The sequence below is a fragment of the endosymbiont of Ridgeia piscesae genome (assembly GCF_001443665.1).
Lineage (GTDB): Bacteria > Pseudomonadota > Gammaproteobacteria > Chromatiales > Chromatiaceae > Endoriftia > Endoriftia persephonae.
Genome location: NZ_KQ557116.1, coordinates 1 through 56,835, shown reverse-complemented (window position 1 = coordinate 56,835; position 56,835 = coordinate 1). Strand labels below are relative to the sequence as shown.

The 56,835-nt window shown below is 58.5% G+C and carries 53 protein-coding genes and 1 pseudogene (1 of these 54 only partly in view); 29 read left to right on the top strand and 25 right to left on the bottom strand.

What is annotated here, in order from left to right; translation table 11 throughout:
• Together Ga0074115_RS01430 and Ga0074115_RS01425 are read right to left on the bottom strand one after the other, a co-directional pair.
• A protein-coding gene (locus Ga0074115_RS01430) for a glycogen/starch/alpha-glucan phosphorylase (protein ID WP_060528134.1) crosses the window boundary here: on the bottom strand, window positions 1-1,246 show its 5' end (the start). The gene continues 1,283 nt to the left of window position 1, outside the view; 1,246 of the gene's 2,529 nt are visible here — the first part of the coding sequence; it begins with the start codon at window positions 1,244-1,246; its stop codon lies off the left edge, out of view.
• A gap of 105 nt (window positions 1,247-1,351) precedes the next feature.
• Window positions 1,352-2,461 carry a PilT/PilU family type 4a pilus ATPase gene (locus Ga0074115_RS01425; protein ID WP_057955690.1) on the bottom strand — a complete coding sequence of 370 codons (1,110 nt, stop codon included), beginning with the start codon at window positions 2,459-2,461 and terminating at the stop codon, window positions 1,352-1,354.
• Between the two features lie 114 nt (window positions 2,462-2,575).
• Here Ga0074115_RS01425 and Ga0074115_RS01420 point away from each other — a divergent pair, with 114 nt between their 5' ends.
• Together Ga0074115_RS01420 and Ga0074115_RS01415 are read left to right on the top strand one after the other, a co-directional pair.
• Window positions 2,576-3,394, top strand: a complete 819-nt coding sequence (locus Ga0074115_RS01420) for an MOSC domain-containing protein (protein WP_057955691.1) — start codon at window positions 2,576-2,578, stop codon at window positions 3,392-3,394.
• A complete protein-coding gene (locus Ga0074115_RS01415; protein ID WP_198295024.1) occupies window positions 3,387-3,947 on the top strand; it encodes a DUF1415 domain-containing protein in 561 nt (186 codons plus the stop codon). Before Ga0074115_RS01420 ends, Ga0074115_RS01415 begins: the two co-directional genes overlap by 8 nt.
• Here Ga0074115_RS01415 and Ga0074115_RS01410 read toward each other — a convergent pair.
• From Ga0074115_RS01410 to Ga0074115_RS01390, 5 genes are all read right to left on the bottom strand, one after another.
• A complete protein-coding gene (locus Ga0074115_RS01410; RefSeq protein ID WP_057955693.1) occupies window positions 3,944-4,414 on the bottom strand; it encodes a DUF2939 domain-containing protein in 471 nt (156 codons plus the stop codon). The genes Ga0074115_RS01415 and Ga0074115_RS01410 overlap by 4 nt on opposite strands.
• Window positions 4,415-4,492: 78 nt before the next feature.
• Window positions 4,493-4,771: an RNA recognition motif domain-containing protein gene (locus Ga0074115_RS01405; protein WP_057955694.1), complete on the bottom strand. Its 279-nt coding sequence runs from the start codon at window positions 4,769-4,771 to the stop codon at window positions 4,493-4,495.
• A 135-nt stretch (window positions 4,772-4,906) separates the two neighbouring features.
• Window positions 4,907-6,817 carry an ATP-binding cassette domain-containing protein gene (locus Ga0074115_RS01400; protein ID WP_057955695.1) on the bottom strand — a complete coding sequence of 637 codons (1,911 nt, stop codon included), beginning with the start codon at window positions 6,815-6,817 and terminating at the stop codon, window positions 4,907-4,909.
• 26 nt (window positions 6,818-6,843) lie between these two features.
• Complete coding sequence (locus tag Ga0074115_RS01395; protein ID WP_057955696.1) at window positions 6,844-8,367, bottom strand: YifB family Mg chelatase-like AAA ATPase; 1,524 nt, start codon at window positions 8,365-8,367, stop codon at window positions 6,844-6,846.
• Window positions 8,368-8,461: 94 nt separating this feature from the next.
• On the bottom strand, window positions 8,462-8,716 hold the full coding sequence (locus Ga0074115_RS01390) for an accessory factor UbiK family protein (protein ID WP_057955697.1): 255 nt from the start codon (window positions 8,714-8,716) through the stop codon (window positions 8,462-8,464).
• A 302-nt stretch (window positions 8,717-9,018) separates the two neighbouring features.
• Between Ga0074115_RS01390 and Ga0074115_RS01385 the strand changes: the two genes are divergently transcribed.
• From Ga0074115_RS01385 to Ga0074115_RS01375, 3 genes are all read left to right on the top strand, one after another.
• Window positions 9,019-9,675: a TorF family putative porin gene (locus Ga0074115_RS01385; protein ID WP_057955698.1), complete on the top strand. Its 657-nt coding sequence runs from the start codon at window positions 9,019-9,021 to the stop codon at window positions 9,673-9,675.
• 66 nt (window positions 9,676-9,741) lie between these two features.
• Complete coding sequence (locus tag Ga0074115_RS01380; RefSeq protein WP_057955699.1) at window positions 9,742-10,080, top strand: P-II family nitrogen regulator; 339 nt, start codon at window positions 9,742-9,744, stop codon at window positions 10,078-10,080.
• A gap of 26 nt (window positions 10,081-10,106) precedes the next feature.
• Window positions 10,107-11,369: an ammonium transporter gene (locus tag Ga0074115_RS01375; RefSeq protein WP_057955700.1), complete on the top strand. Its 1,263-nt coding sequence runs from the start codon at window positions 10,107-10,109 to the stop codon at window positions 11,367-11,369.
• Between the two features lie 99 nt (window positions 11,370-11,468).
• Here the strand turns inward: Ga0074115_RS01375 and Ga0074115_RS01370 are convergent, their stop codons facing one another.
• From Ga0074115_RS01370 to Ga0074115_RS01360, 3 genes are all read right to left on the bottom strand, one after another.
• Window positions 11,469-12,554: a GGDEF domain-containing protein gene (locus Ga0074115_RS01370; protein ID WP_232432844.1), complete on the bottom strand. Its 1,086-nt coding sequence runs from the start codon at window positions 12,552-12,554 to the stop codon at window positions 11,469-11,471.
• Between the two features lie 280 nt (window positions 12,555-12,834).
• Complete coding sequence (speE, locus tag Ga0074115_RS01365; protein ID WP_057955702.1) at window positions 12,835-13,695, bottom strand: polyamine aminopropyltransferase; 861 nt, start codon at window positions 13,693-13,695, stop codon at window positions 12,835-12,837.
• Between the two features lie 140 nt (window positions 13,696-13,835).
• Window positions 13,836-14,003: a TfoX/Sxy family protein gene (locus tag Ga0074115_RS01360; protein WP_057955703.1), complete on the bottom strand. Its 168-nt coding sequence runs from the start codon at window positions 14,001-14,003 to the stop codon at window positions 13,836-13,838.
• Between the two features lie 269 nt (window positions 14,004-14,272).
• Between Ga0074115_RS01360 and truC the strand changes: the two genes are divergently transcribed.
• The 3 genes from truC to polA all read left to right on the top strand — a co-directional run bounded on the left by truC (window position 14,273) and on the right by polA (window position 19,728).
• Entirely contained in the window at window positions 14,273-15,034 is a 762-nt protein-coding gene (gene truC, locus Ga0074115_RS01355) for a tRNA pseudouridine(65) synthase TruC (protein ID WP_057955704.1), read from the top strand.
• A 38-nt stretch (window positions 15,035-15,072) separates the two neighbouring features.
• Complete coding sequence (speA, locus tag Ga0074115_RS01350; RefSeq protein ID WP_087959708.1) at window positions 15,073-16,941, top strand: biosynthetic arginine decarboxylase; 1,869 nt, start codon at window positions 15,073-15,075, stop codon at window positions 16,939-16,941.
• Between the two features lie 75 nt (window positions 16,942-17,016).
• Entirely contained in the window at window positions 17,017-19,728 is a 2,712-nt protein-coding gene (polA, locus tag Ga0074115_RS01345; RefSeq protein ID WP_060528132.1) for a DNA polymerase I, read from the top strand.
• A gap of 355 nt (window positions 19,729-20,083) precedes the next feature.
• Here the strand turns inward: polA and yihA are convergent, their stop codons facing one another.
• The 8 genes from yihA to Ga0074115_RS01305 form a co-directional block, all read right to left on the bottom strand.
• Window positions 20,084-20,689, bottom strand: coding sequence for a ribosome biogenesis GTP-binding protein YihA/YsxC (gene yihA, locus Ga0074115_RS01340; protein ID WP_057957167.1), 606 nt, complete (start codon window positions 20,687-20,689; stop codon window positions 20,084-20,086).
• Window positions 20,690-20,738: 49 nt separating this feature from the next.
• Window positions 20,739-21,191, bottom strand: a complete 453-nt coding sequence (locus Ga0074115_RS01335) for a bacteriohemerythrin (RefSeq protein ID WP_005966420.1) — start codon at window positions 21,189-21,191, stop codon at window positions 20,739-20,741.
• A 98-nt stretch (window positions 21,192-21,289) separates the two neighbouring features.
• The gene (gene moaC, locus Ga0074115_RS01330) at window positions 21,290-21,769 is read right to left on the bottom strand and encodes a cyclic pyranopterin monophosphate synthase MoaC (protein ID WP_057957168.1); all 480 of its coding nucleotides are present in this window, start codon (window positions 21,767-21,769) and stop codon (window positions 21,290-21,292) included.
• Between the two features lie 14 nt (window positions 21,770-21,783).
• Window positions 21,784-22,314 (bottom strand): metallophosphoesterase family protein, encoded by a 531-nt coding sequence (locus Ga0074115_RS01325; RefSeq protein ID WP_057957169.1) that lies wholly within the window; start codon window positions 22,312-22,314, stop codon window positions 21,784-21,786.
• Window positions 22,315-22,349: 35 nt separating this feature from the next.
• Window positions 22,350-22,898, bottom strand: a complete 549-nt coding sequence (ppa, locus tag Ga0074115_RS01320; protein ID WP_057957170.1) for an inorganic diphosphatase — start codon at window positions 22,896-22,898, stop codon at window positions 22,350-22,352.
• A 171-nt stretch (window positions 22,899-23,069) separates the two neighbouring features.
• Window positions 23,070-25,103, bottom strand: a complete 2,034-nt coding sequence (locus Ga0074115_RS01315) for a sodium-translocating pyrophosphatase (protein ID WP_060528131.1) — start codon at window positions 25,101-25,103, stop codon at window positions 23,070-23,072.
• Window positions 25,104-25,291: 188 nt separating this feature from the next.
• On the bottom strand, window positions 25,292-26,548 hold the full coding sequence (locus Ga0074115_RS01310) for a 6-phosphofructokinase (protein WP_057957172.1): 1,257 nt from the start codon (window positions 26,546-26,548) through the stop codon (window positions 25,292-25,294).
• Window positions 26,549-26,590: 42 nt separating this feature from the next.
• On the bottom strand, window positions 26,591-26,938 hold the full coding sequence (locus Ga0074115_RS01305) for a hypothetical protein (protein WP_006475816.1): 348 nt from the start codon (window positions 26,936-26,938) through the stop codon (window positions 26,591-26,593).
• A 474-nt stretch (window positions 26,939-27,412) separates the two neighbouring features.
• Between Ga0074115_RS01305 and Ga0074115_RS01300 the strand changes: the two genes are divergently transcribed.
• Window positions 27,413-28,651, top strand: coding sequence for a glycosyltransferase (locus tag Ga0074115_RS01300; protein WP_006475815.1), 1,239 nt, complete (start codon window positions 27,413-27,415; stop codon window positions 28,649-28,651).
• Between the two features lie 46 nt (window positions 28,652-28,697).
• On the opposite strand, the gene Ga0074115_RS01295 is transcribed toward Ga0074115_RS01300, so the two are convergent.
• Window positions 28,698-29,219, bottom strand: coding sequence for a zinc ribbon-containing protein (locus Ga0074115_RS01295; protein ID WP_057957174.1), 522 nt, complete (start codon window positions 29,217-29,219; stop codon window positions 28,698-28,700).
• 161 nt (window positions 29,220-29,380) lie between these two features.
• Here Ga0074115_RS01295 and leuS point away from each other — a divergent pair, with 161 nt between their 5' ends.
• The 18 genes from leuS (at window position 29,381) to Ga0074115_RS01205 (ending at window position 48,965) form a co-directional block, all read left to right on the top strand.
• Window positions 29,381-31,975 (top strand): leucine--tRNA ligase, encoded by a 2,595-nt coding sequence (gene leuS / locus Ga0074115_RS01290; RefSeq protein WP_060528130.1) that lies wholly within the window; start codon window positions 29,381-29,383, stop codon window positions 31,973-31,975.
• Between the two features lie 113 nt (window positions 31,976-32,088).
• Window positions 32,089-32,583, top strand: coding sequence for an LPS-assembly lipoprotein LptE (locus Ga0074115_RS01285; RefSeq protein WP_057957329.1), 495 nt, complete (start codon window positions 32,089-32,091; stop codon window positions 32,581-32,583).
• A 6-nt stretch (window positions 32,584-32,589) separates the two neighbouring features.
• Entirely contained in the window at window positions 32,590-33,630 is a 1,041-nt protein-coding gene (gene holA, locus Ga0074115_RS01280; RefSeq protein ID WP_060528129.1) for a DNA polymerase III subunit delta, read from the top strand.
• A gap of 415 nt (window positions 33,631-34,045) precedes the next feature.
• On the top strand, window positions 34,046-34,492 hold the full coding sequence (locus Ga0074115_RS01275; RefSeq protein ID WP_057957077.1) for a c-type cytochrome: 447 nt from the start codon (window positions 34,046-34,048) through the stop codon (window positions 34,490-34,492).
• A 15-nt stretch (window positions 34,493-34,507) separates the two neighbouring features.
• On the top strand, window positions 34,508-35,896 hold the full coding sequence (locus tag Ga0074115_RS01270) for a cbb3-type cytochrome c oxidase subunit I (RefSeq protein ID WP_057957078.1): 1,389 nt from the start codon (window positions 34,508-34,510) through the stop codon (window positions 35,894-35,896).
• Window positions 35,897-36,060: 164 nt separating this feature from the next.
• Window positions 36,061-36,744, top strand: coding sequence for a bacteriohemerythrin (locus Ga0074115_RS01265; RefSeq protein ID WP_057957079.1), 684 nt, complete (start codon window positions 36,061-36,063; stop codon window positions 36,742-36,744).
• Window positions 36,745-37,366: 622 nt separating this feature from the next.
• Complete coding sequence (locus tag Ga0074115_RS01260; protein WP_057957080.1) at window positions 37,367-38,995, top strand: cytochrome D1 domain-containing protein; 1,629 nt, start codon at window positions 37,367-37,369, stop codon at window positions 38,993-38,995.
• A gap of 99 nt (window positions 38,996-39,094) precedes the next feature.
• Window positions 39,095-41,920 (top strand): NapC/NirT family cytochrome c, encoded by a 2,826-nt coding sequence (locus Ga0074115_RS01255; RefSeq protein WP_060528128.1) that lies wholly within the window; start codon window positions 39,095-39,097, stop codon window positions 41,918-41,920.
• A 22-nt stretch (window positions 41,921-41,942) separates the two neighbouring features.
• Window positions 41,943-42,281, top strand: a complete 339-nt coding sequence (locus Ga0074115_RS01250; RefSeq protein WP_060528127.1) for a cupredoxin domain-containing protein — start codon at window positions 41,943-41,945, stop codon at window positions 42,279-42,281.
• Between the two features lie 92 nt (window positions 42,282-42,373).
• The gene (locus tag Ga0074115_RS01245) at window positions 42,374-42,703 is read left to right on the top strand and encodes a c-type cytochrome (RefSeq protein ID WP_005964492.1); all 330 of its coding nucleotides are present in this window, start codon (window positions 42,374-42,376) and stop codon (window positions 42,701-42,703) included.
• A 14-nt stretch (window positions 42,704-42,717) separates the two neighbouring features.
• Window positions 42,718-43,893 (top strand): cytochrome D1 domain-containing protein, encoded by a 1,176-nt coding sequence (locus Ga0074115_RS01240; RefSeq protein ID WP_408642702.1) that lies wholly within the window; start codon window positions 42,718-42,720, stop codon window positions 43,891-43,893.
• Window positions 43,894-43,960: 67 nt separating this feature from the next.
• On the top strand, window positions 43,961-44,407 hold the full coding sequence (locus Ga0074115_RS01235; RefSeq protein WP_057957155.1) for an Lrp/AsnC family transcriptional regulator: 447 nt from the start codon (window positions 43,961-43,963) through the stop codon (window positions 44,405-44,407).
• The gene (ahbB, locus tag Ga0074115_RS01230) at window positions 44,398-44,874 is read left to right on the top strand and encodes a siroheme decarboxylase subunit beta (RefSeq protein WP_057957145.1); all 477 of its coding nucleotides are present in this window, start codon (window positions 44,398-44,400) and stop codon (window positions 44,872-44,874) included. Before Ga0074115_RS01235 ends, ahbB (Ga0074115_RS01230) begins: the two co-directional genes overlap by 10 nt.
• Window positions 44,874-45,317, top strand: coding sequence for an Lrp/AsnC family transcriptional regulator (locus Ga0074115_RS01225; protein ID WP_057957146.1), 444 nt, complete (start codon window positions 44,874-44,876; stop codon window positions 45,315-45,317). Before ahbB (Ga0074115_RS01230) ends, Ga0074115_RS01225 begins: the two co-directional genes overlap by 1 nt.
• Window positions 45,318-45,405: 88 nt before the next feature.
• Entirely contained in the window at window positions 45,406-45,642 is a 237-nt protein-coding gene (locus Ga0074115_RS01220) for a hypothetical protein (protein WP_057957147.1), read from the top strand.
• Window positions 45,632-46,135, top strand: a complete 504-nt coding sequence (gene ahbB / locus Ga0074115_RS01215) for a siroheme decarboxylase subunit beta (RefSeq protein ID WP_057957148.1) — start codon at window positions 45,632-45,634, stop codon at window positions 46,133-46,135. Before Ga0074115_RS01220 ends, ahbB (Ga0074115_RS01215) begins: the two co-directional genes overlap by 11 nt.
• A 54-nt stretch (window positions 46,136-46,189) precedes the next feature.
• Entirely contained in the window at window positions 46,190-47,377 is a 1,188-nt protein-coding gene (gene nirJ / locus Ga0074115_RS01210; protein WP_198295023.1) for a heme d1 biosynthesis radical SAM protein NirJ, read from the top strand.
• A 7-nt stretch (window positions 47,378-47,384) separates the two neighbouring features.
• The gene (locus Ga0074115_RS01205) at window positions 47,385-48,965 is read left to right on the top strand and encodes a nitrite reductase (RefSeq protein ID WP_057957150.1); all 1,581 of its coding nucleotides are present in this window, start codon (window positions 47,385-47,387) and stop codon (window positions 48,963-48,965) included.
• Window positions 48,966-49,000: 35 nt separating this feature from the next.
• Here the strand turns inward: Ga0074115_RS01205 and Ga0074115_RS16090 are convergent, their stop codons facing one another.
• Window positions 49,001-49,432: a hypothetical protein gene (locus Ga0074115_RS16090; protein WP_157292598.1), complete on the bottom strand. Its 432-nt coding sequence runs from the start codon at window positions 49,430-49,432 to the stop codon at window positions 49,001-49,003.
• 461 nt (window positions 49,433-49,893) lie between these two features.
• Here Ga0074115_RS16090 and Ga0074115_RS01190 point away from each other — a divergent pair, with 461 nt between their 5' ends.
• Entirely contained in the window at window positions 49,894-50,436 is a 543-nt protein-coding gene (locus Ga0074115_RS01190; RefSeq protein ID WP_057957152.1) for a thermonuclease family protein, read from the top strand.
• A gap of 22 nt (window positions 50,437-50,458) precedes the next feature.
• Here the strand turns inward: Ga0074115_RS01190 and Ga0074115_RS01185 are convergent, their stop codons facing one another.
• The 5 genes from Ga0074115_RS01185 to Ga0074115_RS01165 form a co-directional block, all read right to left on the bottom strand.
• Window positions 50,459-51,013: a hypothetical protein gene (locus tag Ga0074115_RS01185; protein WP_060528123.1), complete on the bottom strand. Its 555-nt coding sequence runs from the start codon at window positions 51,011-51,013 to the stop codon at window positions 50,459-50,461.
• Window positions 51,010-51,990: a protein nirG gene (locus tag Ga0074115_RS01180; protein WP_060528122.1), complete on the bottom strand. Its 981-nt coding sequence runs from the start codon at window positions 51,988-51,990 to the stop codon at window positions 51,010-51,012. The genes Ga0074115_RS01185 and Ga0074115_RS01180 overlap by 4 nt, the downstream gene beginning before the upstream one ends.
• 322 nt (window positions 51,991-52,312) lie before the next feature.
• Window positions 52,313-52,975: a cytochrome b/b6 domain-containing protein gene (locus Ga0074115_RS01175; RefSeq protein ID WP_057957154.1), complete on the bottom strand. Its 663-nt coding sequence runs from the start codon at window positions 52,973-52,975 to the stop codon at window positions 52,313-52,315.
• Window positions 52,975-54,681 (bottom strand): tetrathionate reductase family octaheme c-type cytochrome, encoded by a 1,707-nt coding sequence (locus Ga0074115_RS01170; RefSeq protein ID WP_060528121.1) that lies wholly within the window; start codon window positions 54,679-54,681, stop codon window positions 52,975-52,977. Before Ga0074115_RS01170 ends, Ga0074115_RS01175 begins: the two co-directional genes overlap by 1 nt.
• Before the next feature lie 178 nt (window positions 54,682-54,859).
• Entirely contained in the window at window positions 54,860-55,669 is an 810-nt protein-coding gene (locus Ga0074115_RS01165) for a hypothetical protein (protein WP_232432843.1), read from the bottom strand.
• Window positions 55,670-56,714: 1,045 nt separating this feature from the next.
• Between Ga0074115_RS01165 and Ga0074115_RS16520 the strand changes: the two are divergent.
• Window positions 56,715-56,835: pseudogene (locus Ga0074115_RS16520) on the top strand (cytochrome c); the annotation flags it as partial.

The following is a 56,835-nucleotide window of genomic DNA, read 5'->3' as shown; positions in this document are numbered from 1 at the left end:
CCTGGGCGAGAAAGCGGGCGTTGATCTCGTAGATGATCTCCAGCAGGCGCGGTAGTAGCTGCTGGAACAGGCGCACCGGCCAGCGTTCCAGTGCCTCGGGTAGCAGGGTGTGGTTGGTGTAGGCCATGGTGTGAGAAGTGATCTGCCAGGCGGTGTTCCAGCTCAGATGGTGCTCATCCATCAGTTGGCGCATCAGTTCAGCCACCGAGATGCTGGGATGGGTGTCGTTGAGCTGGAAGCAGTTTTTCTCGGCAAACTTGCTGAAATCCTGGTGGCTCTCGTGCCATTCGCGGATTACGTCCTTGATACTAGCGGAGGCGAGGAAGTACTGCTGGCGCAGCCGCAGCTCTTTGCCGTTCTCGCTGGCGTCGTTGGGGTAGAGCACCATGGTGATGTTTTCGGCGTCGTTCTTTTTCTTCACCGCCTCGGTGTAGCCGCCGGCGTGGAACTCCTCCAGGTCAAACTCGTCGGTGGCGGCGGCCTTCCACAGCCGCAGGGTGTTGACGGTATTGTTGCGGTAGCCGGGGATCGGGATGTCGTAGGGCACCGCCAGCACGTCGTGGGTGTCGACCCAGCGGATGTGCAGCCGGCCGCTGGCGTCGCGGCCCTGCTCGACGCGCCCGCCAAACTTGATGCGTTGCACATACTCGGGCCGCTCCAGCTCCCAGGGGTTGCCGTCGCGTAGCCAGTGGTCTGGATCCTCGATCTGCTGGCCGTTGGCGATGTGCTGGCGGAACATGCCGTATTCGTAGCGCAACCCGTAGCCGCGCACCGGCAGCTGCAGGCTGGCGCAGCTGTCGAGGAAGCAGGCGGCGAGCCGCCCCAGGCCACCGTTGCCGAGGCCGGCGTCGGGCTCGCTCTCACGGATCTCCTCCAGCGATACGCCTAGATCGTAGAGGGCTTTGTACGACTGCTGAGTGAGATCCAGGTTGAGCATGGTGTTGCTCAGAGCGCGCCCCATCAGGAATTCGAGTGAGAGGTAGAAGGTGCGTTTGCAATCGCTCTCTTCGTAGGCGCGACGGGTGGTCTTCCAGCGCTCGATGAGACGGTCGCGCAGTGCCAGCGCCAGTGCTTTGTAGGGGTAGTGGCTCGATTTGCAGTGGTCGTCGCGACCGAGGGTGTGAGCGAAATAGCGGCGAAAGTCATCCGCGATCGCCTCGATCTCCATGCCCAACGGCGGCAGTTCGGTGATTTTGCGGTTGGTTGGATCACACTGTTTCAGTTTGGGGTGGCCTTTTTCTGACATGGCTTGACTGCACCAATATGCTTAATGAATCGCGTATTATGCAGCGGTCTCTGGTGCTAAACCAGAAACTATGTCACCGGTAAGGGATTGCATGTATCACAGTTGTTAGGGCTGCTTCTCAGTGATGCCGAGGTTGCCGGAGAAGCCAGGGCTGGCGCCTTCCGAGAGGCGGATCTTCAGCGACAGGTTGTTGCGTGAGTCGGCGTGGGTGAGGGCCTCCTCCAGGGTGATCCGCTCCTCCCGGTAGAGCTTGTAGAGCGACTGGTCGAAGGTCTGCATGCCGCGTTCTGTGCCCTGTTCCATCGCCTCTTTGATGCCGTGGATGTCGCCCTTCTGGATCAGCTCAGAGATGTAGCTGGTGAGTAGCAGGATCTCTACTGCCGGCAGGCGCTGGCCGTTGACGTTGCGCACCAGGCGTTGTGAGATCACCGCCTTGAGGTTGAGTGAGAGGTCCATGTAGAGCTGCTGCCGGGCGGTGTCGGGAAAGAAGTTGATGATCCGGTCGAGGGCCTGGTTGGCGTTGTTGGAGTGCAGGGTGGAGAGGCAGAGGTGGCCAGTCTCGGCGTAGGCGATGGCGTATTTCATCGTCTCCATGTCGCGGATCTCGCCGATCTGGATCACGTCAGGAGCCTCGCGCATGGCGTTCTTCAGGGCGTTTTCATAACTGAGAGTATCTATGCCCACCTCGCGCTGGTCGACGATCGACCGCTTGTGGGTGTAGAGGTATTCGATCGGATCCTCGATGGTGAGGATGTGGCCATACATGTTCTGGTTGCGGTGCTCGAGCATCGCCGCCAGGGTGGTCGACTTACCCGAACCGGTGGCGCCGACCACCAGGATCAGGCCGTGCTTCTGCAGGATCAGATCCTTCAGGATGACCGGCAGATTGAGCTGTTCCACCGGCGGGATCACCCCTTTGATGTAGCGGATCACCATCGCCACATCGCCGCGCTGTCTGAAGACATTGACGCGAAACCGCCCCAGTTTGCTGATGGAGATGGCCATATTGCACTCCAGTGTCGCCTCGAACTCGTGTATCTGGTCGTCTGACATCACCGAGTAGGCGAGCTTGCGCACCTGGCCGGGCTGCAGCGGGGTGGAGCCGATCGGACGGCAATCCCCCTCGGCCTTGAGGTTGGGTGGTGCGCCAGTGCTGAAGAAGAGATCCGAGCCGTTTTTCTGCACCATGAGTTTCAGATAGGGGACGATATCCATCAAAGGTTCCTTGTTGCGGTGATTGAGGCTGGCGGGGGAGGTATCGCTTCCCTATAGTGCCTTGCTGTCCCATGCTTATCGGCGGTTTTTCTCTGGAGTGTAGGAGATTTTTTCATGCAGCCATCACTAATTCGACTGAGCGGGCTGAGCATCTATCCGGTGAAATCCCTCGGCGGGATCGATCTGCAGCGTAGCGAGCTGGACAGCTTTGGGCTGCACTACGATCGCCGTTGGATGCTGGTGGATCAGGCCGGTCACTTTCTCAGCCAGCGGCGTCTGCCGCGTATGACCCTGATTCAGCCGGCAATTGAGTCGGATCGGCTGCTGCTGCGGGCCGATGGTCAGCAGCCGTTGTCACTACCGCTGCATCCTCAAGGGGATGAGTGGATCGAGGTGCAGGTCTGGGAGGATCGTTGCCGGGGGCTGGTCTGTAGTGCGGAGGCCGATCGGTGGTTGAGTGAGTTTCTGGAGACCCCCTGCCGGCTGGTCTACATGCCCGACTCGACCCGCCGCCAGGTCGATCCTGACTACGCTCTCAGCTCAGACCACACCGCCTTCTCCGATGGCTTTCCGCTACTGCTGATCTCGCAGGCCTCGCTGGATGATCTCAATCGGCGTCTGCCGGTTGCGCTGCCGATGCGCCGTTTTCGTCCCAATCTGGTGGTCGATGGCTGCACGCCCTATGCGGAGGACCGGTGGCGGCGGATCCAAATCGGCGGGGTGGATTTTAGGGTGGTGAAACCCTGCTCTCGTTGCGTTATTACCACCATCGATCCGCAGAGTGCGCAGCGCGGAGAGGAGCCGCTGAAGACCCTGTCCGGCTATCGTCGCCAGGGCAATAAGGTGCTTTTCGGTCAGAATCTTTTACACAATGCTGAGGGCGAACTCGCCTTGGGGTTGCCGGTTGAGTTGCTGGAGGTGAGTGGTGAATGAGTCAGAGGCGATCCTTGCCTGCAGGCAGTGGGTGGAAGAGGTGGTGGTGGGGCTTAATCTCTGCCCGTTTGCGGCCCAGCCGATGAGTCAGGGGCGGGTGCGTTTCCACGCCACCCGGGTGGATCAACTGGAGGCGATCTACCAGAGTTTTTTGCAGGAGCTGGATCAGATCAACCGCCTCGATGAGGCGGAGGTGGAGACGGTGCTGTTTATCATTCCCAGAGGTCTGGAGCGGTTTTCAGACTACCTGGAACTGTTGACGCTGGCGGAAGATGCGATCGCCGAGGCGGGGCTGGAGGGGCTGTTTCAGCTCGCCAGCTTCCATCCTGACTACCGTTTTGAAGGGACCACAGCGGATGATCCGGCCAACTACACCAATCGTTCACCCTATCCGATGATCCACGTCATTCGTGAGGTGCCGCTGTCACGTGCCCTGGAGAGTTATCCCAACCCGGAGCAGATTCCCCAGCGCAACGTGCAGTTGCTGCGTGATATGGGTATTGAGCGGGTGCTAGCGCAACTCGCCCACTGTTTTGTGGGGGAGGAGGATTAGTTGTAGATCGCGGTGATGCGCCAGCGCTCGCCGTCGCGGGTCAGGCGCGCGTGTACCGGGTTTTCACCCAGCTCGCCGATACGCAGCAGCAGGCTGTTGGGGCCGTCAAAAAAGGCGTAGTCTAGCTGGTTCAGCAGACCGCCCTGACGGGGGTCCGGATTGTGGGAGCGGAGCTGATGCATCGCCCACTCCAGGTCGACCATCTGGTCGATGGCACCGCTGCCGAGTCGCTGGATGCCACTCTGCAGCCATTCGACGAAGCTGCCAGAGACCTCGCCGATGCTGCTTTCCATCTCTTTGTTCATCTTGCGATTGATCTCGGCCCGCACTGTCTGCAGATCCACCAGTTCGGCAAGCCGCGCCCGGTCACTTTGTTGCAGCGCCTGGTCGAGTTGATAAAGGGTGGTGAAGGGCCAGACAAGATAGGCGATCAGCGCCAGTAATAGCGTGATGAAGAGCGTTTTCATGGGATCGGGGAAGTTTGTGACGGAGATGGAATGGGAGGCTCGGCGACCGCCGGGCCTCCCTGATCAGCAGGGCACGGATCAGTAGCGACCGCGACCACCACCACCACCGCTGTTGGTGCGGGGCTTGGCTTCGTTGACACGCAGGCTGCGACCGCCCAACTGGCTGTCGTTGAGGCTATCGATGGCGCTCTGTGCGGCGCTGTTGTCAGACATTTCGACAAAGCCGAAGCCGCGGGAGCGACCGGTCTCACGGTCCATAATAACCTTGGCGCTGTCTACCGCGCCATAGGGAGCAAAAAGCTCATGCAACTCATCATCGGTGGTGTTCCAAGAGAGGTTTCCAACATAGATATTCATTTCCAAAGCTCACTGAAAAAATGCATTTGAGAAAATAACAACGCCACCAACCAATCAAATGCAAAATCAATCGATAGCTCCGGTCGGGGAAAACCTCAACTCGGTATCTCCCGCACACCGCGGTGTATGGGTACTTTAGTCGGTTTCTTGCAATTGTGCAGCCTCTAATTGCTCTCCAATTGCAAACCAGTCGGTCTCTATTGCTTGGAGTTGGCGATCGACCTCGGCTTTCTCGGCAAGCAGCTGTTTTAGATCTTGTTTTCTATCCTCCTGATAGAAACCCGTGTCGGCCAGCGAACTCTCCAGGATGGACTGGCTGGCCTGCAGGCGTTCCATCTCCTGTTCGAGCTTCGTCATCTGGCGTTTGAGCGGCTGCAGCTGGCGCCTCCGCTCGGCCTCGGCACGTTTGCGGGCGCGGCGCGCCTCGGCGGTATGCTCTCCCTCGCTGCGGCTGTTTCCATCCGACCCCTGTTCCCGCCGCTGCGCCGTCAGCCAGGCGGGATAGGCCTCCAGGTCGTCATTGAAGGGTTCGGCGCGCCCGCCGTACACCAACCAGAGGCGGTCGCAGGTGATGCGCAGCAGGTGACGGTCGTGGGAGACCAGCACCATCGCCCCCTCAAAATCCTGCAGCGCCTGGCCGAGGGCGTGGCGCATCTCCAGATCGAGGTGGTTAGTGGGCTCGTCGAGCAGCAGCAGGTTGGGGCGTTGGTAGACTAATAGTGCCAGCACCAGGCGCGCCTTTTCGCCGCCGGAGAAGGGTGCGACTGGCTCCAGCGCGCGCTCACCGGCAAAGCCAAATCCGCCGAGAAAATCCCGCAGAGACTGCTCGCTGGCCTTGGCATCAAGACGTTGCAGATGCTGCAGTGGGCTGGCGCGCAGGTCGAGCTGCTCCAGCTGGTGCTGGGCGAAGTAGCCGATCTTCAGCTCTTGGGCGGGCAGTAGCTTGCCGGCCAGAGGGGTGAGCTCGCCGGCCATTAGCTTGATCAGGGTCGATTTGCCCGCGCCGTTGGGGCCGAGCAGGCCGATGCGGTCGCCCGGCTCGAGGGACAGTCCGATCTTCTGCAGCAGCGGCTGCTGGTTGTAGCCGGCGTTGACCTTTTCGAGTTGCAGCAGCGGGTGAGGGTTGTGTTGCGGTGCGCGGAAGGCGAAGTGGAACTGAGAGTCGACATGGGCCGGGGCGATCAATTCCATGCGCGCTAGTGCCTTGAGGCGGCTCTGGGCCTGGCGCGCCTTGGTGGCCTTGGCGCGGAAACGATCCACATAGCTGCGGATGTGGGCGATCTCGCGCTGCTGTCTCTGATGTTCGGCCTGCTGGTTGGCGAGGCGTGCGGCGCGGATCTGCTCGAAGGCGGAGTAGTTGCCGCTGTAGAGGCTGGCAGTCTGCTGCTCCATGTGCACCACATGGTCTATGGTCTGGTCGAGAAAGTCCCGGTCGTGGGAGATCAGCAGCAGGGTGCCGGGGTATTTTTTCAGCCAGCCTTCGAGCCAGATCACTGCATCCAGGTCGAGGTGGTTGGTGGGCTCATCGAGCAGCAGCAGATCGGAGCGGCACATCAGCGCCTGGGCCAGATTGAGGCGCATGCGCCAGCCACCGGAGAAGTGGGAGAGCGGTTGTTCCATCTCGTTGGCCGCAAAGCCAAGCCCGTAGAGTAGTTGGCCGGCGCGCCCCTTGGCGCCGTAACCGCCGATCGTCTGTAGTTGGTCGTGCAGTTGCGCCTGGCTGGCGGCGTCGTGACTCGCCTCAGCTTCCGCCAGCTCCGCCTCGATGCGGCGTAGCTCCTGGTCACCGTCGATGACATATTCGATGGCGGCGCGCTCGAGCGCCGGGGTCTCTTGGGCGACATGAGCGATCTCCAGCCGAGGCGGCTGCTCAAGCTCCCCTTCGTCGGCCTGCAACTGGCCGAGGATCAGGCTGAACAGGCTCGATTTGCCGCAGCCATTACCGCCGGTGATGCCGATCTTCCAGCCAGCATGCAGGGTGAATTGGGCGTCGGCGAACAGCAGTTTGCTGCCGCGGCGCAGCGTCAGATGGTCGAATCGCAACATGGCGCGGAGTGTACCAGTGCCTCGGGTTAAACGGCAGCTGTATCGCGACGGTCGAGGCGTCGCAGGGTGATCGCCTCACTGATGTGGTGGACGCCGATCTGATCCGCCTGATTGAGGTCGGCAATGGTGCGGGCTACTTTGAGAATGCGGTGGTAGGCACGCATCGAGAAGCCGAGACGCTGCATCGCGCGCAGCAGCAGCTGATGGCCGGCCGGATCCGGGGCTGTGTGGCGCTCGAGCTGACGGCCGGCCAGTCGGCTGTTGGTGGTGCCCTGACGATCGAGTTGACGTCGGCGGCACTGCTCGACTCGCTGGCGTACCTGCAGGCTACTCTCTTCGCCATCGATGTGGCGCTGGAGTAGCAGGCGCGGGTCGGGGCGGGGCACCTCCAGTTGCAGGTCGATGCGGTCGAGCAGTGGCCCGGAGATGCGGGCGCGGTAGCGGCTGATCTGTTCTGCGCTGCAGTGGCAGCGATCGGAGCCATCCCCGAGATGGCCGCAGGGGCAGGGGTTCATAGCGGCAATCAGCTGGAAGCGGGAGGGGAAGCTGGCCTGGCGGGCGGCACGGGAGATGGTGATCTGGCCGCTCTCAATGGGTTCGCGAAGCACCTCCAATACCCGGCGCTCGAATTCCGGTAGCTCGTCGAGGAACAGCACGCCGTTGTGGGCCAGTGAGATCTCGCCTGGTTTGGGGTTGCTGCCGCCGCCTACCAGGGCCACCGCGGAGGCAGTGTGATGGGGGCTGCGAAATGGACGCTGGCGCCAGTTGCGTGGATCAGGTTCGTTGCCACTGATGGAGTGCAGCGCGGCGGTTTCCAGTGCCTCGGTCTCGGAGAGTGGCGGCAGGATGCCAGCCAGGCGGCTGGCGAGCATCGACTTGCCGGTGCCGGGCGGACCGATAAACAGCAGTGAGTGGTTGCCGGCGGCGGCAATCTCCAGGGCGCGCTTGGCCTGCGGTTGGCCGATCACCTCGGCGAGATCGGGGGTTGTCGGTTCGATGGTGGTCGGTGGTGCGCCAGGCTCATCTGAAGCGAGCGGCTGTGTCCCTGTGAGGTGGCCGCAGACTGCCAGCAGATGCTCGGCAGGGAAGGCTTGCAGCCCCTCCACCAGCTGTGCCTCAGGCAGGTTGGTGCGCGGCAGGATCAGCTGATGCTGTGCCGATCTGGCGGCGATGGCTGCGGGCAGTGTGCCGCGGACTGGCCGCAGCTCGCCGGAGAGGGCTAGTTCGCCGAGAAACTCATACTCTTGCAGAATGTTTTTCGGGAGTTGCCCGGAGGCGGCAAGGATGCCGAGGGCGATAGGCAGGTCGAAGCGGCCGCCCTCCTTGGGCAGGTCGGCGGGGGCTAGGTTGATGGTGATGCGCCGTGCCGGGAACTCGAAGCCGCTATTGAGCAGCGCGCCACGCACTCGCTCCTTGCTTTCACGCACTGCCATCTCGGGCAGGCCGACGATGGAGAGCGCGGGCAGGCCGTTGGCCAGATGGACCTCGACGGTGACCAGAGGGGCCTGGATACCAACCTGGGCGCGGCAATAGAGGATGGCCAGTGACATGCCTACCTTCCTTGGTAGTGGGTGGGGTGAGGTTAAGGCGCCTCTGAATGAATTTGGGCCGCAAGGCTGCTCGCCCAGCCTCGTTCAGAGGCTCCTAGCTGCGCTTGGCGATCTGCGCTTCCAGCTCCCTGATCTCAGCTTCCAGCCGGCTCAGTTTCTCGCGGGTGCGTGTCAGTACTGCGCGCTGTACGTCAAACTCCTCACGGGTGACCAGATTCATGCGGGTCAGCCCCGCCTCTAGGGTGGCGCGAAGATTCTTCTGCGGGTCCGCCTGCAGGAGCTGAATCCCCCCGGGGACGCTGCCGGCGAGGCGTTCAGCCAGCTCATCGATAAGTTTAGGGTCGAACATGCGCACACCTTAGCCCAGCGGGCGTTTTGTTGTCCAGATAGCTGCTTCACTCTCCGGCCTCTAATGCATCAATTTGGTGCGAGGCGGGGATGCGCGCCCTGTCACGGTGCCGCATCTTGGTGCGACGCATTTTGCGTGATGCGGAGAAAAAATAGAAATAGATGTATAACGTATTGTTTATGCAGATGTTTATCGAATTGGCACGGTTTCTGCTAAAAGTGGCTGTAAGCGGGAACCTCTGGTTTTTTGCGCTGAACAAATACAACTCACTACAAACGGCAAGAGATTTTAGGAGTAGCGAAATGAAGATGAAAAAACTAACCCTGGCATGCGGTGTTGCGATGATTGCTGCCTCCACCCAGACCCTGGCTGAGACGGAAGTCAGCATGAATGTCGGTGCCACCAGCAACTACATCTGGCGCGGCATGACCCAGACCTCTGACGGTGCCGCCATCTCCGGTGGCGTGGATGCGGGCTTCGATAGCGGCATCTACCTGGGCACTTGGGCCTCTAATGTCACCGATGGTTTTGAACTCGACTTCTATGGTGGTTTTGCCGGCGAGGCGGGTGACTTCGGTTACGATCTGGGCGCTATCTACTACATGTATAAAGATGATGCGGATGCGGATTTTGCTGAGGTCTACGCCAACGCCAGCTTCATGTTTGTAAACGCCGGCCTGGCCTACACTGTCTCCGCTGACAACGATCCCTCTGAAGGCGATCTCTACTACTTCGTCGGTGCCAGCTTTGATCTGCCCCAGGATTTCTCGATCGGCGGCACTATCGGTGTCTACGACTACGATGCCGCCGGCAGTGATGACCTGACCCACTATCAGATCGACCTCTCCAAGAGCGCCGGTGACTATGGCGACGTGACCTTCACCCTCTCTGATACCGACGCCACCGCTGGTGCCGATAAGGATATGCGTGCGCTGGTCTCCTGGAGCAAATCCTTCTAAAGCCCCGGTTCAACACAATCAAGGGTGGAGCGCAGCTGCAGCTCCACCCATTGAGGAGAAAACAGCATGAAAATGATTTCTGCAATCATCAAGCCCTTCAAGCTCGATGATGTCCGGGAGGCGCTCTCTGATATCGGCGTCACCGGCATCACTGTGACCGAGGTAAAGGGCTTCGGTCGCCAGAAGGGCCATACCGAACTCTATCGTGGTGCCGAGTATGTCGTCGATTTTCTGCCCAAGATCAAGGTCGAGATTGCGGTGGATGACGGTGTCGTCGATCAGGTGCTGGAGGCGATCTCCGGTGCGGCCAAGACCGGCAAGATCGGTGACGGCAAGATCTTTGTGACGCCACTGGAACAGGCAGTGCGAGTGCGTACTGGCGAGACCGGTAGCGAAGCGCTCTAAGAGCAACTCTTCTGGAGGAGACAATCGTGGAAGCGATCACACAGCTTAGTTATGCGCTCGATACCTTCTATTTTCTGGTATCTGGTGCACTTGTAATGTGGATGGCAGCAGGCTTCGCCATGCTTGAGGCCGGCCTGGTGCGGGCCAAGAATACTGCCGAGATCCTGACCAAAAACATCACCCTGTTCGCTATTGCCTGCATCATGTACATGCTGGTGGGCTACGGCATCATGTATCCGGATGGCGGCAACGGTTTTATCCCGGCGCTTGATCTGGGATTTATGTTCGGCGGTGACAACAGTGTCGATGATGTGCTGAAGAGCAACGGCGAGACCTACTACTCGGGCATGTCCGACTTCTTCTTTCAGGTGGTATTCGTCGCCACTGCCATGTCGATTGTCTCCGGTGCGGTGGCGGAGCGCATGAAGTTGTGGGCCTTTCTTGCCTTTTCGGTAGTGATGACCGGCTTTATCTACCCGCTACAGGGTTACTGGAAGTGGGGTGGCGGTTTCCTGGATGCCGCTGGCTTCAGTGACTTCGCAGGTTCCGGCGTGGTGCATCTGTGCGGCGCTGCTGCGGCTTTGGCCGGGGTGCTGCTGCTTGGCGCACGTAAGGGCAAGTACACGGCCGATGGGCGGGTCAACGCCATTCCGGGTGCCAACATGCCGATGGCGACCCTGGGTACCTTCATCCTGTGGCTCGGCTGGTTCGGCTTTAATGGTGGCTCTGAGCTGAAGCTCTCCAACATCGAAGAGGCGAATGCGGTGGCTATGGTCTTCGTCAACACCAACGCTGCCGCTGCCGGTGGTGTGATTGCCGCGCTGCTGACTGCACGTGCACTGTTCGGCAAGGCCGATCTGACCATGACGCTCAACGGCGCGCTGGCCGGTCTGGTGGCGATTACCGCTGAACCGCTGACTCCGACTCCGCTGCTGGCGACCATCGTCGGCGCAGTCGGCGGTGTGCTGGTAGTCTTCTCCATCATTTTTATGGACAAGCTGAAGATCGACGATCCGGTGGGTGCCATCTCGGTACACGGTGTGGTCGGTATGTGGGGCCTGCTCGCGGTAGCGCTCTCTAATCCTGATGCGACCCTGGGGGCTCAGTTGTTAGGCCTGGGCACCATCTTCGCCTGGACCTTCGGCGCCTCTTTCATCGTCTGGCTGATCATCAAGCTTGTGATGGGAATCCGTGTCAGTGAGGAGGAGGAGTACGAAGGCGTGGATATCGGCGAGTGTGGTTTGGAGGCCTACCCCGAGTTCACTGGCTCACACGGTGCGGGTCGCTGATCCCGATATTAAATAATTAGACCTCTCTCACTTTCGGGGTGCCATTGGCACCCCTTTTTTTGTGTGTCAGGCGCAGCCGATGTGCTGCTGCAAGCCGGTTCAGTGAGCGATCTTCTGGTTGTTGCTGTCAGCCTCGGTGATGAGCAGCGATTCGGCAATGGTGCAGTTACGACCGTGGTTTTTTGCGTAGTAGAGTGCCTGGTCGGCACGTTCCAGTAGAGTCTCTATGGAGTCATCCGGGTGTAGGCTGGCAACACCCACCGAGATAGTAATGCCGGGTAGCTTCTCCTTGGTGCTCTTTCTCACCAGCACCAGTTTGCCGACTGTGCTCCGTATCATCTCCGCCACCTTGATCGCATCCTCAAGTGAGGTATTTGGTAACACCAGGGTGAACTCTTCACCGCCATAACGGGCGGCGATGTCATTCTTCCGCGCCCTCTGCTGCAATGTCTGAGCGACGCGCCGGATTACCTCGTCACCGATCAGGTGGCCGAAGCTGTCGTTGAAATGCTTGAAGTGATCGATGTCGAGCATCAGTACTGACAGCGTTGTCTGGCTCTCGATGCTGTTTTCAATGCACTGGCTAAGGCGTTGATTGAGGACCTTCTTGTTATAGAGACCGGTCAGGCTGTCCCGGTGTGCCTCCTCCCGTAGCTGTTCGACCTGATTCCGCAGCTCTGTGGTATTGCGTTCGGCTGACGCTAGGTTGTCCTGTATCTTTTGGTTATTGGAAATCGCCTGGTTGGTGGCCTGCAGCAGAGTGTCGGCGATGCGACGAACGCTGCCAAGGTCGGTCTGCCCCTGCAGTGACTCCATCTGCCCTTCAAGTAGTCGGCCAAAGTCGCTGATGCCATGACAGGCGCTGGAAACCCCTTCCAGCACCTTATAGAGGGTGTCATGCAGGCTGGCGATGTGATCGTCAAGCTGTAGTTCAGTACCGGCCTCGAAGTGCGTCTCGAAGAACTCCCTGAGCAGGTGGGGATTAAGGCTGCCGTGCTTTTCGAGATGTTGATCAAGTGCCTGATTCAGGGTTGGAGTCCGTTGTGCTACGTATTCGTAGGCCACAGCGTAGCAGACCGGGCTGGGCGGAATCTGGTGCTGTTGCAGGAGTTCCATCGCTGCCCGGTTGCGACTCTGGGCGGTCTCGATGGGGTCGAGAATTTGACAAGGTGATATTTTGTTCATTTTTAATCAGGCTTGGCTGAATTGTCAGTCGGCTGATGATTTCCCAGGCGCGTCAGGATAGGTGATTCTTTGGCACCGCCCCTTAGGGTGATTTTCGGCTGGAGATGCGGCATCTTTAGCCGAAAACATGCCCTCACCAGGCTGGAAGTGCCGACCTCACCCGGCACGAAGAGGATTTGCGATTCTGTTGGCTACAGAACCACTTCATGAGTATGAAGGCTAGCGGGGTTGTGGGAGCGTCGTTAATCCCCGATCCGCTTAATATTACCCGCAGTGCCGGTCAGCTCTGTGGCTCGAGTATTTTGCGGAAAAATTCGGGAACGGCGAAGGCGGCGCGGTGGATATCGCTGTTGTAGTAACGGGTCTCGAAGTTGCGCTGCGCCACATCCTGTTCGCGGAAGCCCTCGATCGCCGCCCCCTTGCGTCCCAAAGTGGCGCTCCACCAACCGCTCGGGTATATCGGCTGGGGAAAGAACAGGCTCTTGACGTCGCTGAAGCCGCTGTCGTGTAGATTGCGGTACATGCGCTGGATGATCAGTTGGTGGATCAGCGGCGACTCGCTCTGCTGGATCATCAGGCCGCCATCCGCCAAGGCGCACTGGCAGGCGCGGTAGAAATCAGCTGAGAAGAGCACCTCGCCGGGGCCGATCGGGTCGGTGGAGTCGACGATGATGATGTCGAGTGAGCCAGCTTCTGCTTGCTGCATCCACTCGATGCCGTCGATGAACAGCAGCTCGGCACGCGGATCCTGGTTGGACTCACACAGCTCCGGAAAGAATTGCTCAGAGACCCGGGTTACCCGCTCGTCGATATCGATCTGGGTGACCTGCTTCACCTCCGGATGCTTCAGCACCTCGCGCAGGGTGCCGCAGTCGCCGCCGCCGATGATTGCCACCCGCTGTGGCGCCGGATGGATGAAGAGAGCCGGGTGGACCATCATCTCATGGTAGAGGAAGTTGTCGAGGCTGCTGACCATGGTGTAGCCGTCGAGCACCATCAGGTTGCCCCAGTCGGTAGTCTCATAGACCTCGATCTTCTGGTAGCGGGACTGCTCTTCATGCAGCTTACCCTTGATGCGCAGGCCGAAGGCGTTGCCGCCCTCTTCACACTTTTCGGTAAACCACTGCTCGTTGTCGGCCATCGCTCTCTCCACAACTCTTATCTGGCAGGACATTCCGCCCAAATCTGGTGGGCAGCTAGAGTGTCATTAGCGCTTCTTTTGCGCAACCTCAATGGCGCCCCGGCACCAGGCTAGCAACTGCTCCTGATCTTCCAACGCTTCTACCGGGGCGGATAAAATTTCATGCTGATCCGCTTGCCATCCTTGCGCTGGTAGCTGAAGGACGACTGAGATGCCTGGCGGAAATGCTCACTGCTGGCGTCATTGGCTTTCAGGTAGAGGCTATCCTCGTCGAGGATGGCGCAGAGCAGACCGTCGCAATAGGCCAAACATACGGCGAACCTGAATCGTGCCGAGGGGGGGCAGCTGTTCGCGAATATAGTCCGAGTCGTATTCACTGACGGACATGATCGAGTTGCCTGAGTCGCTTGCGGGAGCGGGTCTGCACTGCCGGGCCGGCGGTCTCCTGGGCTTGATGGGTGGTCCCGTACCAGCTTGATCACCTCATCGACCCGCCCCAGCGAGCGGGGATCGCTCCCCTGTCACATTTGCAGTAGTCTGTGGCCGCTCATCACGGAGTCACCAAAGGCGATAGTGAATGGGGCCATTAGAGATCATCTACCAGGACCAGGCAATCGTTGCGATCAACAAGCCCGCGGGGTTGCTGGTGCATCCCAGTCTCGTGGATCGGCACGAGACCCGTTCGGCGATGAAGCTGTTACGCGACCAGCTGGGGCGCTGGGTCTACCCGGTGCATCGGCTCGATAAGCCGACCTCCGGGGTGTTGCTGTTTGCCCTCAACTCAGAGGTGGCACAGCGGCTCAGTGAGCAGTTCGAGGGGCGGGGTGTGGAAAAGCGCTATCTGGCGGTGGTGCGTGGCCACCCCGATCAGCAGGGGGTGATCGACTACCCGCTGAAAGAGCTGCTTGACAAGATGACCGATCGGCGCGCCCGTCAGAACAAACCAGCCCAGCCGGCCGTAACCCGCTACCGGTGCCTCGCCACTGCCGAGCTGCCCTACCGGGTTGATCGCTACCCGAGCAGTCGCTACGCGTTGCTTGAGCTCTGCCCAGAGACCGGCCGCAAGCATCAGATTCGCCGCCACATGAAGCATATTTTCCACCCGATCATCGGTGACACCAGCTACGGCAAATCACGCCACAATCGGCTCTTCGAGCGGCTGTTCGATTGCCGCCGGCTGCTGCTGACGGCGGTGACACTGTGCTTTCGCCATCCGCTGAGCGATGTCCCGATGCGCCTGACCTCCGAACTCGACCCGGCCTTCACTCGGGTCGTGCATGGTATGGCCTGGAGCGAGGTCCTGGCAGAAAGGCTGATGGCTGCTGATGGCGACAAATAACCTACATTTTCGTGGCCGTTTAACGCATAATGCACGCCATGCAGCCTGACCATTCCGATTCTGAAGCGCTCTATGCCATCCCCCGCTGGGGGGCTGGTTATTTTTGTGTCAATGAAGATGGCCACCTAGCGGTGCGACCCGATCCGCAGCAGCTGGTGGAGATTGACCTGCGTCAGCTGGTGGATGAGCTGCATGAGGCGGGCCTCTCACTGCCGGTGCTGGTGCGCTTCAACGACATCCTGCGTGATCGTGTGCGACGACTGCGCGCGGCGTTCGAGCAGGCGCAACAGACGCAGGCCTACAGCGGCAACTACACCACCGCCTATCCGATCAAGGTCAACCAGCAGCGCAGTGTGGTGGAGCAGATCGTCGCCGACGGCGCCACCGGCCTGGAGGCGGGCAGCAAACCGGAGCTGATGGCGGCGCTGTCGCTGGCTCGGCCGGGTGGGCTGGTGGTCTGCAACGGCTACAAGGATCGGGAGTATATCCGCCTCGCTCTGATCGGCCGGCGCCTCGGGCTGCGGCTCTACATCGTCATCGAAAAACCCCAGGAGCTGGAGCTGGTGCTGGAAGAGTCGGCGCGACTCGGCATCGAGCCGCTGCTGGGGGTGCGGGTGCGGCTGGCGGTCTCGGCGGCTGGCAACTGGCAGAACAGCGGTGGTGAGCGTGCCAAGTTCGGCCTCTCCGCCGCCCAGTTGCTGAGCCTGGTCGAGCGACTTGAGCAGGCTGGCGGCATCCCCTGGCTGCAGATGCTGCATGTGCACCTGGGTTCGCAGATCCCCAACCTGGCCGATATCCGCAAGGGATTGCGTGAGGCGGCGCGCTACTTCGTCGAACTCTCGCAGCTGGGGGTGCCGATCGATACCCTGGACCTGGGCGGTGGCCTGGGTGTCGACTACGAAGGCTCGGGCACGCGCCACTTCAGCTCGATCAACTACAGCGTCGAAGCCTATGCCGAGGTGGTGGTGGCGGCGATCGCCGAGGCCTGCCGTGAGGCGTCGCTGGTCTACCCCGCGATCATCACCGAATCGGGTCGGGCGCTGACCGCCCACCACTCGCTGCTGATCAGCAACCTGATCGACCGGGAGGCCGCCCCAGGAGCGGCGGTGACGCCAGCCGAGTCGGATCAGACGTTGCCGGTGCTGGCGCAACTGTCGCAGCTATTGGGTTCAGAGGCTTCGCCCCTCGAGCTGTTCGAGCAGGCCCAGGAGCTGCTGGATCAGGCGCGCCGCGAATTCGAACTCGGTGCGCTGTCGTTGGCTGGCCGGGCCCGGGCCGAGCAGCTCTTCTACGCCATCTGCCGTGAACTGCAGCCGCGGCTCGCCTACAGCTCACGGCGTCAGCGTGAGCTGATCGAACGCATTCATCTGCTGCTGGCCGACAAGCTGTTTCTGAACTTTTCGCTGTTCCAGTCGATGCCGGATGCCTGGGCGATCGAGCAGATATTTCCGGTGGTGCCGCTGCAGCGGCTGGATGAGGTTCCTGAGCGGCGCGGCGTGGTGCACGATTTGACTTGTGATTCCGACGGTTGTATCGAGCACTATGTGGAGCAGGACGGGGTCGAGGCGAGCCTTCCGGTACACGCTCCGCGGGCCGGCGAGGCGTACTATCTGGGGATCTTTCTGCTCGGCGCCTATCAGGAGATCCTCGGCGACATCCACAACCTATTCGGTGACAGCGACGCGGTGAATCTGGAGCTCGATGGTCAGGGTGGTTACCGTCTGCTGGAGCCGGAGCGGGGCGATTCGGTGGACGAGCTGCTCAGCTATGTGCACTTTGACCCCCGGGCGATGGAGATCGCCCTGCGCACCCGCCTCAACCAGGCAGGGCTGGACAAGGCGCAGCGCGACCACTTCTTTGCCGAGCTCAAGTCGGGGCTCTACGGCTACACTTATCTGGAAGATTAAGCCCACTACCTGCATCGCCTTTCCGCAGTGCCTGGGCTAACATCTCTCCCCCGTTTCCTTACCACGCCTGCGCCGATGTCTGAACAAAAACCCTTCATTCTTGTCGATGGTTCCTCCTATCTGTTCCGTGCCTTCCACGCCCTGCCGCCGCTGACTAATTCAAAAGGCGAACCGACCGGCGCGATCGTGGGTGTGATCAATATGCTGCGGCGGTTGATCGACGACTACCAGCCAGAGCACATGGCGGTGGTGTTCGACGCTCCCGGCGGCAGCTTTCGCAACCAGCTCTACCCGGACTACAAGGCCAATCGGCCGCCGATGCCGGAGGAGTTGCGCCAGCAGATCGAGCCGCTGCACCAGATCGTGCGTGCGATGGGGCTGCCGCTGCTGATGATCCCAGGGGTCGAGGCGGATGATGTGATCGGCACCCTGGCGCAGCAGGCGGCACAGCTGGGTATGCAGACCCTGATCTCCACCGGCGACAAGGATATGGCGCAGCTGGTCAACGCGCAGGTGGCGCTGATCAACACTATGTCGGAGAGCTATACCGACCGGGATGGAGTCGTGGCGAAGTTCGGTGTCGCCCCGGAGCAGATCATCGACTACCTGGCACTGGTGGGTGACAGTGCCGATAATATCCCCGGCGTACCCAAGTGCGGCCCCAAGACCGCCGCTAAGTGGCTCGGGCAGTATGGCGATCTGGACAACCTGATCGCCCACGCCGACGAGATTAAGGGCAAGATCGGCGAGAACCTGCGCGCCAGCCTGGAGCAGCTGCCGCTGTCGCGCCAGCTCGCCACCATCAAGCTCGACGTAGCGTTGGAGCAGGGGCCGGATGGCTACCGCCCCACTGAGCCGGACCGCGAGATATTGCGGCAACACTACAGCCGCATGGAGTCGAATCGGTTGCTGTCGACCCTGGAGGCTGGGGAGGCCACTGAGGCGGGGCCGGCCGAGCCGGCGCTTGAGGTGGAGTATGAGACGATCTTCAGCAAGAGCGCTCTTGCCGACTGGCTGGTGCGACTGCAACAGGCTGAGCTGTTCGCCTTTGATACCGAGACCACCAGCCTCGACTACATGCAGGCGGAGATCGTTGGCGTCTCATTTGCGGTGGAGGCGGGCCGGGCCGCCTATCTGCCGCTGGCACACCGCTATCCGGGGGCGCCGGATCAGCTGGATCGTGACTGGGTGCTGGCACAGCTCAAGCCGCTGCTGGAGGATCCTGAACAGAAGAAGGTCGGGCAGAACCTCAAATACGATATGAGCGTGCTGGCCCGCTATGGCATCGAGCTGCGCGGCATCGCTTTCGACACCATGCTCGAGTCCTATGTGCTCGACTCCACCGCTAGTCGCCACGACATGGACTCGCTGGCGAAGAAGTATCTACACCACGACACTATCCACTTCGAGGATGTCGCGGGCAAGGGCAAGGGCAAGGGCAAGAAGCAGCTCACCTTCGATCAGATCCCGCTGGAGAGCGCCGCCCCCTACGCGGCGGAGGATGCGGATATCACCCTGCGCCTGCACCAGACCCTCTGGCCGAGGCTGCAAGCCGAGCCGACTCTGGCGAGCCTCACCACCGATCTGGAGGTGCCGCTGGTGCCGGTACTGTCACGCATCGAGCGCAACGGGGTGCGCATCGACAGTGTGATGCTGAAGGCGCAGAGCCAGGAGTTGGCGCAGGGCATGCACCAGCTGGAGCAGCAGGCCCATGAGCTTGCCGGGCACAGCTTCAACATGGCCTCGCCGAAGCAGATCGGCCATATCTTCTTCGAGGAGCTGGGGCTGCCGGTGATCGCCAAGACACCGAAAGGCGCGCCATCCACCGCCGAGTCGGTGTTGCAGGAGCTGGCGGAACAGGGTCATGAGCTGCCGGCGCTGATCCTGCGTCATCGTGGCTTGGCCAAGCTCAAGTCCACCTATACCGACAAGCTGCCGGAGATGGTCGATCCGGATAGCGGCCGGGTCCACACCTCCTACCATCAGGCGGTGGCCGCCACCGGACGGCTCTCCTCCTCCGATCCCAACCTGCAGAACATCCCGGTACGCAGCACGGAGGGGCGGCGTATCCGCCAGGCGTTTGTGCCCGAGCCTGGCTGGAAGATGGTGGCGGCGGACTACTCGCAGATCGAGCTGCGTATCATGGCGCACCTCTCTGGCGACGCGGGGCTGCTGCAGGCATTTGCCGAGGGTAAGGATATCCATCGTGCCACCGCCGCCGAGGTGTTTGGTGAGAGCCTGGATGCGGTCACCAGTGAGCAGCGTCGCTCCGCCAAGGCGATCAACTTCGGCCTGATCTACGGCATGTCGGCCTTCGGTCTGGCCAAGCAGTTGGGGATTGAGCGGAGCGAGGCGCAAGAGTATGTAGATCTCTACTTCGCCCGCTACCCTGGGGTAGCGGCCTACATGGAACGCACCCGTGAGCAGGCCCGTGAGCAGGGTTACGTGGAGACCCTGTTTGGCCGGCGCCTCTATCTGCCCGATATCAAGGCCCGCGGGCCACGCCGCGGCGCAGCGGAGCGCACCGCGATCAATGCACCGATGCAGGGTACCGCGGCGGACATCATCAAGCGTGCGATGTTGGCGGTGGATGGCTGGATCGAGGCAGATCGGCCGCCGCTGCGGCTGCTGATGCAGGTCCACGACGAGCTGGTGCTGGAGGTGCAGGAGAGCTTTCTCGAAATGGCCTGCCAGCACCTGCGTGATTGTATGGAGTCAGCGGCTGAGCTGGCGGTGCCGCTGCTGGTGGAGGTAGGGATCGGTGATAACTGGGATGAGGCCCACTAAGGCAACGGGTGCGAAGAGGGTGAGCCTGTTCCCGCGCGGTCGCGGAGTGGTATGCGGGTCTATGCAGTGCTTGCGGTGGCCGCACTCTGGTTCGGCCTGTTCGAACTAGCTGATCCTCGAGGTATTGGTCGCGCTGCTGATTGAGACAGTGATGGTGCCTTCAGACGGCCAATTGGCAGAATGCAATATTCGAGTGAACTTATCTGTTTTTGCCGGGTCGTACAGTTTAGTCATGACGACAGGGCCGGTCCCTACTAAGGCGGCCCGAACTCCCCGGTGACCCCATCTGGGGAGGCATCTAGCCCCGACAGCTTTTTCCCCTTTGGGCTGTCGGGGCTTTCTTTTGTGTGGCAGATTATCCCTTTACGGGCAGATCAAACCAGATATCCAGCACTTCGTGAGCCTCGTCGATGCCCTGGCGTTTGAGGGAGGAGAAGAGCTGCAGCGTGATTTCGGGGAATTCCGCCAGCTCCTCCTGCACGCTGCGCAGGGTGCGCTGCGCCGCACCGGGCTTCAGCTTGTCCGCCTTGGTTAGCAGGATGTGGGTCGGCAGGCCGTGGTGGATGTTCCATTCGAGCATCTGGATATCGAACTTCTTCAGCGGATGGCGGACATCCATCATCAATATCAGTCCACGCAGGCACTCCCGTTGGGCGATGTAGTCGGCCAAGGCGCTCTGCCAGATCGTCTTGACCTGTTCAGCGACCTTAGCGTAGCCGTAGCCAGGTAGGTCGACCAGGCGGCGCTGCTCGTCGAGGCTGAAGAAGTTAAGCAGCTGGGTGCGACCGGGGGTCTTGGAGGTGCGTGCCAGGCTCTTCTGGTTGCAGAGCAGGTTGAGTGCGCTCGACTTGCCGGCGTTGGAGCGCCCGGCGAAGGCGACTTCAATGCCCTGGTCGGCTGGTGCCTGACTGAGTTTGGCCGCGCTCTTGAGAAAGCGTGCCCGGTGGTAGAAGGGATTCATAGGTTTTCAGGGGGGACGGCCCGAGCGTCGGCAGACGCCCGGAGTGGGGCTATCCCCAAAGCTTTTTGATCCAGGATTTTTTTGTTACGCGGGGGTTAGCGCCGGCGGCAAGGAAGTGTGCGGTGTATTGCATATCTTCCTCCATGATGTGCTTGGTGAGCCAGGTCTTGAGGAAGTGCATCAGTTCGAAGCCGATCGCGGTCTTGCCCGATTCGACCTTCTCCACCAACTCGATGACGTGCCCGAGCAACTCCTCGTGAATCTCCTTGTGTGCGTCGTAACCAGGATAGTTGAGGATGCGCATCAGACTCTCTTCAACGGCGAAGTGGATGCGGGTGTAGTCCGCCAGCTCACCGAGAATCTCTTTAACAACTTCGCTTCCCTGGCGTTTGTGGATTGCATCATGCATCCGGTTGATCATATCGACCAGCACCTTGTGCTGCGCGTCGATCTCTTCGATGCCGACACTCAGGGTATCGGACCACTCTACAAAGGCAGCCATTGTTCTCTCCTCAGACCAGTTTTGTGGGATATTTTGGCCTAAAAGTCGATAAAAGTGTGTGAATTGCCCCGTGTTTCACGGTTCCCTTGCGATGCAGGTCAATCTTCTCGTCTCCAGTGCCCCGATTTTCCGCCGGCCTTCTCCAACAGGCGCACCTGGTCGATGGTCATGCCGCGGTCGACCGCCTTGCACATATCATAGATGGTTAGCAGTGCCACTTGGGTGGCGCACAGCGCCTCCATCTCGACGCCGGTTTGGCCGCGGGTTTCGACCCGGCTCTGACAGTAGACGCTAGTGCTCTCGGGTTCGGCGCTCAGCTCGATATTGACCTTGGTAAGCGCTAGCGGGTGGCACAGTGGCACCAGGTCGGCAGTCTTCTTCGCGGCCATGATACCAGCGACACGGGCGATGCCGAGTACGTCGCCCTTCTTGTGGCCGCCCTGCATGATCAGTTCGAGGGTCTCGGGCAGCATGCTGATGCGGCCTTCAGTGACGGCCACCCGGTGGGTGACCGATTTGTCGCCGACATCGACCATATGGGCCTCGCCGGCTGCGTTGAAGTGGGTCAGGTCAGACATGCTGGTTACTCGGTTTACAGATGTTCAAGCGACTTGGCGACCTCACGTACCTCGAACTGCATGCTCTCCAGGTCGGCCATCACGTAGGTGGCAGGGGCGCGGCCGACGCCGCCGATGGTACCGGGGTTGATCAGCGGGGTGGTGCCGCCCTTGATGTTGGCCAGCTCCTCGAATTTGAGCTTGTGGCTGTGACCGCAGCAGACTAGATCCCAGTCGCCGGTGGCGGCCATGGCGCGGGCGTAGTGAGGATAGTGGACCAGGAAGATCCGCTTGCCGGCCAGTTCCACTCCAGCATCCATGCCATGGTAGTGGATGTGGGTGTTGGGCTGGTTGGCAAGTCGCCCCAGGGTGTAGAGGTCGCCGCTGTTGTTGCCGTGGATGACATGCACCGGCAGGTCATGCTTGGCGAGGCAGTTGAGGGTGCTTGGAGCGACTACGTCGCCACAGTGCAGCACCGCCTCGGCGCCGTGGCTCTTGGCTTCTGCCACCGCGGCGTCGAGCAGCGGGATGTGGTCGTGGCTATCGGAGAGGATGCAGACTTTCATATGTGTGGTGATCGTGGGAGCGCTGCGTGTAGGTCTTAGAAATTGGGTTTTTCGGGTGCATCCTTGTACAGTTGCACGCTCTCCATGATCTCTGCCTTTGCCTCATCGAGGCCGTACCAGCCGTCGACGCGCACCCACTTACCTTCGTCCAGATCCTTGTAGTGCTCGAAGAAATGGGAGATGCGATTCAGCTCCTCGCCAGACAGGTCGCGGAAGGTCTGCACCGAGCGGTAGCTTTTGCAGAGCTTGTCGATCGGCACGGCCAGTATCTTGGCATCGTCTCCCGATTCGTCCTTCATCTTCAGCACGCCAATCGGGCGGCACTTGATCACCGAGCCGGAGATCAGTGGATAGGGGGTGAGCACCAGCACGTCGACCGGGTCGCCATCCTTCGACAGGGTGTGCGGCACATAGCCGTAGTTGCAGGGGTAGTGCATGGCGGTGGACATGAAGCGGTCGACAAACATCGCACCGGTCTCCTTATCCAGCTCATATTTGACTGGGTCGGAGTGCGCCGGAATCTCGATAATGACATTGATATCGTTAGGGACATTGGCGCCGGAGCTGACTCTGTCCAGGTTCATATTAGCGTCCTTTAAATTTATAAAGTCGCCATTATACGCAGCCTCCTTGTCCGGGTACCAGGGTGGGGAAGATTAAGCCCTTTGAGTGAAAGGGTTTGAGCGGAGAAAAAAAGAGCCCGGCAAAGCCGGCCTCTCTCTATAGCGTGGGGCGCAGAGCGCCCCAGAGTGGGATCAGATCAGCGGCACGATCAGCAGTGCCACGATGTTGATGATCTTGATCAGCGGGTTGACGGCAGGGCCGGCGGTGTCCTTGTAGGGGTCGCCTACGGTGTCACCGGTAACCGCTGCCTTGTGAGCATCGGAGCCCTTGCCGCCGAAGTGGCCATCCTCGATATACTTCTTGGCGTTATCCCATGCGCCACCGCCGGTGGTCATGGAGATGGCGACGAACAGGCCGGTGACGATGGTGCCGATCAGCAGGCCACCCAGTGCTTGGGCACCCAGGGTCAGGCCGACGATCACTGGCACCGCGATGGGCAGCAGGGAGGGGATGATCATCTCCTTGATGGCGGCCTTGGTCAGCATGTCCACGGCCTTGGAGTAGTCTGGTTTCTGGCTGTGGTCCATGATGCCTGGCATCTCGCGGAACTGGCGACGAACCTCGTTGACGATACCGCCAGCAGCGCGGCCCACGGCTTCCATCGCCATCGCACCGAACAGGTAAGGCACCAGACCACCGATAAAGAGGCCGATGATGACCATGTGGTTGGAGAGGTCAAAGCTGACCAGCTTGCCGGCAGAGTCCAGGCTGTGGGTGAAGTCGGCAAAGAGCACCAGCGCGGCCAGACCGGCGGAACCGATGGCGTAGCCCTTGGTCACCGCCTTGGTGGTGTTACCCACGGCATCCAGCGGATCGGTGATGTTGCGGATCTTCTCGTCCAGCTCAGCCATTTCGGCGATACCACCGGCGTTGTCGGTGATCGGGCCGTAGGCGTCGAGGGCGACAATGATGCCGGTCATGGAGAGCATCGAGGTGGCGGCCACGGCGATGCCGTAGAGGCCAGCCAGGTCGTAGGCACCCCAGATCGAGGCGCACACGGCGAGTACCGGAGCGGCGGTGGACTTCATGGAGACGCCCAGACCAGCGATTACGTTGGTGCCGTCACCGGTGGTGGAGGCTTCAGCGATGTGCCGCACCGGGCTAAACTCGGTGGCGGTGTAGTACTCGGTGATCACCACCATCGCGGCGGTCAACACGAGCCCTATCATGGCGGAACCGAAGAGTGCCATGGTCGGGTTGGTCACGCCTTCGATAATCACGTCTTTCATCATGTAGTCGGTGACGAAGTAGAAGGCCACCGCGGCGATGACGCCGGCGACCGCCAGCCCCTTGTAGAGCGCGATCATGATCTTGGTGTCGCCCTCATTTGCCTTGACGAAGTAGGTGCCGATCACGGAGGCGATGATGGAGACGCCACCCAGTACCAGCGGATAGGTGATGGCAGCGGCGCTGTTGCCGGCGACCAGCAGACTGCCCAGCAGCATGGTGGCGACCACGGTTACCGCGTAGGTCTCGAACAGGTCGGCTGCCATGCCGGCGCAGTCACCCACGTTGTCACCCACGTTGTCGGCGATAACTGCCGGGTTGCGTGGATCGTCCTCGGGGATGCCTGCCTCAACCTTGCCGACGATGTCGGCGCCCACATCCGCACCCTTGGTGAAGATGCCGCCGCCGAGACGGGCGAAGATGGAGATCAGCGAGCCGCCGAAGGCGAGACCGACCAGAGCGTGCAGTGCGTCGCTGTCGGCGACGCCCATCTGACTGAGGATGGCATAGTAACCGGCCACACCCAGTAGACCCAGGCCGACAACCAGCATGCCGGTGATGGCGCCACCGCGGAAGGCGATCTGCAGTGCGGCGTTGAGGCCGTTATTGGCGGCTTCTGCGGTACGCAGGTTGGCGCGTACCGAGATGTTCATGCCGATATAGCCGGCGGCACCAGAGAAGACTGCACCGATGGCGAAGCCGATTGCAGTGGCCGCACCCAGGGCGGCCCAAAGAATGACGAGCATAACAGCGCCGACGATACCGATGGCGGTGTACTGGCGGTTAAGATAGGCGCTGGCGCCCTCCTGTATGGCAGCGGCGATCTCACGCATGCGCTCGTTGCCTTCCGGCTGTACGAGTATCCATTTGACGGATACAAACCCATAGGCTAGTGCGGCAGCGGCGCAGGCCAGGGCGAAGATAAGTTCAGTGCTCACGGTGCAGTCCTCATAACAAGTAAAAAATCGGTAATGTTTTGTATTGCGGAATAGTGGTTAGAGCTGTTGGTCTGCCCAAAAGACAGAAGCTCAATACTCTCTAATATTCTCAATTAGTTCAGCATTGATCAGGATCAAACAGACAGAAAAAAGGGGAGCTGAATGGCTCCCCTTTGGTTGGCTGGAGTTTACAGATCGAACTCTGCCAGCTTTTTCGGTACCGCAGCTCCCTTCATGGTGACGTACTTGGGCATGCCGTTGTCGTCATACTCGGGGTAGGCCTCGCCCTTGATCAGCGGGTACAGGTACTCTTTGCACTTGTCGGTGATACCGAAGCCATCTTCGGAAATGAAGTCCATCGGCATCATCTTCTCGACGTTGGCGACCTCGCTCAGGGGGGCCTCGCCGATGCTCCACTTGTAGGGAGTGGAAGACTCACGTACCACGGTGGGCATGATCGAGTTCTTGCCTTCCAGAGCCTTTTCGACCGCGGCCTGGCCCAGGGCGTAGGCCTGTGCGACATCGGACTCGGAGGCCAGGTGACGTGCTGCACGCTGCAGGTAGTCGGCCACCGCCCAGTGAAACTTGTGGCCTAGGGCGTCCTTGATCATGTTGGCGACGATCGGTGCCGCGCCACCTAGCTGGGCGTGACCGAAGGAGTCGCGGGTGCCCTGCTCGGCGAGGAAGGTGCCATTGGGCCAGTGTGCGCCCTCGGAGACGCAGACGGTGCAGTAGCCATGCTCCTTCACCTTGGCGTCGACTGCGGCGAGGAACTTCTCCTTGTCGAACTCGATCTCCGGGAACAGGGTCACGACCGGAATACCGTAGTCCTCGACCAGGGCGCCGGCAGCGGCGATCCAGCCAGCGTGGCGCCCCATCACCTCGATGACGAATATCTTGGTGGAGGTGGCGGCCATCGAGCGTACGTCGTAGGAGGCCTCCAGCGTGGAGACGGCGATGTACTTGGCCACCGAGCCGAAGCCGGGGCAGTTGTCGGTGATCGGCAGGTCGTTGTCGACAGTCTTCGGCACATGGATCGCCTGCACCGGGTAGCCCATCTTCTCGGAGAGCTGGGAGACCTTATAGCAGGTGTCAGCGGAGTCGCCGCCACCGTTGTAGAAGAAGTAGCCGATGTTGTGGGCCTTGAAGACCTCGATCAGACGCTCGTATTCGCGCTTGTTGTCTTCCAGGCTCTTCAGCTTGAAGCGGCAGGAGCCGAAACCACCAGAGGGAGTGGTCTTCAGCGCGGCGATGTCTTCAGCGGACTCCTGATTGGTGTCGATCAGGTCTTCGGTCAGGGCACCGATGATGCCGTTGCGACCGGCATAGACGTTGGCGATCTTGTCTGAGTGCTTGCGGCAGGTCTCGATCACGCCACAGGCGGATGAGTTGATCACGGCGGTAACACCGCCGGATTGGGCGTAGAAGGCATTCTTTGCTGTCATGGAGATGACTCCCTGTTGATTGAAACAGTAACTTGGGTTTGGTTATTTAAGGTCGCCGCGCTCTTTGGCCTCGTAGTCGGCCTGGGTCTGCAGCAGCGAGACGATGCATTCGGTGAGGTCGTCGTATTCGTGTACGCCGGTGCCGTACTGCTGATAGCCGCGGTAGAAGAACTGGCAGCGGTATTTGCGGTCGCCGGTCTTGAACACCACGAAGTTGCAGCCCTCTTCGATCCAGACGATCACTGGGCAGCTGGTGAGCTCCTTGTCAGAGGGAGTTAGGCGGATCTCGGCGTCGGCCAGCTGGATCTCCACCTTGTGGCCGTAGCGCTCTTTCAGGGTGGTCTCGAGGGTCCAGTGTTCGGTGTCGGTAATGTCTGGGATTTCCAGCATGGGATTCGGTCTGCAGTCAGTTGCTCGGCGCCGAAGCTTAATCCAAAACAGGGCATTTTGGGATAGGCGTCTTGCCGACTCTAAGGTGAAATGTGGCTGAGCTTACCGAAGCTGTGTTGCGGCGGCTAATCCAAAACTTGGATGGCGGCATGGATTTTGTTAATTATCGGCGGCCCCGTTGCAGGTCGGCGCGTAAAGCGCCGCGTTTCTCGTTTAGGTGCACCGATGTTGGCAAAGGGGTGGCACGTCGGCATACTCCAAGCGTTTTGTTTCAAGGGTAGGGAGAGCTGCAGGTCTGGCTTGGAGCTGGCATCACCGCGTCTCCCCATGATATTAACCCGGCAGCCAAATAGATCGTGTGTAGGCCCGACTCGTTGAGCCCTTTGGGTATCAGTCGGACTTGTTCGGCTAAAGCCGAACCTACGATACGAGGTAAAGGATTGCCGGACTAATAATTTAAGGATTGTCTGGCCGATGAAAAAACAGCTGCGCAGGATCGTTGCAACAGTCGTGCTCTTCCTCGTCTACTGGGCGAGTGTGCTCTTCTCCAAGCTGATTCCACGGCGCGGTGGTGGCGGCTGGAAGCGCTCTGGCAGGATCCTGGTGATCGGCACCTTTCACAACCCCAACTGGTTCCACGCCCACCTGACCCCGCTCACCAAATCGGGGGTCGATGAGGTGGTGCTGATCACCGACGAGATGGTGGCGCCGATGGACGGGGTCGTCTACGAATGCCCGCCGCAGTTGATGCAGAAGCTGCTGAGCCGTGCCGGCGCCAAGTTTGTCTGGTCGATCGTCTGCGGTTTTCGCCACAGGCCGGACCTCTATATGGGCTACCACATCTTCCCCTCCGCGATCATCGCCCTGATCGCGGCGCGCCTGTTCAATCGCCCCGCTGGTTTTCAGGTCACCTCTGGTCCGCTGGAGCTGGAAGGCGGCGGCTGGAATGCCGAGAATGTGGTGCTGACCGCACTCGGTGGGCCCTCTAAATCGATCGAGAAGGCGGTGCACGCAGCGACCCGTGAGTTTGATCTGGTGATCGTGCGCGGGCGTAAGGCGGAGGCCTATGTGCGTGAGCTGGGTTACCAGCGACAGATGGCGATCATCACTGGCAGCATGGCGGCGCCAGCCGACAGCGTCGGTTTTGACGAGCGCGAAATCGATCTGATCTCAGTGGGCCGACTCTGCGAATATAAACGCCCGGACCGCTTTGTGCGGGTGGTGGCCAAGGTCGCACAGAACCATCCCGAGATGCGGGTGGCGATGGTGGGCGATGGCCCCGATCGGGCCGAGTTGGAGGCGCTGGCTGATGAGCTGGGGGTGCGTGAGCGCATCGACTTCATGGGCAAGCGCAGCGATGTCCCCGATCTGCTCGCCAAGGCCAGGGTGTTCGGTCTTACCTCGCGCTGGGAGGGGCTGTCGATTGCGATGATCGAGGCGATGATGTCGGGTGTGGTGCCAGTGGTGGGCGATGTGGGCGACCTGGCCGATCTGGCCGACAGTGAGAACAACGGCTTTGTGGTCGATCCTGACGACATCGACGGCTATGCGAAACACATCGATGCGCTGCTCAGCGATGCTGAAATGTGGCAGCGATTTTCCAGCAACGCCCGCCAGGCATCCATCGACTACTCCAGCGTGGATGCTGTGGCGGGCAAGTGGCAGCGTGAGTTCGAAACCCTGATGCAGGCGACTACCCCAGCCAGCGAATAGGTTCGCTGTCGGTCGGGCTCCAACCCCTCTCGATACGCCGTCCGGGCTATTCCTCTGAGCGCTTGAACTCGGTTCTGCGGCAGCCTGAGCAGGGTGGGATGTGGCCCGCCTTGCGGAAGTGCATCTGCTTGCCGCAGTTGGTGCAGACCAGGGTGCCGGGGCCGGTGATCTCGCCGGTGTGGTAGGTGGATGCCTGTTCGGCCCGCTTCGCCAGTTTGCCCAACTCCAGCCTGGTCTGGTCAGCGACCTTGCTGAACGTCTCGGCGATCCGGTCTTCCACTTGGTGCAGATCGAAGCGCCACCAGGTGGAGATCTGCTCGCCAGTATCGCGCAGATAGTGGGCGGCGTCCTTGATGTCCCGTTCGATATAGCCAGCCACCTTGTCTGCCTCCTCGCGGGTCAGTTCGCCCAGTTCCACCACCTTCTCTCTGGCATCCGACAGATACTCCTTGAGTCCGGGCAGGGCGCTCTCCCTAGTGACTTCGTAGGCATCGTGAACCTGTTCAAGCATCTTCTCATAGGCCTCTGTGAGCCGGTCGAGTGGGGCCTTGTTACCTGAATCTGTCATTGCTCTCTCCCCGGGCGGGTAGCCCTTTTGTCATCGTACTTCTATAGAATAATGGATCAAAGCTGGTGGATGGCAAATCCGGCGGGCAACGGCTTCAGGATTGGGCGTCGCTGGGGTATGCTTCCGCGATTCCCCGTTGTTGACAGAATTCAGACCCGATCATGCAGAAAAATTACGATCCCGCCGCGATCGAGGCGGCCGTCCAGTCCCACTGGGAGCGCGAAAAGAGCTTCACCGTCAGTGAAGATCCGGCGAAGGAGAAGTTCTACTGCCTCTCCATGTTCCCCTATCCGAGCGGCAAGCTGCATATGGGCCATGTGCGCAACTACACCATTGGCGATGTGATCGCCCGCTACCAGCGGATGCAGGGCAAGAACGTTCTGCAACCGATGGGCTGGGACGCCTTCGGCCTGCCGGCGGAGAACGCGGCGCGCAAGAACCGGGCGGCGCCGGCGGCCTGGACCTACGACAACATCGACTACATGAAGGGCCAGCTGAAGCGTCTCGGCTTTGGCTACGACTGGGATCGCGAACTGGCCACCTGCAAGCCCGACTACTACAAATGGGAGCAGTGGCTCTTCACCGAGCTCTATAAAAAAGGTCTGGTCTACCGCAAGAACGCGGTGGTCAACTGGGATCCGGTGGACCAGACCGTGCTCGCCAACGAGCAGGTGATCGACGGTCGCGGCTGGCGCTCCGGGGCGCTGGTGGAACGCCGTGAGATCCCCCAGTGGTTCATCAAGATCACCGACTACGCCGACGAGCTACTGGATGAGATCGACAACCTGGAAGGCTGGCCCGACCAAGTGCGCACCATGCAGCGCAACTGGATCGGCCGTTCCTACGGCGTGAAGATGGAGTTCGGTATTGAGAGCGCCACCTCCGACGAAACTCTCACCATCTTCACCACCCGCCCCGACACCCTCATGGGCGTTACCTACGTGGCGGTTGCTGGTGAGCACCCACTCGCACTGCAGGCCGCCGAAGGCAACCCAGAGCTGACCGCCTTCATCGACGAGTGCCGCCAGGGCGGCACCTCCGAGGCGGATCTGGAGACCATCGAGAAAAAGGGCATGCCGCTCGGCATCAACGCCATCCACCCGGTGAGCGGCGAGCCGGTGCCGATCTACGCGGCCAACTTCGTGCTGATGAGTTACGGTACAGGTGCCGTCATGGCCGTGCCCGCCCACGATGAGCGTGACCACGCTTTCGCCCGCAAGTACGGCATCCCGATCAAGCAGGTGATCCACCCTGCCGATGGTTCACAGGTCGACATTCAGGCCGCCGCCTACACCGACAAGGGTGTACTCAAAGACTCTGGTCCCTTCAACGACCTTACTTCCGAGGTGGCCTTCGACGCCATCGCCGAGTGGCTGCAGGCGCGTGACAAGGGGGAGAAGACCAAAAACTTCCGCCTGCGCGACTGGGGGGTCTCCCGCCAGCGCTACTGGGGCACGCCGATCCCGATGATCCACTGCGAGAAGTGCGGTATTGTGCCGGTGCCTCTCGAGGATCTGCCGGTGGTTCTGCCGGAAGATATCGTCTACGACGAGAACACCATTAACCCGATCAAGGCCGATGCCGAATTCGCCAAATGCAGCTGCCCCGAATGTGGCGGCGCGGCGCGGCGCGAGACCGATACCTTCGATACCTTCATGGAGTCGAGCTGGTACTACGCCCGTTACACTTGCCCCGGCGCCGAGACCATGCTCGACGAGCGGGCCGACTATTGGCTGCCAGTCGACCACTATGTGGGCGGCATCGAACACGCGGTGCTGCACCTGCTCTACGCTCGCTTCTACCACAAGCTGCTCAGGGATGCGGGGCTGATAAATAGTAACGAGCCGTTCCGCAAGCTATTGACCCAGGGCATGGTGGTGGCCGACACCTACTACCGCGACGAAGCCAGCGGCGCCAAGCACTGGTACAACCCGGCAGAGGTCGAGGTGGAGCGGGACGAGAAGGGGCGTCCACTCAGTGCGAAGTTTGCCGCTGACGGTCAGTCGGTGGAGATCGGCGGCATCGAGAAGATGTCGAAGTCGAAGAACAACGGTGTTGATCCGCAGACCCTCATCGACCGTTACGGTGCCGACACGGTGCGTCTCTACACCATGTTCACCTCACCGCCAGACCAGTCTCTGGAGTGGAACGACGAGGGGGTGGAGGGCTCCTTTCGTTTTCTTAAACGCCTCTGGGCGCTGGCACAAAAGGGATCGGAGTCGTTGGACGCTTCAGCGTCCAACGACTCCGATCCTGTGCTGGGAGATGCACAGAAAGATGCCCGCCGCGAGCTGCACGAGACGCTGAAGAAGGCGCTCTACGACTTCGACCGACAGCAGTTCAACACGGTGGTCTCCGCCTGCATGACCATCGTCAACAGCCTCTACAAGCTGGGCGACAAGGCGGTTGATCGGGCGGTGTTGCACGAAGGCCTCAGCATCGTGCTGCGCCTGCTTGGCCCCATCGCTCCCCACATCTCCCACCACCTCTGGCGCGGATTGGGTTACGGTGACGATATCCTCGCTGCCGGCTGGCCGCGGGTTGACGAGGCGGCGCTGAAGCAGGAGAGCATTCAGTATGTGGTGCAGGTCAATGGCAAGGTGCGGACGAAGATCCAGGTGCCCGCCGATGCCGATAAGGCTGCTGTCGAGGTGGCTGCGATGGCCAACGACAACGTGCAGAAGTTCATCGGCGAGGCGACGGTGCGCAAGGTGATCGTGGTGCCCAACAAGCTGGTGAACATAGTTGCCAAGTGATCTGGCAGTAGGAGCGCCGCTTGCGGCGCGAACATCTCATTGTGCGAATCGCGCCGCAAGCGGTGCTCCTACGGATGATTGAAGTTCAGCATGGTGAGGATGGGTAGATCTCAATGAAACGTCATTACCGGATTGTCCTGTGGGTAGTGCTTGTCTTGCTGCTGAGCGGCTGCGGCTTCCATCTCAAGGGCTACCAGCAGGCAACGCCGAATCTGGATGGGCTCTACATCCAGGGGGATGCTGGCCGCGCCAGCCTGGCAGCCATGCTGCGTCAGGAGCTGAGCGCCTCCGGTGCGAAGCTGGCTGCCAGCGAAGCAGCGGCGAGACACCATCTGCAGGTGCTGAAGGATCAGATCGAATACCGGGCCCTGTCGGTGGATGCCAACGGCAAGGCGCTGGAGTATGAGCTCAAGCTGACAGTGGAGTACCAGGTGACTGCAGCAACAGGCGAGCAGCGGATCGAACCCCAGAGTTTGCAGGTGCTGCGCCAGCTGATCTACAACGGCACCGAAGAGCTGGGGCGACGCAATGAGGCGGCGTTGGTGCAGCAGGAGATGCGGCGCAACCTGGCTGGACAGATCCTGCGCCAGCTGCAGGCCCGGCTCTAGCCGCTGATGCGTCTGCGCAACGATCAGCTGCCGGCCCAACTGAACAAGTCGCTGGCTCCGGTCTATCTGCTGAGCGGTGATGAGCCGCTACAATTGGGCGAGGCGGCGGATCAGGTGCGTCAGGCGGCTAGGTCTCAGGGCTTCAGTGAGCGTGAGTTGTTGGAGGTTGGCCCGGGTTTCGACTGGAACCAGCTGCTTGATGCGGGGCAGAGCCTCTCCCTGTTTGGCGATAAGCGACTCCTCGATCTACGCCTGTCGAGTTCAAAGATCGGCACCCCAGGCTCCAAAGCGATCAGCGCCTATCTGGCTGATCCTCCTCCCGACACCCTGCTGTTGATCACCGCCCCCAAGCTCGACCGAGCCCAGCAGAATAGTAAGTGGGTAAAAGGGGTCGAGCGGCTGGGCGTGCTGGTGCAGATCTGGCCGATTGAAGGGCAGCGGCTGCTACCCTGGCTGGAGCGGCGCTTGCGGGATGTGGGGCTTGCGCCGGAGCCTGGTGTGGTGGATATGCTGTCTGAGCGGATTGAGGGCAATCTGCTTGCCGCCAAGCAGGAGATCGAGAAGCTGTTGCTGCTGCATGGTCCTGGGGTTGTGGGTCAGGAACAGCTTGCCGAATCAGTGGCCGACAGCGCCCGCTTTGATGTGTTTGGGTTGGTAGATGCTCTGCTTGCCGGAGAGGCGGGCCGTGGTCTGCGCATGCTGGAACACCTGCAGGCAGAGGGGGTGGTGGCGCCGGTGGTGTTGTGGGCGCTGGCGCGGGAGATCCGGGCGTTGGCGGAGATGGCGGCGATGGTCGAGCAGGGGCGTTCAGTCGATAGTGTGATGGCCGCACAACGCGTATGGGAGAAGCGCAAGCCACTGATGCGCAAGGGACTGAAGCGACGGGCGGCAGTCTGGCGTCGGCTCCTTATCGATTGCGCTGGTATCGACAGGGTGATCAAGGGGCTGGAAAAAAAGGATGCCTGGCTGCGGTTGCAGGATGTGGCGCTGGGAATCGCTGGAGTGAATACCTCGTCGCTGAAAGAGCCTGTGGAGCTGTCTGGATGAGAGATGGCCTGTTTAAGTCGCCTCTGATCAAGTTATGAACTCGTAATCTTGTGACCAGAATATCCAGCTTCTGCGTTGCAAATCTCGTCAACTGCCCCATGTGTGTTCTACCTCCTGCATCCATGCCTAGCTATCCCCGACAGGGATGTAGGGGATACGTGTGATTTGCGCCTTGAGTCTGAACATTCTGAATCACAATCCACTTCGTCCAGACTTAATCAGAGACTCCTTAACAAGTTCGATCACTTCATCCGGCACCGCTTTTTCGAGTGATATTGCTTGATTCCCCTAAATTCGCTGAACCCTGGAAGCGAGTCAGACCCACGGCATGGCCTTTGATCAAGGTCAATGCTGGAGCATGCATCATCGTTTTCTAATGTAGCTGCCATCCTATACCCGGAAGAGGAGCATCCCCATGGCCGAGGCCTTCACAAAAACAATGGCGCGTAACATCTTTTATGGTGGAACCGCGTTTTTCTTTCTACTATTTCTCGCCCTGACGTTCGACTCGATGGGCCAGCTGCCCAATCGCGATAACCGCGCCGCCCTCGAAGGCGAGCTCGGTCCGCAGATCGCCATGGGCAAGGCGCTCTGGGAGAAGAACGACTGCATTGGCTGTCACACGCTGCTGGGGGAGGGCGCCTACTTTGCGCCTGAGCTGGGTAACGTCTATCAACGCTTTGGCAATTCAACCGATGCGATCAAAGGCTTTATCGCCAGTCGTCCCAAGGACGGCATTCCCGGTCGCCGCAGCATGCCGCAGTTCAACTTCAGTGATGAAGAGCTGTCTGCCCTGGCTGAATTCCTGAAGTATGCGTCTGGAATCAATACCGCCGGCTGGCCGCCGAATATCCAGGGTTAAGGGGAGAGGATAACGATGAAGTATCAATCACAATCGGTTGCGAAGCTCTATTTTATCGCGGCCATCGCGCTGTTTGCAGCGCAGATTCTGTTTGGCCTGATCATGGGTCTGCAGTATGTCGTCGGTGACTTTCTGTTCCCGGAGATTCCGTTCAACGTGGCCCGCATGGTCCACACTAACGCCCTCATCGTGTGGATGTTGATGGCCTTCATGGGCGCCGCCTACTATCTGGTGCCGGAAGAGGCGGAGACGGAACTGTTCGCGCCCTGGCTGGCGACGCTGATGTTCTGGATCTTCCTGGTGGCCGCGGGCCTGACGGTAGCCGGCTACCTGCTGGTGCCCTACTCGACCCTGGCGGATCTGACCATGAACGAGTTGCTGCCCACCATGGGGCGTGAGTTCCTGGAGCAGCCGACAATCACCAAGATTGGCATCGTCATTGTCGCACTGGCCTTCCTCTTCAACATCGGCATGACCATCCTCAAGGGTCGCAAGACCGTGGTCAATCTGGTGCTGATGATGGGTCTGACCGGTCTGGCCGTGTTCTTCCTGTTCGCCTTCTACAATCCCGTCAACCTGGTGCTGGACAAGTTCTTCTGGTGGTGGGTTGTGCATCTGTGGGTTGAGGGCGTGTGGGAGCTGATCCTTGGTTCCATCCTCGCCTTCGTGCTGATCAAGACCACCGGCGTCGACCGCGAGGTGATCGAGAAGTGGCTCTACATCATCATCGCCATGGTTCTGATCACCGGCATCATCGGCACCGGCCATCACTTCTACTGGATCGGTACCCCCGAGTACTGGCAGTGGTGGGGTTCAATCTTCTCCGCGATGGAGCCGATTCCCTTCTTCATGATGACGGTATTTGCCTTCAATATGGTCAACAAGCGGCGTCGTGAGCACCCCAACAAGGCAGCCGTGTTGTGGGCGTTGGGTACTGCAGTGATGGCGTTCCTCGGTGCTGGCGTGTGGGGCTTCCTGCATACCCTGTCGCCGGTGAACTACTACACTCACGGTACGCAGATCACCGCAGCGCATGGTCACATGGCCTTCTACGGCGCCTACGTGATGATCAACCTGACCATGATCTCCTACGCCATGCCGCTGCTGCGTGGGCGGAATGCGGCGAACCCGGCCAAATCGCAGATACTGGAGATGTGGTCGTTCTGGCTGATGACGATCTCGATGGTGTTCATCACGCTGTTCCTGACCGGCGCGGGCATCCTGCAGGCCTACCTGCAGCGGATGGGCGACAACCCGCTGCCGTTCATGGCGGTGCAGGATAAGATCGAGCTCTTCTACTGGCTGCGTGAGGTCGCCGGCCTGGTCTTCCTGATCGGTCTGGTGATCTACATCGCCAGCTTCTTCGTGGGTCAGGATGAGCCGGAGGCGGTGGTCGCCGACTGATTAGGCGAATCCCCCCAGAGAGGCGTAATGCCTCAGCTCAAGGCCGGCACTTTGTGCCGGCCTTTTTTATGTTCAGCGTATGGGTCGATTTGTTGGTGGAGTGGAGAATACAGATTGTTGCGCTATAAAATCACACCTGGATCAGGGACCGCATCTATAATGGTTTGGTCGATCCTTTTGCAGCACTGCAGAATGGTTTGCAGAATCCGCCCAGCGCATGCGACGATCATCAGGTTGAAATAGAGCGCAGCAAAAATCGGTCTGAATTCCAATGGTGTTTTTATATGAAAAATCTTAAGCCACTTATGTTAGCCGTCATTATGGCCCTCTTGGTCGTTGCCGCCGGCATGGGTTTTTTGTTTGGCTTTGATAACCCGGTCTCCTGGGTATTGATCGCAATCCTGATTGCGATACCAGTTATCTATAAGCGCGCGGCGCAGGCGGATCAACTGGTTTGGAAAGAGAGCTATAGCGTCGGAATCGCCCAGATAGACGATGAGCACCGAAGATTGATTGAGTTGCTGAATAAATTTCAAGCCGCGTATAAGTACCATATGGGGGAGGAGTTTGAGCAGCAGGCGCTGAAGGCGCTGGTGGACTACACAAAATACCATTTCAAGAACGAAGAGAGCTTGATGCAGAAGTACGACTACCCCGATATTAATGGCCATGTTGAGCAGCACAGGGCGATGATTGCTGAGGTGGACTCTTTTGTGCGGCAGTACGAGGAGAAAGGGCATGAAGCCTTGGAAGGGGTAGTGCTCTATCTTCAGGGGTGGTTGATCAAGCATATCAATGGGACAGACAAACAGTACTCCTCTTTTTTGAATGAGAGAGGCGTCTACTAAGCCCGCACAAACACGGCTGTGCTTCGATAAGACGCTCCGCAAGGGGCGTTTTTTTATGGGGAGCTTCGGCGTTGGCTATGCAGATCGTGTGTGGCTGCAATTCAAACGCCACTTTCAGCTCTATCGATTGTCTTGATATAGGCGGTCAAGCAACAATTCTGTGCATAAGATAGTGGGCGAATCTGACATATGTCTGCCAAAAGCAGCTGTTGCATCCCAACAGTAAAGCAGAAGCAGTCATGCGCAATGGTGCGCCTGTCCCCTTTAGTTGATGCGAGTCAATAAAAGTGGGAATAAAAGATCGATTAATGCGAACAGCACTCTGCTTCAGAGTGGCCCCTCATAATACAGGCACTACCGTCGATTAAGCATTAAAAGCCGCCAATGTACTGTTTTTTCGCGATAAATAGCGGCTAGCCATCGATAGCCATACAGCAGGTCATGATGTGATCGGAAGGTTGTCGCTTTGCTCCAAAAAGTTCGGTTTGACTCATATCAAAGTGGAACTCCTAAGCCAGGTCTAACTTCTCTCTACATGACATAACCCGGCATATGGCGGGATTTTGCCATTCTGCCAATGTTGTTTGCCATGTTATTTGGCTTTTGAGGGAGATCACCCTAGATGAAGAAGACGAAATTTACACTTTCCGCCCTGGGTCTTGCTGTCGGTATCGCGTCGTCCGGTTTTGCGCTGAATGCTACGGCCGGTGCGCCTGCGATGTCTGATGCTGATTTTGAGAAGGGAAAATCGATCTATTTCCAGCGCTGCGCTGGCTGCCACGGCACCTTGCGTAAAGGCGCCACCGGTAAAAACCTGGAACCTAAGAACACTCAGAAGCTGGGTCAGACGCGTCTCGAAAAGATCATCACCTACGGTACAGAAGGTGGCATGAACAACTTCGACGATATTCTGTCGAAGGACGAGATCACCCTGATGGCCAAGTACATCCAGCAGACGCCGCCGATCCCGCCGGAGATGTCCCTGGCTCTGATGAAGGAGCGCCACAAGGTATTCGTCGACCCCAAAGACTATCCCACCAAGCCCCTGCATGGCCGCAACTGGGAGAACTTCTTCCTGGTCATCGAGCGTGATGTCGGCAAGATTGCGATCATCGACGGTGACAAGAAAGAGGTCGTTGCGCATATCCCAACGGGTTATGCCGTGCATGTGCTGAAGGCCGTTGAGCATCACAATACTCTGCACACAGAGAATCCTGGTCGCTTCTGGTTTGTTATGGGGCGCGACGGCATGATGACCAAGGTTGATCTGTGGCAGACCCCGGATAAGATGAAGGTTGCCCAGACCCAGGTCGCCTATGATGCCCGTGACGTGGCCGTCTCCGGTGACGGCAAGTATGTCATCGGTGGTGGCTACTGGCCGCCGCACTTCGTCATCCTCGATGCCAAGACCATGGAGCCGCTGAAGGTGGTCTCTGCTCGTGGCGTGAATGTAGATGGTGAGTATGTCAACGAGTCTCGCGTGGCGGCTGTGTACGACACTCCGATGGCGCCTAGCTGGCTGGTCTCCATGAAGGAGTTGGGTCAGATGTGGCAGGTCGACTACAGTGATATCGACAATCTGCAGATCACTAAGATCGACTCCGCCAAGTATCTGCACGACGGTTTCTATGATCCGACCGGTCGTTACTTCCAGATCGCTGCCAACGCCTCCAACAAGATGGTGGTGATTGACTCCAAGACCCGCAAGCTGGAAGCCATGATCGATGTGGACAAGAAGCCGCATCCTGGTCCTGGTGCCAACTGGATCGATCCCAAGTGCGGTCCGGTCGGTGGTACCACCCATCTGGGTGTGGGCAAGATCACCGTCTGGGGCAACGACCCCAAGGGGCATCCCGACCAGGCCTGGAAGATCTGCTACGAAGTTGAGACCGATGGCCCCGGTGTCTTCATCCGCACTCATCCCAAGTCTGACTACTACTGGGCCGACCAGACCAAGACCCCGGAGCCTGAGGTTCAGCAGTCGATCCAGGTCATCTCTAAGAAGACCCACGAGATCGTCAAGACCATTCGTCTGACCGAGAAGAAAGGCTATGCAGCCGTTCATATCGAGTTCAACAATGATGGTTCTGAGGTCTGGACCTCTGTCTGGAACCGTGCGGATAGCAAGAAGCCTAACGGTGAGATCATCATCTTCGATGCCAAGACCCTCAAAGAGAAGGCACGCATCAAAGGTCTCTACGCACCGACCGGCAAGTTCAACGTCCACAACCGTGTTAACCACGTAACCTGATCAGGGTTACTTGATTCGGTAGTACCGAATGCGGGCATGGAGTCCTTCCATGCCCGCGCTTTTTCACCTTCAGTTCTCTCTCTCTGGGGCGGTTAAGAAATGGCAGACCAATATAAAAAACCGAGCCTGGCATCACGTCGGCTGATTTTAGGAACAACCGTAGGCGGCGCTCTGCTGTTTTTTATCGGCGGTATCATCTTCTGGGGTGGCTTCAACACCGCGATGGAGGCGACCAATACGCTAGATTTCTGCATCGGCTGCCACGAGATGGAAGAGAATGTTTTTCAGGAGTACAAGCCCACCATCCACTACTCCAACCGCACCGGCGTGCGGGCCACCTGTCCCGACTGCCATGTGCCGAGGGATTGGGTCCACAAGATGGCCCGTAAGATACAGGCCAGTAACGAGGTTTATCACAAGATCATGGGGACGGTAGATACCCCAGAAAAATTTAACGAGCACCGCCTGACAATGGCTAAACGAGTCTGGAGCACTATGAAAAGCACCGACTCTCGTGAGTGCCGTAACTGCCACAATTTTGAATCCATGAACCCGGAATTTCAACGCCCCCGGGCTCGTAAACAACACCTGAACGCCTTCAAGACCGGCCAGACTTGTATCGACTGCCACAAGGGCATTGCCCACAAGCACGTACGTGATCTGCTCTCCGACGAGGAGTTGGAGGAGCTGGAAGCACCGAACCCCAAGTATGTGCGTGAAGTGCCGGAGATGTTCCTCGAAGGTCTGAAGCGGGTCGAGGAAAAAGAGGCGGCTCAGGCTGAAGCGGAGAAGGCTGCGGCGAAGAAGGCCCGCGAGACCAAGATGGCGGCCAAGAAAGCCGAAAAGGCGCGCGTCGAAAAAGCCGTCGCCGATGCGCTGGCTGCCTTTAAGGCGCAGCAGGCGGGTGAGGCGACCGCAGCCACTACGGCGGTTGGCCCGGTTGCCGGCTTCGGCATCGACTGGAGCGACGTGCCGATACGTAATATCACTGTTTTCTATCCCGGCCAGACCTCCATGGAGTGGGTGCTGACCGGTAAGGACCACGGTGGCGCCCGTCCCTTCGTCAAGGCCGGTGATCGCTGCATCACCTGTCATGACAAAGAGACCGCCGACATGGGCAAAAAGATGGTGACCGGTGTCAAGGCCGAACCCACCCCCATCCCCGGCAAGCGCGGCAGTATCCCGGTCAGTGTGCAGGCGGCCCACGACACGGAGAACCTCTACCTGCGTTTTGAATGGGAAGATACAGAGCATGTGCCGGTTCCCTTTGTCGACGGCGGCAAGATGGATCCGGACAACCCGATGAAGCTGGCGGTGATGTTTGCCACCGATGAGGTTAAATATGCTGACCGCGCTGGCTGCTGGGGAACCTGCCACCATGACGCGCGCACCATGCCCCATACTCCAGATGCCGACACCGCAAACGGCAGTCCGGTTGCACAAAAGCTTGATCTCTCACAGGGGCTGACCAAGTACATCGAGGAGAGCCGAAGCAAGATCGAGGTCAAGGGGCGTCGCGGCAAGAAGCGCGGTGGCTGGGACAAACTGAAAAGCGATGATGCACTGAAAGCAGAGATGGATGCCCACAAGTTCATGGATCTGCTGCGCTACAAATCCGGCAAGGGTGAGACCGAGGATGGCCATATCATGGCGCAGCGCCTGATGAGCGGCGGTCAGGGCTTCGAGGTGGATGCGCGTCAGGAGGGCGGCAACTGGATCGTCGTGATGAAGCGCAAGCTCAAGTCCGACAAGCCCGGTGACCTGAGTCTGGCGCTGGACCAGGTCTACAATCTGGGGTTCGCTATCCATGATGACTTCACCAATGCCCGTTTTCACCACGTCTCCCTGGGTTACAAGATCGGCTTCGATAACGACAAGGTGGAGATCAATGCGGTCAAGCGTGAGGCGGCTGCCCCTGTACCGGCCGCAGCAACTGGCACTTCCCAGGCAACCGATGCCGCTCTCGATGCCAATATCGATTGGTCAAAGGCATCCAGTCGGGAGGTCACCCTCTTCTATCCTGGTCAGACCTCCATGGAGTGGGTGCTGACCGGTAAGGACCACGGTGGCGCCCGTCCCTTTATCAAAGCCGGAGACCGCTGCGTCACCTGCCATGACAAAGAGACCGCCGACATGGGTAAAAAGATGGTGACCGGTGTCAAGGCCGAACCCACCCCGATTCCCGGCAAGCGTGGCAGCATTCCGGTTACTGTCGAGTCGACCCACGATGGAGAGAACCTCTATCTCCGTTTCAGCTGGGACAATTCCGAGCATGCGCCGGTACCCTTCGTGGAGGGCGGTAAGATGGACCCGGAAAACCCGATGAAGCTGGCACTGATGCTTGCCACCAATGAGGTCAAGTATGCCGACCGCGCTGGTTGCTGGGGCACCTGCCATCATGACCTGCGGAGCATGCCCCACACGCCGGATGCTGAGACGGCGGGCGGTAGTCCGGTGGCTCAGCAGCTCGATCTCTCACAGGGGCTGACCAAGTACATCGAGGAGAGCCGCAGCAAGATCGAGGTCAAGGGGCGTCGTGGCAAGAAGCGCGGTGGTTGGGACAAGCTGAAGAGTGCGGATGAGTTGCAGGCGGAGATGGATGCCCATAAGTATATGGAGCTGGTCCGCTACAAGTCCGGCAAGGGCGAGACCGAGGATGGCCACATCCTGGAGCAACGTAACATGAGCGGGGGTGATGCGGCGGAGATGACTGCATCGTTGCAGGATGGTGTCTGGACCCTGGTGATGAAACGCAAGCTTCAAACCAATAAGCCAGGTGATCTGCCGCTGGCGAAGGATCAGCTCTACAATATTGGTTTCGCCATCCATGATGACTACAGCAACGCGCGTTTTCATCACGTCTCGCTGGGGTACAAGCTAGGATTCGACAGCGACAAGGCGGAGATCAACGCCACTGCGCAGTAACACCATAACCTTGAGGTTCCTGATGATCAGACTGAAACTCTCCTGCCAGGCGCTGTTGGCGCTAAGCCTTGCTGCGATAATGACAACAGCCACGGCAGGAGGGGGGGCAGTTGCGCAGGTAGAGATCATCAAGTTCAAGTTTCTGCCCCAGGTGATCAGTATCAAGGCGGGGCAGACAGTACGCTGGGTCAACCGGGAAAAACGCCAGTATCATAGCGTTTGGTTCGAACAGCTCGGCGATCCAGAATCCGATTACCTGTTCCCCGATGACACCTACGAACGCAGTTTCGGTAGCGTTGGTGAGTTTCCCTACCGCTGTGGCCCCCATCCAGAAATGACCGGTATCGTTCGTGTTGAATAGCGTGGTTTGATGGATGTCAAAGCCTTTGAGTGCCGACCTGATAGTTTCTTACCCATCACCATAAATTGCTGCGTGAATAACGAAACACCGGTATGAAAAGGCATCTGCTCCCTCTGTCGACGCTGATTATCACCCTCTTAATGAGTGGTGCTGCGCTGGCCGAAATCTCATCCCAGCGACAGGCGGAGATTCTCTATCTGTTGCGGCACGACTGTGGTTCCTGCCACGGTATGCGTCTTGAGGGTGGTCTGGGTCCCGCTCTGACACCTCGGCGTCTGCAGCAGTGGCCGGTGGAGCAGCTGGCCGTGACCATTCTGCATGGCCGTCCCGGTACTCCGATGCCACCTTGGCGCCCGTTTTTTACAGACAGTGAGGCGCTGTGGTTGGCAACTCAACTCAAGCAGGGAGGTCGCCGGCCGTGAAGTCTTTCCGCACCCTGCTACTGCTGCTGATTCTCTTCGCCCCCAGCCTCCTGGTGGCCGAGTGCCTGACCCGAGGCACCGGTGACATGGGTATCATCATCGAACGTGCCGCTGGCAGCCTCAAGGTGGTGGATACTAGCGCCCGCAGGGAGCTGTTCCGGGTCGAGGGTCTGGGTGATCTCTCCCACGCCTCGGCGGTCTACTCCCGGGATGCACGCTACGCTTACATCTTCGGGCGTGACGGTGGGCTGACCAAGGTCGACATCCTCTGTGGTCGGATCGTCAAACGCATCGTGCAGGGCGGCAATAGCATCGGCGGCGCCATCTCCCAGGACGGTTCACTTATCGCGGTCTCCAACTATGAGCCGGGTGGGGTGAAGGTCTTCTCCTCTGACGATCTCTCTCTAGTGGCGGATATCCCCTCCACCACAGTGACAGACCGGGAGGGCAACAAGAAGGGCTCGAAGACCGTTGGTCTGGTGGATGCGCCGGATCAGCGCTTCGTGGTCAGCCTCTACGATTCCGGTGAGAGCTGGATCATCGACATGGATACCCCGGCGAATCCCTCCATCCAGCGCTTCGAGAAAATCGGCCGTCTGCCCTATGACGCCCTGATCACGCCGGACGGCCGCTACTACATCGCCGGTCTGTTTGGCCAGGACGGGCTCTCCCTGCTCGACCTTTGGCATCCCGAACAGGGGCCTCGCCTCATCCTGGAGGATTATGGTCGCGGCCAACAGAAACTGCCGGTCTACAAGATGCCTCACCTTGAGGGCTGGGCAATGGCTGGCAGCCGGGCCTTTCTGCCCGCTGTGGGCCAGCACTCAGTGCTGGTGGTGGATAGCACCGAGTGGCGAGAGCTCAAGCAGATCCCGGTTCACGGTCAACCGGTCTTCGTCATGGCACGCCCCGACGGCCGGCAGATCTGGGTCAACTTCGCCTTTCCCCACAACGACACCATACAGGTGATCGACACCGAAACCCTGGACATTGTGAAGACCCTGAAGCCCGGCAAGGGCACGCTTCACATGGAGTTTTCGCCGCGCGGTGAGGAAGTCTGGATCTCGGTCCGCGACAAGGATGAGGTGCAGATCTACGACACCCGTACACTGCAGCAAACCCACCGCCTGTCGGTGGACAAGCCCAGTGGCATCTTCTTCACCTCCCGCGCTCACCAGACAGGACTGTGACATGGCAAACCCGGCACCGACCTACCCGCAGAGTCAGCCGCTCACACTGAACCCGGCCCCGGTTGATCTGAACGATCTCGAGAAGCGACTGCTCAACGAATATCAGAAGGGTTTGCCGCTCACTCCGACCCCCTATGCGGATATGGCGAAAACGATTGGGACCAGCGAGGCGCTGGTGTTGAAGATTCTGACCCGGCTGCAGGAGATCGGTGTGATCAGCCGGGTGGGGCCGGTGTTCAAGCCGAAGAAGATCGGCGCCAGCACCCTGGCGGCGATTGCAGTGCCAGCAGAAGAACTGGAGGCGGTGGCGGCGATAATCAGCGCCTATGCCGAGGTGAATCATAATTACGAGCGTGAGGATGACTACAACCTCTGGTTTGTGGTTACCGCACCCGATCAGGCCAGGCTGGACGCCGTGTTGGCGCAGATGGAACAGCAGACCGGCTACCCGGTGTTGAAGTTGCCGCTAATGAAACAGTTTCATATCGATCTGGGGTTCCCGCTATGGTGTTAAGCGACGCGGATCGCAGGCTGGTGGCCGAGATCCAGGGCGGGCTGCCGCTCTCCAGCCACCCCTACGCCGAGGTGGGTGAGCGCATCGGCATGCGTGAGCAGGAGGTGATCGATCGCATCGCCCACCTGCAGCGTGAAGGCGTAATCAAGCGGCTGGGCATCGTGGTGCGTCATCATGAACTTGGCTACACCGCGAATGCTATGGTTGTTTGGGATGTGCCCGATGGACGCCTCGATGAAGTGGGAGAAAAGTTGAGCAACGAGTCCTGCGTTACCCTCTGCTACCAGCGTCCACGCTGCCTGCCTGGGTGGCCCTATAACCTTTTCAGCATGATCCACGGTAAGGATCGCCAGCGGGTGCTCAACTACATCGAGAGCATCATTGAGGCCCAAGGGCTGGCGGGGATCCCTCATAAGGTCCTGTTCAGCGGCAGACGCTTCAAACAGCGTGGCGCCAGATACCAGTGATGGACGAGATCGACCGCGCCATCATCAATCAACTGCAGGGCGGTTTTCCCCTCTGTGAGCACCCCTATCGTGAGGCAGCAGCGCGGTTTGGCATCTCGGAGGATGAGTTGATCCGGCGTCTGGAGCAGATGCTTGAGAAGAAGCAACTCTCGCGCTTTGGCCCGTTATTCAATGCCGAGCGGCTGGGCGGTGGCCTGAGTCTCTGCGCCATGAAAATCCCCCAGGAGACGTTCGATCAGGTGACTGAGCAGGTCAATGCCTTTCCGGAGGTAGCCCACAATTATGCCCGCGACCACCAGTTCAACATGTGGTTTGTGCTAGCCACCGAGACCCCGCAGCGCATCACCAGCGTATTGGCTGAGATCGAGGCGGAGACAGGGTATCGAGTCTATAACATGCCAAAAAAAGAGGAGTTTTTTGTTGGCCTGAAGTTTGAGGTTTAACTCGATGAGTGGTATTCCCTGCGCTCATCAATCAATAATTCCCGCTGTAGCCTCAGGCGAGCCAACCCCCTACATGAGAACTCCTTCTTTGAAAACACGTAAACCCGCGCAAAAAATCTCCCTGGTTTCTGCTTACATCTGTTACCTGCTCGCCTTGGTCACCCTACTGGCGGCAGGCTATCAGGGCATGACGATCGGAACCGACAACCCCATCTTCGCCAGTCTTGGCGCAACCATCGTTTTTTTTGTCGGCGCCGGCGTGGTGCTGCATGTGATGGGGGCGGTCAACCTGCCCGATCTGCGAGTGCAAAAGGATGACGACTGAGCCTGAGCAGGTGAGCGGTCTGGACGAGCTGGATCGCAAGATCGTGCTCGCCACCCAGGCTGGCCTGCCGCTGGTGCCGCAACCCTATGAGCAGATTGCCGAACAGTTGGGCACAATGGCCGATGAGGTGATGCGGCGCATGCAGCAGATGCTGGAGAGTGGCGTGATCCGACGTATCGGCGCGGTGCCCAACCATTACACCCTGGGTTTTCGTGGCAACGGCATGACGGTATGGGACGTGCCGGACGAGAAGGTGGCGGAGTATGGTCGGTTGATCGGCGCCTTGGATTTTGTCAGCCACGCCTATCATCGTCCGCGCCATCTGCCGGAGTGGCGCTACAATCTGTTTGCGATGGCCCACGGTCGGGACCGGGGTGAGGTGCTGCAGAAGGCCGCGATCATCGCCGAGCTGTTGGGTGCCGACAATCGGGCGCATGAGGTTCTTTTTAGTAGCCGGATCCTCAAAAAAACCGGCATGAGGATTGGGGTGTGAGCGGATTGGAGCTGCCAGTGAGCGCCGATCACCAAGAGCGGATCAGACAAGACTATGTTTAGAATCTCACAATTTATGCAGGAGATCTTGGCGCCCAAGCCGCTGGGGCCCAAGCGCAACCCGCCGGGCCCGGTGGTGATCTGGAACCTGGTGCGACGCTGCAACCTGATGTGCAAGCATTGCTACTCGATCTCAGCGGACACCGATTTTCCTAACGAGCTGAACACCCAACAGGTGTTCGAAGTAATGGACGACCTGAAGCAGTTCCGGGTGCCGGTGTTGATCCTCTCCGGCGGTGAGCCCTTGCTGCGGCCCGATATCTTCGAGATTGCCCACCGCGCCAAAGCGATGGGCTTCTACACCGCGCTCTCCACCAACGGCACTCTGATCGATGAGCGGAATATTGACAAGATCGCTGCGGTGGGCTTCGACTACCTGGGCATCAGCATTGATGGCATCAGGGAGACCCACGACCGCTTTCGCCGCAAGGAGGGGGCCTATGAAGAGTCGATGCACGGTCTGCGTCTCTGCCGGGATGCGGGGATCAAGGTGGGGCTGCGCTTTACCATGACCCAGGACAACGCAGAGCAGCTGCCGCAGCTGCTCGACCTGATGGTCGAAGAGCGCATCAACAAGTTCTATTTCTCTCACCTCAATTATGCTGGACGGGGCAATAAGAATCGTGAGGACGACGTCTTCCTCAACACCACCCGCTGGGCGATGGATCTGTTGTTCGAACGCGCCCTGGAGGATGCGACCGAGGGCCGGGGTACAGAGTTTGTCACCGGCAACAACGATGCGGACGGGGTCTATCTGTTGCGCTGGGTGGAGCGACGCTTCCCTGAGCAGGCCGAGCACATTGGTGACAAGCTGATCCAGTGGGGCGGCAACAGCTCCGGCGTCAACATCGCCAACATTGACAATCAGGGGCGGGTCCATCCCGACACGATGTGGTGGGACTACGACCTGGGCAACGTCAAGCAGCGCCCCTTCTCCGAGATCTGGCAGGACACCTCAGACCCGATCATGGCCGGTCTCAAACAATCACCGCGCAAGATAGGCGGGCGTTGTGGTCAATGCCATTATTTCAATATCTGCGGTGGCAACACTCGTGTGCGCGCCCGGCAGCTTACTGGCGATGCTTGGAGTGAGGATCCCGCCTGTTATCTCACCGATAAAGAGATCGGGATTGAAGTTAGGGTAGAGGATGATGGTCCGGAGGATCGGCTGCTCGCCGGATAAATCATCTATGAAGAGAGCTCTGATTCGAGTCCTGTTGGCCGGGCTGTTGGGTATGCTGATGGTGGGTAATGCGTGGACGGCGATCGATGCTAATGTGCTCTACCAGAAACATTGCGCCGAGTGCCACGGTGCCGACCGGCTGGGTAAAGTGGGTCCTGCCCTGTTGCCGCAGAATCTGAAACGGCTGAGAAAAAAGGCTGCCTTCAAGGTGATCCGGGATACCCGCCCCGCCTCGCAGATGCCTGCCTTCCGGGAGATCCTGAAGCCGAAGGAGATCGAGGCCCTGGTGGCCATGATCTACACGCCTCTGAAGGAAATTCCACCCTGGGGTATGGAAGAGATCAAGGCCAGCCGGCTGGAATACCATCCCCCCGGCAGCTTGCCAGACAAGCCGCAGTTTGACGCGCAGATCTCCAACCTTTTCATGGTGGTGGAGCTGGGTGATCATCACGCTACCCTGCTGAATGGCGACAGCTTCGAACCGATCCATCGCCTGCCGACTCGCTTTGCCCTGCATGGTGGCCCCAAATGGGCCGAAGGGGGGCGCTATATCTATTTTGCCTCCCGTGATGGCTGGATCAGCAAGTTCGATGTCTTCAATCTGAAGTATGTGGCCGAGGTGCGGGCCGGCATCAATACCCGCAACCTGGCCGTCTCCCATGATGGTCGCTACGTTGCGGTGGCCAACTATTTGCCCCATACCCTGGTGATTCTGGATGCCCGGGACTTGTCGCCGCTCAAGGTGATCGATGTGGTAGATGAAAACGGTGCCAGTTCACGGGTCAGTGCGGTCTATACGGCAGACCCGAGAGAGAGCTTTGTCGCCGCGCTGAAAGATATACCGGAGGTCTGGGAGATCGGCTATATGGACAAGCCGCCGTCGGGTTTTTCTGGTTGGGTCCATGATTATCGCGAAGACTCCGGGGATGCCCATAAGGAGGCGCGGTTTCCGGTGCGCCGCATCAGTGTCGAAGGCTATCTCGATGACTTCTTTCTTACCCAGGAATATGACCGGGTGATCGGAACTTCGCGGGGCATGGGTAAGGGAAAAGAGGGTAGCGCAGGTCAGGTGGTGGATCTTGATCTGAAGCGAGCCGTTGCTCAAGTCAGCCTGCCGGGCATGCCGCACCTGAGCTCCGCCATCACCTGGGAGTATCAGGGCCGCACGGTGCTGGCTACGCCTAATATCAAAAGGCCGGAGGTCAGCATCGTCGATATGCAGAGCTGGGAGGTGATCAAGCGCATTCCGACAAAAGGCCCTGGTTTTTTCATGCGCAGCCATGAGAAGAGCCGCTACGCCTGGGTCGACGTCTTCTTCGGTCCCAACAAAGACCTGATGCATGTGATCGACAAACAGACCCTGGAGATCGTCAAGACTCTGAAGCCGGCTCCTGGCAAGACCTCTGCCCATGTAGAGTTCACCCAGGACGGGAAATACGCTCTGGTCAGTATCTGGGATATGGATGGGGCACTGGTGATCTACGACGCCAATACCCTGGAAGAGGTCAAGCGGTTACCGATGAAGAAGCCATCTGGAAAGTACAACGTGCATAACAAACTGACCCGCTCGCGAGGCACCAGCCACTGAGGCCGGCGTGACAGGCCGTGGGCGTCAATGCGTCGCTATTCTCTGGGGGAGGGATTCTCATTGGTTCGGCGAAACAGGCCGAGAGTCTTGTCCGCTTCGCTCAGCATCCCGATGCCGTCGTCGCTGACCTGCAGAGTGAACAGATGTTTTTCTGACTCATCATCGGCAGAGACGCAATCCATGCTGATGCTGTTTGCCGTGATGCCACCCCAGAAGCAGCGCAACAGATGCGTCTCTCTATCGGCAACAAACAGTTCAGCACGTCCTTCAAACGCTACTGCAATTTTGGAATAAAGTGTGTCTGACTCATCCATTGGCACCCAAATGCCGGCGCCAGGGTGGGCACTGCAGGCAACCAGCAGGGCACTCGAAAGGAGGATGAGAAGGTGTGATTTGTTCTTTATAATCAAAGGAGTGGTTCCGCTGCTGTCAGAAGGAGAAAGGCCATCGTTTTTCTCGGACGACATTATAAGCCAGAACTGATCAGTCTGGGCAGGGCATTTGCTTTTATCAGTGTCGATGGCATTGCGCTGGCCATCATGGGGGTCGTCTGTGTCATCCTGCTGATCCTATTGCTCAACTCGGATTGGACGCCAATAATGCAAGGCTTGGCTCTGTTGGGGCTGGTTGCAGGCTTTATGCTTTATCTCTTGGTGTCCTATAAGATGTTTCGTCTGTTTGGCACCATGTTTAAGGAACAACAAAAGTGAGGCACCGTTTTGTCTGAGGTGAACTGTCTCTACTGCGGCAAAAAGATCGCTGAGGATCTAGCTGAGTGCCCGCATTGTGGCGGTGTCTCCCATTATCAAAAGCGGGGCTATCGGGCCGGAGCGCGTACCCGGTTTGTGCTGTTTTTTATCGCCGTCACAGTTTTTTGCCTGTTTTTTATCTTCTGGCTACCCCGTTAAATTCTTCAGGTTATTGCCCCATGCGAATATTTACTCTGGCCGCACTTTTTCTTTTCATCGCTCAGCATGCCATTGCGGCAGAGTCGCTCTACCGGCTTCAGCAGGTGGAGGATGGCGATACCCTGGTTGTGGAAATCGCTGGAGGCGCTGAACGCATACAGTTGGCCGGGATCGATGCGCCGGAGGATACCTCTAACCCCAAGTTGCAGCGTGATGTTCAACGCACCGGCCTGAGTGAGGATGTTCTACTGTCGATAGGCGCGGCGTCCACTACGTATCTCAGGCGCCTTGTGACTCCAGGGCAACAGGTGATGTTGAGTGGCGACCTGAGTCGTCGTGATAAATATGGGCGTATTTCGCTGGTGGTGCTGGACGATCAGGGCAACAGCCTGAATGAGAAGATGGTGACTGATGGCTATGCGGTAGTGCTCAATCGTTATCCGCTGGACAGTGTGTTTCGGGAGCGGTTGAAGAAGATGGAGGGAGAGGCGTTTGCTCAGAAACGTGGCTTGTGGGGAGAGTATCGCGAGATTGCAGTGCGTTGGGGGAGGCGGAGCGAATAGCTGTTGACTGATTGTCCATTGCTCAAAGAATCTCTTCGATCGGGTAGACATATACCAGGTAGAGATAGAAGAACGCCAAGGAGATGACCAGGATGATGACCCCCAGTACCGGTGAGCTTACCTTGATGCCGCTGGCGGATGCCTCGAAGGTGGTTTCTGTGGAAGAGCGGTCTTTGTCTGTCCTCAATCCCTTGATGAACTGGAGCCAGGAGAAATAGATGCCGGCGCTCACCAGCAGAACGACGATGACGAAGATGATCTTTGATGGCAACAATTGCCATCTGAAAACTGACCTGCGGTGTTCATATCCGACAGTGCGATAGTCGTAATAAGCTTTGAGTGCCTGCTGCATTGATTGTGCTGTCTCGGGTGCCAGTACCTCTATTGGTAATATTGTGGGTGCAAACCGATTCGCTTGCTCGGCCTCCAGTATCTGTGTCATCTGATCGATAAGTCCCAAGTCTTCGGCGGGTGATGTTTCCTCACTTGATGCGAGAATGGGGGCAGATAAGAGATAGAGAAGGATAATGCCGATGCAGAGCATCCTGGCCCTTGATGTTGGTTTGAGAGTGCTCATTTCACCCTCGTCAGGAAGTCGATGCTGCGAATACACCACTCCATCCTGGGATAAAATGGCTTGTTTATTTCTGTCTGCTGGTAGGCGTTGAACTCCGCTTCGGTGAGTAGGTTTTGGATGATCTGCAGTAGTGCGTCGCTGGCTTTTTGGCCCCAGTCACTCAAATCGGATGGTAGTGCCGGCAATTCATCCATCGGTACCTGAATGGCTTTTGAGGTCATATGCGTTCCGTCTGGAAGGATGGTTGTGATCTGTCCGTTGGGAGCGCGGCGTTGCCTGATGTCGTCTGGCAGAAGGATTTCCAGGGTGCCATCCGGCAACACGGTTCGTTTGGTTGGGTCTGCCATTGTGCCCCGAGAACCGTTATGTGCGCGTAAGGGAGGCTCCTTACTGACCATTTTCAGATCCTTCCCTGCAAAGGTCTGGCGGCCGATTTTTTTGATAACTTTTATGTTTAGGCAGCTCAAATTATTCTTTTTATTAGTTTCTCTGACCCTGCCTGCAGGATCCACTCTTGCGCATATCTTATAATTACCGGGTGGCGTGTCGGTCGGTGTGCTGACTTCTGTCTGATAACCATGTCTATTGCTCTCGGCTAAATCGGCCGTCCTGTCGATGCGCCCTCCCTTCAGCAGTACGCCATCGAAGTAGGATTGTGAGTAGCGGGCAAAGCCTTGAGGTATCTTTCCTCGGGTCAGAAACAGGTCAACCATATAGCCTGAGGCATTTGAACTCGTGCCTCGGGCTGCTGCCTTGCCTCGGTTAGCGACGCTAACCTTTACCTCGAAAGTCGGGCCTGCCTGGATCTCCTTGGGAACCTTCACTCGCAGGGTGAGATCGGGCAAAGCCGCATTTGCTGTGGCCGATAGGGTCGCGCAGAAAATGGTAAAAAAAAGTGGAATGATCGCTTTTAACTGCCATCTGCAGGCGGAGTATAGGCTCGGGGTGGAAGGCATATAACCTCTCTCTTTATCCATGAAGCTCCTTCCTGAAACCTAGCAAAGGGTTGGGGTGTGTCAAGGTGGGGGCAAGGATAGAGGGTTTTGGTGGGCTCCCGGAAAGGTCTGGTAAAGTGGCGGGCAGCAAAGAGAGTTGCTGGTTCCCTTTTGCAATAGTGTTGATCCATGAACAGAAAAAATGGGGCGCAGGCAAAAGGGTAGGAACGGTAGTGAAACCTACCTAAATATTATTATTGGATTTGATGTGAGGCGCGATTTCTAGTCAGAGCCCTCTTAAATAAGGGAAGACCCAGCGCACGATCAAGCGCTGGATCTTCTGATTTTACTTTCCAGAAGTTTGTTAATCGGCCTCTTTTATCGCACCTGGTTCATCTGCCTTCAGATAGGCCAACTCCTCATCAGACAGTTCCACATCATCGTAGCCGGTGATCATCGGTTTTACGTGGTCAATGAACGAGTGGCCTGTTGTGAGCAGATAGACGTGAGCGATGACAAACACCAGGACAGCGATCGCTGCGATGGTATGGATCAGGGCAATGAGTCCAAGTCCTATCCAGCCAAAAATATCCTCCTGCCCAAAACTGATCAGCAGGTAGGCGATGCCGGATATCCAGATCGCAGGAAAGATCACAATTTTGAGCAGAAGATAGGTTAGCGCCTGCAGGGGGTTGTGCTTGCGCCGGTAGGTTTTTCGGTATGGATGGTGCTCGCCTTTGAAAATACCGAAGGCGTAGAAACGGGCAACCTTGACGAAATTTTCCCCGGTCGGGATATAGTGGCGCCACTGCCCTGTTGTGAAGAGCCAGAAGATGGCGAATGCCCAGATCAGCAGCAACACAATTGCGGTCCAGGTATGAACAGTGACTGCATCACCAAAGTTGATCAGACTATGGACGCCGTGTACTGCAAATCCGCTGAACAGCAGGGTGAAGATAAGTGCCATCTGACTCCAGTGCCAGATACGTTCAAACCGCTTGAAGACTAGAATCTTATGCATTGTCATCAGACTTTCCTCCTGCGGTTGGCGATCATGCGCAGCGCGCCGTGTCCGAGTACACCACCCAGGGTGCCGAGGACAGCCAACAAACCGATAAGGTCGAGCAGTTCATTCTTGCCCGTACCCGGCATGTAGAACCCCTTGAGGTGATTGAGTCTGCCATCATCCGCATGGCAACTGGAACAATCCAGGGCATCATCTTTTGGCGCCACCATGTGGTTGATGGGCCAGTAGGAGTAGGTTTCGACAAACCCCCATTCGCCACTGTAGGGGATGCCGTTTTTCTTCATTCCTGCCTCGATTGCCTTGCCGAAATCGTAGTTGCCCCAGAGTGCGTCTTCATCATTACCCCATAGATGCATATAGACCAGCGTGTTATTGCCCTTGTCGTAGGGTTGTGTGGTGTGCATGCGTTTGAATGGGTAGATGCGCGAACCGGGATCACCATAGGATCCAGAAAAGCTGTTGATCTCAATCGGGCCTTTTGATGGATCGAATTGGGTGTCAATCGTGGTGTAGTTCATGGTTCCATCAAACCAGGCGTACATGGGCTCAAGGTCTTCGGCATAGGTGAAGTTACCCTTGATCGATTTGTAGGTGGCGCGGTGATGGCCATTACCCTGGGTATACTCCTTCAGCTTGAAACCCTCACCATCTTTCAGCTTGCCCATGGTGCGCCAGTCCCAATCGACCTCAGTGGCAACACCGCCCCTGGCAACGGCCGGAATGTGGCAGGTTTCACAGGCCACGTGCTGAGTATGACTGTTGAGCTTGATCCCCTTGACTGAGGTGATGGGGTGAGGCGAATCGCTGTGACAGCTTTCGCATGAGGCGACTTTGCGGGGCATGCCGGGCTTGCCGGTGCCTATCTCGTCGTTGACCAGCATCTCGTAACGACTGCCGGCCCACTCATGACCTTCGCCCACGTGGCAGGTGATACAGGTGAAGCCTTCGCCGGCTTCACTCATGTGAACATCGACTGCTTTGGGCGGATCGAACAGTACAGATGAGAGATCGCCATGTTTCACATTGTCGCCACCGCCGCCGTAGAAGTGGCACTTGCCGCAATTGCTGCGACTCGGCATATCGACGCTTTGGGCAATCTTGGTCCAGTCGATGGCTGGCTTGCCCTCGAACATGATGGAGCAGGCCTTGTTGCCTTTTGAGGTGGGTGTCTTGTAGTAGGTGCCTGTGGATTCGTGACAGACCAGGCAGTCGATGTTGCCCTGGTTTGTAAAATCGAAATCCGAGCTGTCCATGCCATAACCGGCATGGCATTGGGCGCACATGCCTTCATTGCCCCTGGCATTGGTACAGAAGTTATTGATCAACACACTCTTGCCAAGGTGTTGCCCCGTCTTCGGGTGCTTGTAGTCCCAGGTCCAGTGCTTGTTCTTCATGAACTGATGCCCCGCCGTGTTGTGACACTCGAGGCAGGCTTTTGTCACTTCAGGACCGCTGAAAAACGGGCCTTGAAGTTCCTTCAGCTTTGAATGGTCTGTGGTTGACTTGCGCTCTCTTTTAGGCCTGATAATCGCGTGGTTTCCATCCGTTTTTTTGTATTCAGAGATGCCCATCTCGATTTTGGAATCTGAAGTGGCCAGGGCTGTTGCCGCCCAGGAAAAGGCCAGAATCAGGATCGAGATGGTTAAAGAGAGAAAGTTAAAAATATAAACCCGGCGCGTGAAGGCCGGGGGATTTTTGTTGCTCATCTTGACGATGTCCCCTGTAAACACCGATCAGCGGCGCTGACAATGACAGATCTGTGCAGACCTATGCGGAGTGTAAATTACCTTCATTACACTAATGCCGGAGTCTACCCGGCGATTAATAAAACCGTTTTGATAATTGTCAATGGGGGTGTCGGGAGAGGGGGTCAGCTAGATCTTGTTAAGGTGCAATCGCACCTTTGAGACCATATAGGGTGCGGTGCACGCTGTGACAACGGGCACAGGCTTGGACGGCCAGTGTTCCCAGGTGACGCCCTGTTTTCTTTTGTTCTCCCGCCTTGATCGCCTGTTCAAGTGCCGCCAGGGATTTCTCTGTTTCAGTACCGAGTATCCGGGATTTGGGGGCTTTGTCCTTATGGCAGGATTCACAACTCTGCCCAAGGTCATCGAGCCGTTGGCGAAGATTATCCAGGCTATCGAGCGCAGTCTGCATTCTCTCATCCTCACTGGCAATCTTGATCCGGTTGACCAGCAGGGTGAGGCGCTCCATGACTCTTCGATAGGGCTCTTCTTCGAGTGTTTCAGAGTCTTCCACATGGATCTGGCTGAAGTCCGGTGTGCGATAAATCGCCGCAGTCACCGCTCGGTAGTCACGGTGGCAGGAACGACAGTTCAGCCCCAGTTTACGCAGTGACCGGGCGGCCTCTTCATAGTTTCCCTGCTGCGCGGACTGTTGCAGTTGACTGATCAGATCCGCTTCTAGCTCCTCCTGCCACTCCGGCACCATCTCTCCGATTTTTCGGTAGTGCTGTGCCAGCCGTTCCGACCACTTGGCGACGCCAGCCGCATCTTCCAGCGCCAGATAGTCGGAGACAGCCAGCATCTCCCTGCGCAGCTTGAACATGTTGTGCAGCCAGACCTGGCGTTTGTTGTCGGGCCGGTACCAGGCTGCGAGGGAAGTAGGGGGCAGCCTGATGGTTTTTTCCGATACGGTCTCAGCCTGGGCAGGGCTGCTTAAGAGAAGAATCATCGTGCTCAGCAGTAGGGACAAAGCGGTGCGGGTAATCAAGGTTTAGCTCCAGGGTGAAATGACTGGAAGGGCTCGGTGGGCCGTGAGCATGTTGCCCTGCTATAGCTCCTGTTGCAATTTTAGAGTGGCGTAAACGGCGCCATCCAAAGCGGGGAGATATACGATGTCGATTAGCAGACAGGGTTCCTGCCTTTCTCTGCATGGAGTGTGTGTTGGTGGTGCTTGTGTCTCTGGTCGCTCCGATGGCATTGCCAGCAGCAGGGGGGGCGATGAATTCATCCAGTGTCACGCATCAAATGTGGCGCAAGACCAGGCTAGGGGATCATAGGCCGGTTGAGGCGCTGGTTCTGCGGGGCAACATCCTTATCACCTATGATTAATCGTAACCTTGATGCGCACCCCCAATGCATTTGGTAATGGCCCCGCCTGCATTGTCTGCCACAGCTCCACTGATCCATCTACAAAAGTTATCGGGGATTGGACCTCTCTAGCTGCGAAGGAATTCTCCGTGGAGTGACAGAGGAGCCACGTTGGGCTGTCATCGTGCCGGGCAAGCCAGGTATTTCAATCGTCATCCCGTATGATGGGGAGAGCAGTCAGCTCTATCAGCGTTTGACCGAAACCGCATGCCGCTTGGGATCAGCCCCAGCGAAGATAACGACCATGCCAATACCAGCCTGCTGATGCGCTGGATTAAGCCAGGGCCTGGTGTAAATAGTGGAAATTGCTGGACGACAATGCGTGCCGTTCGGCGATTTCCTCGCGCACCTTCATGTGCTCTCTTCTGCCATCTAAGGAGCCTCTGATCAAGTCATGAACTCGTATCTTGTGCCCAGAATATCCAGCTTCTGCGTTACAAATCTTCGCAATAGCCAGCTATTACGTGCGCCTTGAATCTGAATGTTCTGAATCACAATCGACTTTGTCCAGACTTAATCAGAGGCTCCTTAATCTAGCAAGGAGGCGTTTGACCAAGATCAAAGCTCTTTGTTCCCTACTTTTTTCTAATACATTCGCCGTTTTTATCCGCAAGAGGAGCATCCCCATGGCTGAGGCCTTCACAAAAACGATGGCGCGTAACATCTTTTATGGTGGAACCGCGTTTTTCTTTCTACTATTTCTCGCCCTGACGTTCGACTCGATGGGCCAGCTGCCCAATCGCGATA

Bases quoted from the DNA above. Each gene is read 5' to 3' on its own strand.
- Ga0074115_RS01425 (WP_057955690.1), bottom strand. From the start codon at position 2,461: ATGGATATCGTCCCCTATCTGAAACTCATGGTGCAGAAAAACGGCTCG.
- Ga0074115_RS01420 (WP_057955691.1), top strand. From the start codon at position 2,576: ATGCAGCCATCACTAATTCGACTGAGCGGGCTGAGCATCTATCCGGTG.
- Ga0074115_RS01410 (WP_057955693.1), bottom strand. From the start codon at position 4,414: ATGAAAACGCTCTTCATCACGCTATTACTGGCGCTGATCGCCTATCTT.
- Ga0074115_RS01405 (WP_057955694.1), bottom strand. From the start codon at position 4,771: ATGAATATCTATGTTGGAAACCTCTCTTGGAACACCACCGATGATGAG.
- Ga0074115_RS01400 (WP_057955695.1), bottom strand. From the start codon at position 6,817: ATGTTGCGATTCGACCATCTGACGCTGCGCCGCGGCAGCAAACTGCTG.
- Ga0074115_RS01395 (WP_057955696.1), bottom strand. From the start codon at position 8,367: ATGTCACTGGCCATCCTCTATTGCCGCGCCCAGGTTGGTATCCAGGCC.
- Ga0074115_RS01390 (WP_057955697.1), bottom strand. From the start codon at position 8,716: ATGTTCGACCCTAAACTTATCGATGAGCTGGCTGAACGCCTCGCCGGC.
- Ga0074115_RS01385 (WP_057955698.1), top strand. From the start codon at position 9,019: ATGAAGATGAAAAAACTAACCCTGGCATGCGGTGTTGCGATGATTGCT.
- Ga0074115_RS01380 (WP_057955699.1), top strand. From the start codon at position 9,742: ATGAAAATGATTTCTGCAATCATCAAGCCCTTCAAGCTCGATGATGTC.
- Ga0074115_RS01370 (WP_232432844.1), bottom strand. From the start codon at position 12,554: ATGAACAAAATATCACCTTGTCAAATTCTCGACCCCATCGAGACCGCC.
- speE (WP_057955702.1), bottom strand. From the start codon at position 13,695: ATGGCCGACAACGAGCAGTGGTTTACCGAAAAGTGTGAAGAGGGCGGC.
- truC (WP_057955704.1), top strand. From the start codon at position 14,273: ATGGGGCCATTAGAGATCATCTACCAGGACCAGGCAATCGTTGCGATC.
- speA (WP_087959708.1), top strand. From the start codon at position 15,073: ATGCAGCCTGACCATTCCGATTCTGAAGCGCTCTATGCCATCCCCCGC.
- polA (WP_060528132.1), top strand. From the start codon at position 17,017: ATGTCTGAACAAAAACCCTTCATTCTTGTCGATGGTTCCTCCTATCTG.
- yihA (WP_057957167.1), bottom strand. From the start codon at position 20,689: ATGAATCCCTTCTACCACCGGGCACGCTTTCTCAAGAGCGCGGCCAAA.
- Ga0074115_RS01335 (WP_005966420.1), bottom strand. From the start codon at position 21,191: ATGGCTGCCTTTGTAGAGTGGTCCGATACCCTGAGTGTCGGCATCGAA.
- moaC (WP_057957168.1), bottom strand. From the start codon at position 21,769: ATGTCTGACCTGACCCACTTCAACGCAGCCGGCGAGGCCCATATGGTC.
- Ga0074115_RS01325 (WP_057957169.1), bottom strand. From the start codon at position 22,314: ATGAAAGTCTGCATCCTCTCCGATAGCCACGACCACATCCCGCTGCTC.
- ppa (WP_057957170.1), bottom strand. From the start codon at position 22,898: ATGAACCTGGACAGAGTCAGCTCCGGCGCCAATGTCCCTAACGATATC.
- Ga0074115_RS01310 (WP_057957172.1), bottom strand. From the start codon at position 26,548: ATGACAGCAAAGAATGCCTTCTACGCCCAATCCGGCGGTGTTACCGCC.
- Ga0074115_RS01305 (WP_006475816.1), bottom strand. From the start codon at position 26,938: ATGCTGGAAATCCCAGACATTACCGACACCGAACACTGGACCCTCGAG.
- Ga0074115_RS01300 (WP_006475815.1), top strand. From the start codon at position 27,413: ATGAAAAAACAGCTGCGCAGGATCGTTGCAACAGTCGTGCTCTTCCTC.
- Ga0074115_RS01295 (WP_057957174.1), bottom strand. From the start codon at position 29,219: ATGACAGATTCAGGTAACAAGGCCCCACTCGACCGGCTCACAGAGGCC.
- leuS (WP_060528130.1), top strand. From the start codon at position 29,381: ATGCAGAAAAATTACGATCCCGCCGCGATCGAGGCGGCCGTCCAGTCC.
- Ga0074115_RS01285 (WP_057957329.1), top strand. From the start codon at position 32,089: ATGAAACGTCATTACCGGATTGTCCTGTGGGTAGTGCTTGTCTTGCTG.
- holA (WP_060528129.1), top strand. From the start codon at position 32,590: ATGCGTCTGCGCAACGATCAGCTGCCGGCCCAACTGAACAAGTCGCTG.
- Ga0074115_RS01275 (WP_057957077.1), top strand. From the start codon at position 34,046: ATGGCCGAGGCCTTCACAAAAACAATGGCGCGTAACATCTTTTATGGT.
- Ga0074115_RS01270 (WP_057957078.1), top strand. From the start codon at position 34,508: ATGAAGTATCAATCACAATCGGTTGCGAAGCTCTATTTTATCGCGGCC.
- Ga0074115_RS01260 (WP_057957080.1), top strand. From the start codon at position 37,367: ATGAAGAAGACGAAATTTACACTTTCCGCCCTGGGTCTTGCTGTCGGT.
- Ga0074115_RS01255 (WP_060528128.1), top strand. From the start codon at position 39,095: ATGGCAGACCAATATAAAAAACCGAGCCTGGCATCACGTCGGCTGATT.
- Ga0074115_RS01250 (WP_060528127.1), top strand. From the start codon at position 41,943: ATGATCAGACTGAAACTCTCCTGCCAGGCGCTGTTGGCGCTAAGCCTT.
- Ga0074115_RS01245 (WP_005964492.1), top strand. From the start codon at position 42,374: ATGAAAAGGCATCTGCTCCCTCTGTCGACGCTGATTATCACCCTCTTA.
- ahbB (WP_057957145.1), top strand. From the start codon at position 44,398: ATGGTGTTAAGCGACGCGGATCGCAGGCTGGTGGCCGAGATCCAGGGC.
- Ga0074115_RS01225 (WP_057957146.1), top strand. From the start codon at position 44,874: ATGGACGAGATCGACCGCGCCATCATCAATCAACTGCAGGGCGGTTTT.
- ahbB (WP_057957148.1), top strand. From the start codon at position 45,632: ATGACGACTGAGCCTGAGCAGGTGAGCGGTCTGGACGAGCTGGATCGC.
- nirJ (WP_198295023.1), top strand. From the start codon at position 46,190: ATGTTTAGAATCTCACAATTTATGCAGGAGATCTTGGCGCCCAAGCCG.
- Ga0074115_RS01205 (WP_057957150.1), top strand. From the start codon at position 47,385: ATGAAGAGAGCTCTGATTCGAGTCCTGTTGGCCGGGCTGTTGGGTATG.
- Ga0074115_RS16090 (WP_157292598.1), bottom strand. From the start codon at position 49,432: ATGTCGTCCGAGAAAAACGATGGCCTTTCTCCTTCTGACAGCAGCGGA.
- Ga0074115_RS01190 (WP_057957152.1), top strand. From the start codon at position 49,894: ATGCGAATATTTACTCTGGCCGCACTTTTTCTTTTCATCGCTCAGCAT.
- Ga0074115_RS01185 (WP_060528123.1), bottom strand. From the start codon at position 51,013: ATGAGCACTCTCAAACCAACATCAAGGGCCAGGATGCTCTGCATCGGC.
- Ga0074115_RS01180 (WP_060528122.1), bottom strand. From the start codon at position 51,990: ATGGATAAAGAGAGAGGTTATATGCCTTCCACCCCGAGCCTATACTCC.
- Ga0074115_RS01175 (WP_057957154.1), bottom strand. From the start codon at position 52,975: ATGACAATGCATAAGATTCTAGTCTTCAAGCGGTTTGAACGTATCTGG.
- Ga0074115_RS01170 (WP_060528121.1), bottom strand. From the start codon at position 54,681: ATGAGCAACAAAAATCCCCCGGCCTTCACGCGCCGGGTTTATATTTTT.
- Ga0074115_RS01165 (WP_232432843.1), bottom strand. From the start codon at position 55,669: ATGATTCTTCTCTTAAGCAGCCCTGCCCAGGCTGAGACCGTATCGGAA.